At 39.2% G+C, this 57671-nt stretch carries 48 protein-coding genes, 4 tRNA genes and 5 pseudogenes (1 of these 57 running past the window's edge); 22 read left to right on the forward strand and 35 right to left on the reverse strand.

Going from position 1 to position 57671, the window contains the following annotated elements; all coding sequences use genetic code 11:
- A pseudogene (locus ABR397_RS25405) lies at positions 1-107 on the forward strand (IS982 family transposase); the annotation flags it as partial.
- Positions 108-942: 835 nt separating this feature from the next.
- Here ABR397_RS25405 and ABR397_RS02745 read toward each other — a convergent pair.
- From ABR397_RS02745 to ABR397_RS02760, 4 genes are read right to left on the reverse strand one after another with little or no spacing between them, the layout of a single operon-like run.
- On the reverse strand, positions 943-2793 hold the full coding sequence (locus ABR397_RS02745) for a type I polyketide synthase (RefSeq protein WP_350304369.1): 1851 nt from the start codon (positions 2791-2793) through the stop codon (positions 943-945).
- Complete coding sequence (locus ABR397_RS02750) at positions 2786-4303, reverse strand: biotin/lipoyl-containing protein (protein ID WP_350304370.1); 1518 nt, start codon at positions 4301-4303, stop codon at positions 2786-2788. The genes ABR397_RS02745 and ABR397_RS02750 overlap by 8 nt, the downstream gene beginning before the upstream one ends.
- 9 nt (positions 4304-4312) lie before the next feature.
- Entirely contained in the window at positions 4313-6310 is a 1998-nt protein-coding gene (locus ABR397_RS02755) for a dehydrogenase E1 component subunit alpha/beta (protein WP_350304371.1), read from the reverse strand.
- A gap of 11 nt (positions 6311-6321) precedes the next feature.
- Positions 6322-6615 (reverse strand): hypothetical protein, encoded by a 294-nt coding sequence (locus ABR397_RS02760; RefSeq protein ID WP_350304372.1) that lies wholly within the window; start codon positions 6613-6615, stop codon positions 6322-6324.
- Between the two features lie 861 nt (positions 6616-7476).
- Between ABR397_RS02760 and ABR397_RS02765 the strand changes: the two are divergent.
- A pseudogene (locus ABR397_RS02765) lies at positions 7477-7587 on the forward strand (aminoimidazole riboside kinase); the annotation flags it as partial.
- A gap of 257 nt (positions 7588-7844) precedes the next feature.
- Complete coding sequence (locus ABR397_RS02770) at positions 7845-9251, forward strand: carbohydrate porin (RefSeq protein ID WP_350304373.1); 1407 nt, start codon at positions 7845-7847, stop codon at positions 9249-9251.
- Positions 9252-9362: 111 nt separating this feature from the next.
- Here the strand turns inward: ABR397_RS02770 and cheZ are convergent, their stop codons facing one another.
- The 14 genes and pseudogenes from cheZ to cspE all read right to left on the reverse strand — a co-directional run bounded on the left by cheZ (position 9363) and on the right by cspE (position 26244).
- A complete protein-coding gene (gene cheZ, locus ABR397_RS02775; protein WP_350304374.1) occupies positions 9363-10013 on the reverse strand; it encodes a protein phosphatase CheZ in 651 nt (216 codons plus the stop codon).
- A 9-nt stretch (positions 10014-10022) separates the two neighbouring features.
- Complete coding sequence (cheY, locus tag ABR397_RS02780) at positions 10023-10412, reverse strand: chemotaxis response regulator CheY (RefSeq protein WP_021326097.1); 390 nt, start codon at positions 10410-10412, stop codon at positions 10023-10025.
- A gap of 69 nt (positions 10413-10481) precedes the next feature.
- A complete protein-coding gene (locus ABR397_RS02785; protein ID WP_350304375.1) occupies positions 10482-11534 on the reverse strand; it encodes a protein-glutamate methylesterase/protein-glutamine glutaminase in 1053 nt (350 codons plus the stop codon).
- Complete coding sequence (gene cheR, locus ABR397_RS02790; RefSeq protein ID WP_350304376.1) at positions 11527-12414, reverse strand: protein-glutamate O-methyltransferase CheR; 888 nt, start codon at positions 12412-12414, stop codon at positions 11527-11529. Before cheR ends, ABR397_RS02785 begins: the two co-directional genes overlap by 8 nt.
- Positions 12415-12420: 6 nt before the next feature.
- Positions 12421-14055, reverse strand: a complete 1635-nt coding sequence (locus ABR397_RS02795; RefSeq protein ID WP_350304377.1) for a methyl-accepting chemotaxis protein — start codon at positions 14053-14055, stop codon at positions 12421-12423.
- A gap of 53 nt (positions 14056-14108) precedes the next feature.
- On the reverse strand, positions 14109-15800 hold the full coding sequence (locus tag ABR397_RS02800) for a methyl-accepting chemotaxis protein (RefSeq protein WP_350304378.1): 1692 nt from the start codon (positions 15798-15800) through the stop codon (positions 14109-14111).
- Between the two features lie 179 nt (positions 15801-15979).
- Complete coding sequence (gene cheW, locus ABR397_RS02805) at positions 15980-16477, reverse strand: chemotaxis protein CheW (RefSeq protein WP_350304379.1); 498 nt, start codon at positions 16475-16477, stop codon at positions 15980-15982.
- A 52-nt stretch (positions 16478-16529) separates the two neighbouring features.
- Positions 16530-18575 carry a chemotaxis protein CheA gene (gene cheA, locus ABR397_RS02810; RefSeq protein WP_350304380.1) on the reverse strand — a complete coding sequence of 682 codons (2046 nt, stop codon included), beginning with the start codon at positions 18573-18575 and terminating at the stop codon, positions 16530-16532.
- A 123-nt stretch (positions 18576-18698) separates the two neighbouring features.
- Positions 18699-19574: pseudogene (motB, locus tag ABR397_RS02815) on the reverse strand (flagellar motor protein MotB); the annotation flags it as partial.
- The gene (gene motA, locus ABR397_RS02820) at positions 19571-20458 is read right to left on the reverse strand and encodes a flagellar motor stator protein MotA (RefSeq protein ID WP_350304381.1); all 888 of its coding nucleotides are present in this window, start codon (positions 20456-20458) and stop codon (positions 19571-19573) included. The pseudogene motB and the gene motA, both read right to left, overlap by 4 nt.
- 136 nt (positions 20459-20594) lie before the next feature.
- Entirely contained in the window at positions 20595-21176 is a 582-nt protein-coding gene (gene flhC / locus ABR397_RS02825) for a flagellar transcriptional regulator FlhC (protein WP_350304382.1), read from the reverse strand.
- 3 nt (positions 21177-21179) lie between these two features.
- Complete coding sequence (gene flhD, locus ABR397_RS02830) at positions 21180-21530, reverse strand: flagellar transcriptional regulator FlhD (RefSeq protein ID WP_054475700.1); 351 nt, start codon at positions 21528-21530, stop codon at positions 21180-21182.
- A 3353-nt stretch (positions 21531-24883) separates the two neighbouring features.
- The gene (locus tag ABR397_RS02835; protein ID WP_350304383.1) at positions 24884-25576 is read right to left on the reverse strand and encodes an MgtC family protein; all 693 of its coding nucleotides are present in this window, start codon (positions 25574-25576) and stop codon (positions 24884-24886) included.
- A 455-nt stretch (positions 25577-26031) separates the two neighbouring features.
- Entirely contained in the window at positions 26032-26244 is a 213-nt protein-coding gene (gene cspE, locus ABR397_RS02840; RefSeq protein WP_010847246.1) for a transcription antiterminator/RNA stability regulator CspE, read from the reverse strand.
- A gap of 479 nt (positions 26245-26723) precedes the next feature.
- Between cspE and ABR397_RS02845 the strand changes: the two genes are divergently transcribed.
- A complete protein-coding gene (locus ABR397_RS02845; RefSeq protein ID WP_350304385.1) occupies positions 26724-27239 on the forward strand; it encodes a YlaC family protein in 516 nt (171 codons plus the stop codon).
- A gap of 121 nt (positions 27240-27360) precedes the next feature.
- Positions 27361-27436: transfer RNA gene (locus ABR397_RS02850), tRNA-Asn, on the forward strand.
- A gap of 123 nt (positions 27437-27559) precedes the next feature.
- Here the strand turns inward: ABR397_RS02850 and ABR397_RS02855 are convergent.
- The gene (locus ABR397_RS02855; protein WP_350304386.1) at positions 27560-28630 is read right to left on the reverse strand and encodes a hypothetical protein; all 1071 of its coding nucleotides are present in this window, start codon (positions 28628-28630) and stop codon (positions 27560-27562) included.
- Positions 28631-29375: 745 nt separating this feature from the next.
- On the opposite strand from ABR397_RS02855, the gene ABR397_RS02860 reads away from it, so the two are divergent.
- The 4 genes and pseudogenes from ABR397_RS02860 (at position 29376) to ABR397_RS02875 (ending at position 31555) form a co-directional block, all read left to right on the forward strand.
- Positions 29376-29451 (forward strand) — tRNA-Asn (locus ABR397_RS02860).
- Between the two features lie 240 nt (positions 29452-29691).
- Positions 29692-29767 (forward strand) — tRNA-Asn (locus ABR397_RS02865).
- A gap of 247 nt (positions 29768-30014) precedes the next feature.
- Positions 30015-30090: transfer RNA gene (locus tag ABR397_RS02870), tRNA-Asn, on the forward strand.
- A gap of 180 nt (positions 30091-30270) precedes the next feature.
- Positions 30271-31555: pseudogene (locus ABR397_RS02875) on the forward strand (tyrosine-type recombinase/integrase).
- A gap of 83 nt (positions 31556-31638) precedes the next feature.
- On the opposite strand, the gene ABR397_RS02880 reads toward ABR397_RS02875, so the two are convergent.
- Together ABR397_RS02880 and ABR397_RS02885 are read right to left on the reverse strand one after the other, a co-directional pair.
- A complete protein-coding gene (locus ABR397_RS02880; protein WP_350304387.1) occupies positions 31639-33291 on the reverse strand; it encodes a hypothetical protein in 1653 nt (550 codons plus the stop codon).
- Positions 33292-33431: 140 nt separating this feature from the next.
- Positions 33432-34517, reverse strand: a complete 1086-nt coding sequence (locus ABR397_RS02885) for a DUF4297 domain-containing protein (protein WP_350304388.1) — start codon at positions 34515-34517, stop codon at positions 33432-33434.
- Between the two features lie 728 nt (positions 34518-35245).
- Here ABR397_RS02885 and ABR397_RS02890 point away from each other — a divergent pair.
- Together ABR397_RS02890 and ABR397_RS02895 are read left to right on the forward strand one after the other, a co-directional pair.
- Positions 35246-36829, forward strand: a complete 1584-nt coding sequence (locus tag ABR397_RS02890; protein WP_350304389.1) for a competence protein CoiA family protein — start codon at positions 35246-35248, stop codon at positions 36827-36829.
- A gap of 55 nt (positions 36830-36884) precedes the next feature.
- The gene (locus tag ABR397_RS02895; RefSeq protein ID WP_350304390.1) at positions 36885-37865 is read left to right on the forward strand and encodes a hypothetical protein; all 981 of its coding nucleotides are present in this window, start codon (positions 36885-36887) and stop codon (positions 37863-37865) included.
- A 257-nt stretch (positions 37866-38122) separates the two neighbouring features.
- On the opposite strand, the gene ABR397_RS02900 is transcribed toward ABR397_RS02895, so the two are convergent.
- Both ABR397_RS02900 and ABR397_RS02905 read right to left on the reverse strand, forming a co-directional pair.
- Positions 38123-38440 (reverse strand): conjugal transfer protein TraD, encoded by a 318-nt coding sequence (locus ABR397_RS02900; protein ID WP_350304391.1) that lies wholly within the window; start codon positions 38438-38440, stop codon positions 38123-38125.
- A complete protein-coding gene (locus tag ABR397_RS02905) occupies positions 38433-38822 on the reverse strand; it encodes a hypothetical protein (protein WP_350304392.1) in 390 nt (129 codons plus the stop codon). The genes ABR397_RS02900 and ABR397_RS02905 overlap by 8 nt, the downstream gene beginning before the upstream one ends.
- A gap of 803 nt (positions 38823-39625) precedes the next feature.
- Here ABR397_RS02905 and mobQ point away from each other — a divergent pair.
- The 3 genes from mobQ to ABR397_RS02920 all read left to right on the forward strand — a co-directional run bounded on the left by mobQ (position 39626) and on the right by ABR397_RS02920 (position 42639).
- Positions 39626-41116 carry a MobQ family relaxase gene (mobQ, locus tag ABR397_RS02910; protein ID WP_350304393.1) on the forward strand — a complete coding sequence of 497 codons (1491 nt, stop codon included), beginning with the start codon at positions 39626-39628 and terminating at the stop codon, positions 41114-41116.
- Positions 41117-41224: 108 nt separating this feature from the next.
- Positions 41225-41629, forward strand: coding sequence for a DUF4238 domain-containing protein (locus ABR397_RS02915; protein WP_350304394.1), 405 nt, complete (start codon positions 41225-41227; stop codon positions 41627-41629).
- A 65-nt stretch (positions 41630-41694) separates the two neighbouring features.
- A complete protein-coding gene (locus ABR397_RS02920) occupies positions 41695-42639 on the forward strand; it encodes an IS1595 family transposase (RefSeq protein WP_350304395.1) in 945 nt (314 codons plus the stop codon).
- Here the strand turns inward: ABR397_RS02920 and ABR397_RS02925 are convergent, their stop codons facing one another.
- The 4 genes from ABR397_RS02925 to ABR397_RS02940 form a co-directional block, all read right to left on the reverse strand.
- Positions 42640-42960 carry a hypothetical protein gene (locus ABR397_RS02925; RefSeq protein WP_350304396.1) on the reverse strand — a complete coding sequence of 107 codons (321 nt, stop codon included), beginning with the start codon at positions 42958-42960 and terminating at the stop codon, positions 42640-42642.
- Positions 42933-43427 carry a hypothetical protein gene (locus tag ABR397_RS02930; RefSeq protein WP_350304397.1) on the reverse strand — a complete coding sequence of 165 codons (495 nt, stop codon included), beginning with the start codon at positions 43425-43427 and terminating at the stop codon, positions 42933-42935. Before ABR397_RS02930 ends, ABR397_RS02925 begins: the two co-directional genes overlap by 28 nt.
- 166 nt (positions 43428-43593) lie before the next feature.
- Entirely contained in the window at positions 43594-43869 is a 276-nt protein-coding gene (locus ABR397_RS02935; protein WP_350304398.1) for a hypothetical protein, read from the reverse strand.
- 10 nt (positions 43870-43879) lie between these two features.
- Complete coding sequence (locus ABR397_RS02940) at positions 43880-44410, reverse strand: membrane lipoprotein lipid attachment site-containing protein (protein ID WP_350304399.1); 531 nt, start codon at positions 44408-44410, stop codon at positions 43880-43882.
- Positions 44411-44632: 222 nt separating this feature from the next.
- Here ABR397_RS02940 and ABR397_RS02945 point away from each other — a divergent pair, with 222 nt between their 5' ends.
- From ABR397_RS02945 to ABR397_RS02955, 3 genes and pseudogenes are all read left to right on the forward strand, one after another.
- The gene (locus ABR397_RS02945) at positions 44633-44968 is read left to right on the forward strand and encodes a helix-turn-helix domain-containing protein (protein WP_350304400.1); all 336 of its coding nucleotides are present in this window, start codon (positions 44633-44635) and stop codon (positions 44966-44968) included.
- A 1356-nt stretch (positions 44969-46324) separates the two neighbouring features.
- Positions 46325-47026 (forward strand): hypothetical protein, encoded by a 702-nt coding sequence (locus ABR397_RS02950; RefSeq protein WP_350304401.1) that lies wholly within the window; start codon positions 46325-46327, stop codon positions 47024-47026.
- 101 nt (positions 47027-47127) lie between these two features.
- Positions 47128-47594: pseudogene (locus tag ABR397_RS02955) on the forward strand (DUF4756 family protein).
- A 190-nt stretch (positions 47595-47784) separates the two neighbouring features.
- Here the strand turns inward: ABR397_RS02955 and ABR397_RS02960 are convergent.
- The 6 genes from ABR397_RS02960 to ABR397_RS02985 form a co-directional block, all read right to left on the reverse strand.
- On the reverse strand, positions 47785-48165 hold the full coding sequence (locus ABR397_RS02960; RefSeq protein WP_350304402.1) for a hypothetical protein: 381 nt from the start codon (positions 48163-48165) through the stop codon (positions 47785-47787).
- Between the two features lie 53 nt (positions 48166-48218).
- The gene (locus tag ABR397_RS02965) at positions 48219-48509 is read right to left on the reverse strand and encodes a hypothetical protein (RefSeq protein ID WP_350304403.1); all 291 of its coding nucleotides are present in this window, start codon (positions 48507-48509) and stop codon (positions 48219-48221) included.
- Between the two features lie 78 nt (positions 48510-48587).
- A complete protein-coding gene (locus ABR397_RS02970; protein ID WP_350304404.1) occupies positions 48588-48899 on the reverse strand; it encodes a hypothetical protein in 312 nt (103 codons plus the stop codon).
- Positions 48900-48986: 87 nt separating this feature from the next.
- The gene (locus tag ABR397_RS02975; protein WP_350304405.1) at positions 48987-49304 is read right to left on the reverse strand and encodes a hypothetical protein; all 318 of its coding nucleotides are present in this window, start codon (positions 49302-49304) and stop codon (positions 48987-48989) included.
- Positions 49305-49448: 144 nt separating this feature from the next.
- On the reverse strand, positions 49449-49667 hold the full coding sequence (locus tag ABR397_RS02980) for a helix-turn-helix transcriptional regulator (RefSeq protein ID WP_350304406.1): 219 nt from the start codon (positions 49665-49667) through the stop codon (positions 49449-49451).
- Positions 49668-49814: 147 nt separating this feature from the next.
- The gene (locus ABR397_RS02985; RefSeq protein ID WP_350304407.1) at positions 49815-50678 is read right to left on the reverse strand and encodes a DUF6387 family protein; all 864 of its coding nucleotides are present in this window, start codon (positions 50676-50678) and stop codon (positions 49815-49817) included.
- A 618-nt stretch (positions 50679-51296) separates the two neighbouring features.
- Here ABR397_RS02985 and pyrC point away from each other — a divergent pair.
- From pyrC to ABR397_RS03000, 3 genes are all read left to right on the forward strand, one after another.
- A complete protein-coding gene (gene pyrC / locus ABR397_RS02990) occupies positions 51297-52349 on the forward strand; it encodes a dihydroorotase (RefSeq protein ID WP_350304408.1) in 1053 nt (350 codons plus the stop codon).
- Between the two features lie 201 nt (positions 52350-52550).
- A complete protein-coding gene (gene bssS, locus ABR397_RS02995; protein WP_011146095.1) occupies positions 52551-52805 on the forward strand; it encodes a biofilm formation regulator BssS in 255 nt (84 codons plus the stop codon).
- 203 nt (positions 52806-53008) lie between these two features.
- Positions 53009-53611, forward strand: coding sequence for a response regulator transcription factor (locus ABR397_RS03000; RefSeq protein ID WP_350304463.1), 603 nt, complete (start codon positions 53009-53011; stop codon positions 53609-53611).
- A 64-nt stretch (positions 53612-53675) separates the two neighbouring features.
- Here the strand turns inward: ABR397_RS03000 and trhO are convergent, their stop codons facing one another.
- Entirely contained in the window at positions 53676-54734 is a 1059-nt protein-coding gene (gene trhO, locus ABR397_RS03005; protein WP_350304409.1) for an oxygen-dependent tRNA uridine(34) hydroxylase TrhO, read from the reverse strand.
- Between the two features lie 258 nt (positions 54735-54992).
- The gene (locus tag ABR397_RS03010; protein ID WP_350304410.1) at positions 54993-55229 is read right to left on the reverse strand and encodes a DinI family protein; all 237 of its coding nucleotides are present in this window, start codon (positions 55227-55229) and stop codon (positions 54993-54995) included.
- Between the two features lie 265 nt (positions 55230-55494).
- On the opposite strand from ABR397_RS03010, the gene ABR397_RS03015 reads away from it, so the two are divergent.
- On the forward strand, positions 55495-56436 hold the full coding sequence (locus ABR397_RS03015; RefSeq protein WP_350304411.1) for a Kdo(2)-lipid IV(A) acyltransferase: 942 nt from the start codon (positions 55495-55497) through the stop codon (positions 56434-56436).
- Between the two features lie 591 nt (positions 56437-57027).
- A protein-coding gene (locus ABR397_RS03020) for a peptide MFS transporter (protein WP_350304412.1) crosses the window boundary here: on the forward strand, positions 57028-57671 show its beginning. It continues 895 nt past the right edge of the window; only the first 644 of its 1539 coding nucleotides appear in the window; it begins with the start codon at positions 57028-57030; the stop codon falls past the right edge of the window.

Genomic DNA, 57671 nt, shown 5'->3' on the forward strand with positions numbered 1-57671 from the left:
GTTTTTTATTGGAAATCGTCGCTGGCCTAATTGCTTATACATTCCAACCTAAAAAACCGAGCTTGAATTTACGGGATTGTGATATAGCTATTTTTAAACGAAGCTGAGGTTATTCTATATAAAATACGCATTTAACCATAATTAAGTTTTTTTAAATCATGTTGATTAAATTTAATCAAAGATCATTAACCATTAACCATTAACCATTAACCATTAACCATTAACCATTAACCATTAGGAAAAATTTAAAATAAATCAGCGAGAAAAGTAATATTATCCGAAAAAACAAAGAGATACATTTATACCATTAAGCTGTTTTTTGATTGATTTATAAAGACAAAATAAATAATAGAGACCGATAAAAACCGTTCAGGATTACCAGTAAAACTACGTCAACAATAAAGATAAAACAGATATAATTAACGTTCATTGAACGAAAAATACGATATCCCATGATGATTAAATTTAATAAAAATCAGGCATTAAAAGCAGTAAAACCAACGACTAAAAACCTTATTACACCGATTAAAACCAGAGGTTAAAAAAGTGGCTTTTAATAACAGCTTAAAACCTACCGATCATAAATCCATCAGTAAAAAATCAGAAAAACAATTGGCTTTATTAATACCTATAAATTCCGAAAAAAGATAAATAAAAATATTAATCAGGCTAATCAAATAATACATTAAAAAACACCGACTTTAATAACATTCTCAACCGGGAATAAAATTTTTCATAAACCAGTTAAATAATTGTTTATGAAAAATATGAATAACAAAACCCTAAAATAGATGATTTAACCGAATATAAACTGGATTATTTTCAGCGTTATTATTTCGCATTTGTTATGCAACACCGCTATACATTAAATGGGTTGGTCAGCGGCCTGATAAATTCCCTGTTTTGCAACAGGGAATTTAATACGAAAAAGAGAGGCCCAAGCTACGATTTTTCAACCACAGATTCGTTGTTAGGTAACCAGTAACGCCGATGTTCAAAAGCATATTTGGGCAGTCGAATGCGTAACGGTTTCTGCCCGGAAGGCCAGCAAGTGCGCCAATCTATATCCTGACCTTGTAACCATAAGAATCGAGAATCGTCCTCTGCCATATGAAGCCATTGATCTTCTTTGGTTGCAGCAGACGAAGCAAAATCACGTAGTTGGTTTAGGAGATCCTGCCGTGATGTTGCAACAAACAGTGCCCGATGGGGGAGCGCCGCCCTGCCAAACTGTAATGTCCAACTAACCGCTTGCAGATCGATGTTTTCATCGTTTTCAATAAAATCTCCCAGCATAACCACTATTTTTTGCAACGATACCTGGCTATTGGCCGCGATGGGATAATAATATCTCTCCGAACTGGCTTTAATCTGTTGCTGAACTTTGGTCGGCGCCTCCTCCAAAATAACATGTGCGTTACTTCCACCCAATCCGAAAGAGCTAAGCCCAGCAAAACGTTTTTGCCCTACATCCACCAGCCAAGCGTTTTCCTCTGTAGCCAGTTGTAAGCGCGTGTCAGCGCTGTCAATTTCAGGGTTCAGACGCTGAAATGCCGCGCAAGGCACAATGGATTTATGCTGCAACATCAATAAAACTTTAACGATACCCGCTAACCCCGCCGCCCCCTCTAAATGCCCAATATTGGCTTTTATTGAGCCAATATAGCAAGGTTGCCGCATGTTTCCTGACTGATCACGATTAAAGACTTCATTAAGCGCATTAAATTCAATTGGATCGCCCAGCGAAGTTCCCGTACCGTGCGCTTCCAGGTAACTGATTTGCTCCGCAGAGATTCCAGCCTGTTGCAAGCAATCATTGACTAATGCAATCTGCTGTTCAGGGTTAGGTGAAGTCAGTGAGTTAGCACGCCCACCATGATTTACCGCCGATGCCCGAACGTATCCATAAATAGGATCCTGATCCGCCAATGCCTGTTTTTGCGTTTTCAAAAACAGACACACAGCGCCTTCACCACGGACAAAGCCATTGGCGTCCGCGTCAAAAACCCGGCAACAACCATCTTTAGATAACATTCCTGCCCGGTAATAAGCGGCCATGTTAAATGTGTTGCTCAACAAATTAATACTGCCAACTATCGCCTGTTGGCATTCCCCAGAACGCAATGAATTTACCGCCTGAGTCAGCGCCGTTAATCCGCTTGAACACGCGGTATCAATTTGCAAGCTAGGACCAACAAAGTTGTAATAGAATGACAACCTGTTTGCCAGTAGGCAATTCAGGGTTCCCGTCGTTGCATAAGCATTCGCCATTGCCATATCCGCTGCGACAAGTTCACGATAATCATTACTGCACGAGCCAATAAAAACACCGGTTTTTGATCCCGAATAACTCAGCGGATTAGTACCGCTATCTTCTATCGCTCGCCAAGTCAGCTCCAATAGCATTCTCTGCTGCGGATCCATCATGGCGGCCACTCGCGGAGAAATACCAAAGAATGGCGCATCAAAACCATCAATATTATTCAGCAACCCAGCTTTTAATGCTTTTTTAGGCAATGGGATAATGTAAGGTTTTCCAGACGCAAGCCGCTGCTCTGGAATCTCCTCTATCACACTACGTCCGGATCTTATGATCTCCCACATTTGCTCTGGGGAATCTTCCGCGCCAGGTAGTCGGAAGGCCATGCCCACAATAGCAATAGGCATCTGTTTTGTATCACCTGAACTGCTTACTGATGGAGTCATGGAGCCTAAATGCTCCAGCAAGGCGGATTTAGCTATCCGCTGTTCCTCCGGGCTTAGTGAATGGTATATGTGATACAGATTATCCATGCTTACCTCCCTCTATGAGGCGCTGCAATCCTAATGCTGCTTCGCCATCAAGACAACGCACCGCATTAATAAAGTCATCTAAGGAATGTTTCTTCTCGGCTACTTCAGTTCTGGAAATGTCAAGATACTCAATCAACCGATGCGGTGAGCTATAACGCCAGAACAGCGTAGGCGATAATTTCCGGCGAAAACGCACTGACATCAGCTCCGCAAGTTTTACCGCTTTTAGCGAATCAATGCCCAAATCAGCCCAGGTGCGTTGCATCATGGATTCAGTAAAATCCTCGTCCCAATTCAGGAAGTCAGCCAAGAGTGTGCGTAACTGCCCGGCAACCGGTTTGGCGGATTGACCTTCCATCTGATGTGCGACAGATTGCAGCCCAGACAGAGCGCGAACTTCAGTAGCAATCTCTGTAAGAAATTCAGCCGCTTCTACCCCATTCAGCAAATAGTGATTGAATGCCAGAACGAGGTTCATCTCTTTGTTGTGCGGAGCGCCGATGAATAATGTTGACTGAGATGGCGGCACGATAAGCGGCACAGCCGAGGTAGCGCCATCGCTGCCGGTATACGAGATCATCATGGGAACATCTATATCGACGGGCATTCTTTCAGCGTCGGGATCAAGTACACTATTCAGATGTTGCCTGAACTCAAAAAAGCCCATGGTCTGTGTTCCAGGCACTTTTAATGAACTCAAATCACCTTTTTCATCCAGAAAAGCAATACCCAGATTGATATCGGTATAAGTATGATAACGTTCTTGATCCAGCGGCCTTGAGCGCAGCATCGGGAATTTTTTCAGCGCCTGAGAAACTGCGTAAGTGATTACCTGAAACGGTGTTATCCACTCTTGCTGCCCAGAATTCTCGGTTAGATGACGAATGGCGTTATCAACCAGCTCAATCGACAGTGGTTTAGCCGCCCAACAAGGTTGTACCATACCGCTATTCAGCCGTAACGCGCGATTAAGGCGCTGCTGATCTTTTGACAGGAAACCAATATTGTCATCTTTGGCAGAGCCATTTTCCGGCAATTTGGTTTCGCTGTGCTTCAAGTAGTCATCAATGTGGCTGGGCAATAATATCCCATATTTTTCCGCCAATTGATTAAGAATGTGGGGCTCAATTTGGTGTTCTTGTGCATACAGACGGGTTTTGGGCGGAATACGCGCAGGAGGAACAGATACCTCAGGAGCAACCTCCACTTTTTTCTCCACGCTAACCGGCGGAGGCGTCAACTCTTCACTGACAGGGGAAGGCTCCGCCAACTCACCGGCAGCTCTGATGACCGCAATAGCCGACCCAACAGGAATAATATCATTTTCCGCAGCTAGCCATTTTTCCAGGATCCCCTCAACATCAGATTCAATGGTAAAGGCGGCCTTATCCGTCTCCATTTCATAAACAGGTTCATCACGCTTAACATGATCTCCCACCTGCTTAAGTAGCTGGGTGATGACAACTTCAGTGGTTCCTTCTCCCATCGGGGGAATAAGCAACTGTGCCATAAGTTCTCCTTAGCTCATTACCGCATATACGGAGGCCAAAATGTCATCCGTGCCGGGCAAAACAGCTTTCTCTAAACAAGGATTAAAAGGAATATGAATATCTTCACGCGTTACCAGGCGCGGAGGCGCCAGTAAAGAGAAGAAATTGTCATTCTCATCCAAAAGATCAGCAACAATGGATGCGCCAACACTGGCCGTCCGGGTATCCTCTTGTACAACGATAAGCCGCCCGGTTTTGCGTAAAGATTCTGCAATCCGTTGTTTATCCCAAGGTACCAGACTACGTAATTCAATCACTTCAATGTCAATATTGTTTTTTTCCGCCTGAAGAGCAGCCATAGTCGCAAGTTGAACGGTGTTTCCCCAGGCAACCAGCGTAATATCCTTTCCTGACCTGACGATATTTGCCTGGCCGAGAGGCACTGGACTCACCTGCCGGCGCTCATGACGCTCTCTCATAAGGTGTTTAGGGATCAGGATCAGACTCGGCATATCCAGACTTAACGCTGTACGGAACAACCCAATAGTATCGGCGGGCGTCGTTGGAACAAGAACATTAATACCGGGAATATGCGCTAAGATACCGTCCGAGCTCTGACTGTGCCATATACCGCCTCCTGGGAGATAAGCGCCATAAGGCGCATATATCACCACCGGGCAGCGCCATTTCCCCACCGTTCTCCAACTTAAAGTGCCAAGTTGTGACTGTAACTGGTTGAGACCCAGCCCAACAAAGTCGATAAATTGCAGTTCAACAATCGGACGCCAGCCACAAGCGGACAACCCAACAGATGAGCCGATAATCGTGGCTTCAGAAAGAGGGGCATTAATGACGCGATCAGGATAGCGGGTGGATAAGCCACGGGTGAAACCAAAAACACCCCCTTTAGGATCCTCAATATCCTCGCCAAATAACAGCACATTCGGATGCTGGCTCAACGCCTCATCCAAAACCTGATTGACCGCTTTAACCTGTGTCTCTTCGGCTTCCATCTCAACATGTACGACAGAAGCCCCCTGACGATTGCACAAATAGGTACTTACACTTTCAGGATCAGGCTCTTCCTCGTGATAAACACGCTCAAATATTTCCGCGACATCAGATTTAATGCTCTCTTTTTGTTCAGCCAAATCCTGATCATTAAGCGCCCCCTTTTCCTTTAAATAGGCGACGTAATTCTCAATAGGATCTTGTAACGCCTCTAGTTCTTCCTGGGAACGGTACAGTTTGTGAGAATCCGAATTGGAATGAGAATCTAACCGGTCCATACGACAAACCAAAATGCAAGGAGTTCGCTCAAATCGTGCTTTATGGAATACCTCCTGTGCAACAGGAAACACGGTCTCCGGCTTGCGGGCGTCAACCCGGCGAATCAAGCACTCGTTAAAAATTCCCAATCGATACGGCGCCATTGCCGCCGTTGACGTACTAATACCTAATTTATTATCAGAAACGACAAAAACAACCGGCAAACGCCTTTCAACCGCAAAGCTGACCGCTTCATAAAATTCTCCCTGCCGGGTTGCGGCATCGCCGACACCACACACGACAAGCCCATTTTTATTGTCCAACGCGCTTGCCCAGGCAGCTCCGGCTGCGGGAATACATTGGGTTCCGGTCAGGCTGACTACCGAAAAGATATTGTTCTCTTTGTCGCAAAAATGATTCGACATGGTCCGGCCGGCTGAGTGAGAAGTGGCCTTTCCCATAAGTTCCCTTGCCATTTCAACAGTAGACATACCACGCGCTAATACTAATGCCCGATCACGATAGTAAGGAACCAGCACATCATTCTTTTCCATAAGCTGCGGCAGCACTGCCAGCCCTTCATGTCCAGCAGCCGACACATGGAACCAAGCACGGCCTTGTCGCGTTACTAACGCACTACGGTTATCAATTTCCCGTGACAGCAGCATGTCATAAAGTAACTTTTGTTCATCCAAACAATTATCCATTGAAGGACTGTGCTCCTTAAGAGGTACTTCACTGATCTGTACGTCTATCACTCTCTTTTTCCTCACAAATAGTTAACGTGGTAGTTGTCGTTATTGCGCTTAATGCCTGATAAAGAAGCAAACACGGGGTAGTCCCTGTCATAACTGCCTGAGAGACTATCGATCCCGATAAAGAAGTGAACACGAGTAATCCCGCCATATGGATTACATAAAGATGGCGATATACGGTCACGATTCTTAATAACGTTTATACGCCTGACGTGGTGGGCAAAATTATCTCCATGACCATGAATAGCTTTGATTGTCGCAGTGTTTCCCGAATTTTGAGCATTGTCCTGAACACAATGTGACGCCATTTAAAAAACTCCAACCGTTGAACAATAGCCATTCGCTAAAAGCGGAGCCAATAAACACCGGTATTTCCATGATTACGTTATGATTAAAAAACAGGTTTTTACCTATGTCTTTGAATCCTGCAATGGTTAAGATACTGGAATCATTCATTACTTTGCTAAATTATTTTAATGAACAAATTTTCCCGACAAACCATTCATTAGATATTTTTATACTTAACCAAGGCATGGCTCCAATAATAGCATCTATTATATCAATCGAATTTAAGACTTTATGCTCACATCAAAACTCATTCTATTCTGTGATGAATGTCAATAATAACCTCGCTGTATCGAGTAATACATTAAATTGAGTTGATAAAATTACACAGTATTAATAACGATATTTTACAAAAATTTAGCTTATTATCTCCCATGTTTTATCATAAAAAAAATTGTAGTAATGCGGGAGTGATCACAAAAAGGGCACCCAAAAACTTAACTGTATGATTATTATGAATTTATCATCATAAACAGTACTGATATTATAATGCAATTAGTGGGATATCAACATATAAAAATATATTTCATAACCTTTTGAATATATTATCAAAATCATTCAAATAGTAAATTAAAAAAATGATAAAAAGGAATATCACTTTCACACTTGGTAAAATGATTAATTCATGCAATTATTTCCATTTCAGATATTTTTTCTTACTTTAAATAACAAAGGATATAATGAACAGCTCCCATGGTTCAGCAGTGGTTTTCAGTGATATACCACTCATACATAATCAATGATAGCTGAATACATCTAGCAATATTCAATATGCGAAAGAAGCTAAGGATATTTTTGGTCTTGATGAAAAGCAAGGATTAAACATGATCGATCGTGTATGGATATTAGGGGACGCCGTTGTCGATTTAGTTCCTGAAAATTCAAATAACTACCTGAAATGTCCCGGTGGCGCATTAGCAACTATTGCCAAAGGCGCAATAACTGCACTACCCAACGTCGATAAATTAACCGCTTTCTTGCAAATGCAAACCTAAATGCATGATGAAGCGCATCCATCCCATCATTACTTATCTTTCATAACAAATTTGCGTATTTGATCACAATAGTCTGACCTAGTTAATAAACTTAATTGCTATCTGCTTATCAACTCAATTATCTTTATTAATCTAAAAAACCAGCTTGATAATTTAACTACGATATAATAACCAATATCCCAAAAGGGCAGAATATCATGAAAAACCTTCGCTATCTGATTGTCACACTAGGATTAATATTTCCAGCCTCTGCCCTTGCTTCACCCACCAATAGCATCGAAGCACGCCTTGATGCGCTCGAACAGCGACTACAACAAGCAGAACAACGAGCCGCTCAAGCGGAAGCGCGGGCTACAGCCGCTGAGCAACACGCACAGCGACTGGAACAGCACGCTAAAACCAAACAACAGGCCACACAAGTAGCACAAAGCACGACTTCTTCGCTGGAAAATAGTGCCTCATCACCCAGCAATTTGAAACTGAATGATTTTGGCGATCTAAAACTGTACGGTGATGTAGAATTCAATCTCGACGGCACTAGCCGAAACGGTCAACTGACTTCACTGAAAACCAGCGATAATAAAGACTGGAAACCTGGCGACAAAGAACGTTGGAATATTAATGGCCGCATCTTGATTGGACTGGATGGCTACCGTCGCAATCAGAACGGCGACTTTGCCGGTTTCAGTGTGCAACCATTGGCAGACATGACCGGCAAAATGAATCTCGATGACGCCGCTTTCTTCTTCGGTAACGAGAAAAACTGGCAAGCCAAAATCGGGCGTTTCGAAGCCTACGATATGTTTCCACTCAACCAGGACACCTTTATTCAATATTCTGGTAATACCGCCAATGATTTGTATGCCGATGGTTTCGGTTATATCTACATGATGAAAGAAGGACGTGGCCGCAGTAACCACGGCGGTAACCTGATGTTAAGCAAATACGCCGGCAACTGGTATTTCGAACTCAACACGCTGCTCGAAGACGGCACTTCGCTATTCCAGGATAAAACCTACCATGGCAATACACTGGATAATAAGAAAAATGTTGCTTATCTGCGCCCAGTAGCAGCCTGGAAAAAAGACCAATTCAAAGCAGCAATAGCGATGGAGAGTAATGTGATCAACAACGCTTACGGCTACCAGAATGCCCAAGGGCAATGGATTGATCAATCCAAACGCAATGGCTACGGCATGACACTGAGTTGGAACAGTCTGGCAACCAACCCAGATGATGGCATTGTCGCCAACCTGAACACCGCCTATTTGGATGCCTCAGGCGAACAGAACTTCACCGCCGGAATCAATGTAACTTGGCATCGCTTCGAACTGGGCTATATCTATGCCCACAATAATATCGAAACGTTCAATACCGACGATATGAACGCACGTATCGATCACCCATTCAATGAACCGGGTAAATACGATATAAATACCATCCATATGTCATATCTGATTCCTGACATCATGAATATGCAGAATTTTAATCTCTATCTTGGTGCCTATGTCTCTATGCTGGAGGCCGATGCTAACAACAAAATTGCCAACAGTAATAATGACCGACGCTACGGCGCACGCGCCAGATTTAAATATCTTTTCTGATATAAGTTAATTGATTCTCGCTTTCACCCACCCACCGCGATATCTTTGCTTATAAGGGACTTTACAGAAAGCCTTTAATCCTGAGCGGCAGGTTTATCCTGCCACTTTTATTCAGAAACCTAAGCTATCCAGTAAATCATCAACCTGAGCCTGATTAGCAATAACGCCCACACCGTTTTGGTTCACCTGAGGACCATTTAGCAAGCTGTCAGCCTCTTTCTTAGTTTTCGCCATCTGATCAGCCGGCATGTTTTCCATTAATACCATCACCAACTGTTTTTCTATTTCCTGAATAACATCCATCATCCGCTTGATAACCTGGCCGGTAAGATCCTGAAAGTCTTGCGCCATCATAATCTCTAGCAGTTGAGCGTTAGTGAAAGCCGTATGTTCAGGTACAGTATTGAGGTAATTCCGGGTATCGGTAACCAATGAGCGCGCGACAGGCAATTCAACCGGATTTTCAAACCATTCATCCCAACGTTTGGTCAGTAAAATTGCCGATGATTCCAACTCATTCTGACGAGGTTGCGCCGCCTCAACACAGTTAAGCGCCCTTTCAGCTGCCTGTGCTGTCATCTGCACAACATAGTCCAAACGTTCTCTCGCATCGGGTATTGCCTCGGCGGCCTGAGCGATCGTCTGATCTAATCCCAGCTCACGTAAACTATCACGCAACATACGCGTAAGCTGACCGATCCGGCTGATAATTTCACTGGCGCTAATGGTCTCATCCCTCGGCATGATTGGATTTACACTCATTATGTCTCCTTAGAGGCCCAGTTTTTCAAATATTTTATTGAGCTTTTCTTCCAGAGTAGCAGCGGTAAAAGGTTTAACAACATAACCACTTGCCCCGGCCTGCGCCGCAGCAATGATATTTTCTTTCTTCGCCTCCGCTGTCACCATCAAAACAGGTATCTTAGCCAATTGCGCATCTTCACGAATGACTTTTAGCAACTCCAGACCATCCATATTAGGCATATTCCAATCAGAGATAATAAAGTCAAATTGTGATGAGCGAATCTTAGTCAGGGCTTCTGCCCCATCTTGAGCTTCTTCTACATTATTAAAGCCCAATTCTTTTAAAAGGTTACGAACAATGCGACGCATGGTTGAAAAATCATCAACCACCAGAAATTTAAGATCCTTATTCGCCATAAAAACTCCTTGAAATTATTTACCAGTCAGCACCGAGCTGCTTAAAAAATTAAATTTATCCGGCAACCGTTAAATACGGACAGACTGCCCCGAGCTTATTTTTGCCAGCATTTTCTTGCTCATTTTGAGGATATCCATGACTTCATCCACAGCCCCCATTTGTATTGCAGCTCTTGGCATACCAAACACCACGCAGCTCGCCTCATCCTGTGCCAATGTGTACGCTCCGGCTTGTTTCATCTCCAGCAAACCCGCCGCGCCATCATTGCCCATTCCTGTAAGTAATACACCAACAGCATTTCTTCCAGCAAATTTAGCTACTGACCGGAACAACACATCCACAGACGGACGATGGCGATTAACAGCCGGCGTATCAGTTATCAGAACCTGATAATCAGCACCATTACGACACAGTTCCATATGGCGATCACCTGGAGCAATGTAGGCGTGCCCTGGCAAAATCCGTTCACCGTTTTCGGCCTCTTTTACTGTAATTTGGCTAAGTTTATTCAGTCGTTCAGCAAAGGAACGAGTAAAACCCGGAGGCATATGTTGCGTAATCAGTAGTGCCGGGCTGGTTACCGGCAACGGTTGCAACAAATTCTTTATCGCTTCCGTTCCGCCAGTAGAAGCACCGACTGCAATCAGTTTTTCGCTGGATAGCAGAGGCTTAAAACTTAAAGGGGCAAAGTTTACCGGTGTAGTTGTTTGCACAGATAATTTAGCTTGTGCCGCCGTCCGCACTTTCTCCGCAATAAGTTCACTGTAAGCCAGCATTCCTTCACGAATACCTAATTGAGGTTTGGTGACAAAGTCAACGGCGCCAAGCTCCAATGCCCTTAATGTGATTTCAGAACCTTTGGCTGTCAGAGAAGAGATCATCACCACAGGCATTGGCCGCAGACGCATTAATTTTTCCAAAAAATCAATGCCATCCATGCGTGGCATTTCAACATCCAGCGTGAGTACTTGTGGATTATGTTTTTTAATCAGATCACGTGCCACCAGTGGATCGGGCGCGCAAGCCACTACCTCCATATCTGGATGGCTATTGATGATTTCCCGCATGATTTGGCGCATAAGCGCTGAATCATCAACACAAAGGACAGTTATCTTATTCATGACCTCTCCTTGCCCGACCTACACCATAAACAGTCTGTCCTTGCAAGTAGAATTCCCGGCTTATTTGAGTGACATTTTCGGAATGCCCGGCAAAGAGTAATCCATCGGGTTTTAATAAAGCAACAAAATGGCGCAGTATCCGTTCCTGCGTCTTTTTATCAAAATAAATCATTACATTACGGCAAAAGATAGCATCAAACTTACCTTCAAGCGGCCAATTGGGATCTAACAGATTTAAATGCTGGAATGTCACCATGTCAGCAAGTTGAGGCCGGACACGGGCGTAACCTTCATAAGCTCCAACGCCTTTAAAAAAGTAACGTTTTCTCTGCTGATCTGTCAGTTGACGCAACTCATCCAGCCGATAAACACCTTTACGTGCTTTTTCCAATACATGGGTATCGATATCACTGGCAATAATTTTTACCTGCTGAAAACGATGCCCTAGTACATCACTTAGCGTCATAGCAATTGAATACGGCTCTTCCCCTGTAGATGCTGCCGCACTCCACACCCGGTACGAGCCATTCTTCTTACTTGCATGTTTAGCTAACAAAGGGAAATGATGCGCTTCCCTGAAAAAAGCCGTCAGATTAGTCGTCAACGCATTGATAAATTCCTGCCACTCCTCACTGTCAGTATCATTCTCAAGAATAAACAGGTATTGCCCAAAATCACGTATTCCAAGCACCCGTAAACGCCGAATTAAACGGTTGTAGACCATCTCCCGTTTATGGGCAGCAAGCACAATACCAGCACGTTGATATATAAACTGGCAGATGCGCTCAAAATGCGCATCTGATAGGGTATAACGCTGAATCATGTGGTTCAGTGGCAAAGATGGCAAACTTGTCGCTGAAGCAATTAAATTTGGTTTCATCTGGCCTCAGCGAGTCTGACTGACCGCCCCTTCGCTGTCCGCAGATCTCAGCGTAAGTGAAAGTTCATTCTCAAGTTTATTTTCTGAATTATCAGGTAATTCAAACTGTGCTACTGTTTTCACCAGAATATCGGCCTGATCTTCAAGCGCCGCTGCTGCTGCTGCTGACTGCTCAACCAATGCAGCATTCTGCTGAGTAACCTGATCCATCTGCGTAACCGCTTGTGCCACCTGATGAATACCGCGACTTTGTTCATCAGATGCCGCAGCAATTTCGGCCATCAGATCCGTGACCCGGTTTACCGAAGCGACCAATTCATTCATGGTCTTCCCTGCATCACTGACCAGTTCAGAACCTTGACTCACCCGCTGAACGGATTCACTAATTAACGTTTTAATCTCTTTTGCCGCTTCGGCGCTTCGTTGAGCGAGATCCCTGACTTCACCAGCAACAACGGAGAAACCGCGGCCTTGCTCACCTGCCCGTGCAGCTTCTACTGCCGCATTAAGCGCCAGAATGTTAGTCTGAAATGCAATACCATCAATAACGCTGATAATGGCACTGATTTTCTGTGAGCTATTGGCAATTGCATCCATCGTCTCCACGACGTTGATTGTCAACTCGCCGCCTTTAGAAGCTGTTTTTGATGCAGACACTGCCAATTCACTGGCCTGACGGGCATTTTCCGCATTCTGTTTTACCGTTGCCGTCAGTTGTTCCATACTTGCAGCTGTTTCTTCCAGTGACGCCGCCTGCTCTTCCGTGCGGGAAGAGAGATCAGTGTTACCCTGAGTAATTTCCTGAATACCGCTATACATCAAGTTAGTATTCTCTTTCACCGAAGCAATGGAGATCACCAGTGAACGTTGCATTTCACGCAATTTGGAGAAAACTTCACCGATTTCATCATGAGTGAAAACAGAAACTTCTTTGTTCAATTTTCCTTCCGCAACATTCTGGAAGTGACTGCGCATATTAGCGAATGGTTTGAGCAGATTTCTTTTTAGCCACCAATGAGCTGCCCAGGCAACCACCAGTACCATCAGGATCGCTCCCGCGAACATGGCAGTTGCAATTTGATAATAAAAGCGACCATCTTGAACAGCTGTCTTAATTTCCTCTCCGATATACTGCATATATTGGTTGAAATCAGACTCCAGCTGCTGCTGATACTTTTCTGTTGGCTGGTTTAAAAATGCATCATAATTCCCCTGCTCCAAGAAAGCAGAGAGTTCCCTAAGTGCATTGATATATTCTTTGTAGCTGGTTTCCACGGATGCCAGTAATACACTACTGCCATCCTCGTCATTTAATTTAGGCAGTGCGATAAACTCCGCAAAATGCATCTCAGCCTTATCCAGCGTCTCCTTAACATTAGCAACCATGCTGTCAATATGAGCTTCAGATTGTTGCAGCGTTTTCCCTACAGCAATTCTATTCAGTGTATTACGCGATTGCAGCAAAGCCGCCCAACTCAATCCTAAAGTGTCTCTTTTCTGTGTGCCCAGATCAATCCGCTCGATATAAGTCTGGTCTGTGTGGATAATCCCAAGTGATAAACCACTTGAGATTATCTGCATCACACAAAACATCATCAGTAGCAGATATAAACTGGTTGATATACGAAGCCGGCCTAACATGTAATCACCTCGATTAACGGCTGCATATGCAGCCGTGGTTATCACTTAGTGTTTTAAAATGTTTCCCAATTAGATTGTTCTTCCACATTGCTGACTTTCTTCAACACCGGTGGATTCGATTTAGCAGGAAGAGTCTTAACCGCAGGTAAATGCTCAGTTTTTGTTTCTGGTTGAGACTTATCGTCAAGACTTGGTAACTGGAACAGAGAAACAAGTTTCTTCAATCCAGCCGCCTGATCTTCCAGCGCAGCCGCAGCCGCGGCTGATTGTTCTACCAAAGAAGCATTTTGCTGTGTTACACGATCCATTTCGGAGATAGCCAGGCCAACCTGAGTTATCCCTCTGCTTTGTTCATCAGATGCAGATGCAATTTCACCCATAATGTCAGTTACACGGGTGACTGAATTAACGATGTCGTTCATTGTTTCACCGGCACTTTCAACCAGGACAGAACCGGTATCCGCGCGGCTGACTGAATCTTCTATTAATGTTTTGATCTCTTTTGCTGCCTCAGCGCTACGCTGGGCAAGATTACGGACTTCTCCCGCTACGACAGCAAAACCACGCCCATGTTCACCGGCACGTGCGGCTTCTACCGCAGCATTAAGCGCCAGAATGTTAGTCTGGAACGCAATAGCATCAATAACACTGGTAATATCGGAAATCTTCTGAGAACTGCCGGCAATTTCATGCATTGTCTGCACAACATTCGCCACGACTTTCCCACCCTGACGGGCAATTTCAGAGGCGCTGTCAGCCAGGTTACTGGCCTGACGGGCATTTTCCGCATTCTGTTTTACCGTTGCCGTCAGTTGTTCCATACTTGCTGCTGTTTCTTCCAAAGAAGCAACCTGTTCTTCTGTACGTGAAGAGAGATCATTATTCCCGGCAGCAATTTCACTGGTTCCGTTATAAATATTTTCACTGCTGTGACGAACGCTACTGACAGTATTGATAAATTCTTTCTGCATATGTTTCAGGCCAACAGCTAACATACTCATCTCATTTCTGCCTGAAACAGTAATTTTCTGTGTCAAATCACCAGTAGAAAATGCCTTAATATTCTCCAATAATTTATTTAATGGATTCAGCAAACTATGCTTGATACTAACCCAACTGAAAATCATGGCTGAAACCAGAATCAGCATGATAATAACCAACATAATCACGGCATTTCTGTAGGATATACCCGCGTCAAATACAACATCGGAATAAAGATGGTCATTTTGAGTCAAATAGAAGTTATATTCTTCCTCAAAAGCACTCTGGTATTTGCCGGTTGGCTGATTAAAGAATTCCACCGCCCGATCATGTTCAATCAGGACAATGAGCTCATGAAGCGCTGAAATATAAACATCATAGGATTTTTTAAGGCGATTAAGGCTTTCTGATTCATGAATAGGCAATTTCGCCGTTTGTTCATATTGTTCAAAGCGCTGCTCTGCTATAGACAGATTACTTCTGGCATCAGTCAGCAGCTGTTCCATCGTGTAATAATTGTCAACGCCTTCATCCTTCATCATGTACCGAATGCCAGCACGGTTTAGATTGTTACGAGCCTGTAGCAAATTGACCCAAGTGTCATTCAAAAATGTCTGCTGCTCGCGCATCTTATCCAATATTTCCAGGTTTTCTTTATTACCTTTCAACTCATGGAAGAAAAGTCCCCCAGATATAAATTGCAGAGCACCAAATAATATGATGACCGCCATCAACCCGGTCACTATTTTCATTCGGTTAAACATGTTTTCCCTTTTTTACAATAGATCAGCATGGCTCTGTTATCGGCATAGCTAAAAGAAACTTTACTGGGAAAATAAAAAAATTTGAATATTTTTTCTGATTGGGATCAGCAGTGAATGGACAAAAAAATAGCTGCCATCTATTAGTCATGGCAGCTATTTTTAATGACTATTTTTTATGATTAGTTTTTAGCCATTGAATCTACCAGAGCCATCTCTTCACTATTAAGTAGCTTCTCAATATCCACCAGAATCAACATGCGATCATCAAGTGAACCCAAGCCAGTCAGATATTCAGTAGACAATGTCACTGCAAATTCCGGAGCCGGGCAGATTTGTTCAGCTTTGAGCGATAAAACATCTGAAACACCATCAACAACGATACCAACCACCCGGTTCAGCAAATTCAGAACAATAACCACAGTATTATCATTATAAGTAACAGTTTCCTGAGCGAACTTAATTCTCAGGTCAATAATAGGAACAATGACACCACGCAGATTGGTTATCCCTTTAATGAACGCAGGAGTATTTGCAATGCGGGTGACCTGATCATAGCCACGGATCTCCTGTACTTTAAGTATTTCGATACCATATTCTTCATCACCTAGGGTAAAAACCAGATACCCTTCTCCAGCAGTTTCTCCTGACAATTTATTAAAAGCTTCTATGGCCGACATAATCTTACCTTTTGCTGTGATATTGACGATTTTCTATAGGGATAATCCCCATTTAATGCTTATTTCTTTCTAATAACTCAGCTTTGCTGAGCGCCAATTGATCATGATTGAGTTGCTGCAACGCAGAGACATCAATAATCAATGCCACACTGCCATCACCCATAATTGTGGCAGCGGATATTCCCGGCACTTTGCGGTAGTTACTTTCGATATTTTTCACGACCACCTGATGCTGCCCAACTAACTGATCAACCAACAAGGCATAACGACGACCGGCACTCTGTACAATCACAACAATCCCTTTAGTTGGATCTGTTTTCGCCTCAGGAATATCAAAAACCCGATATAACTTAATCAGAGGCAAATATTCGCCTCTGACATGCAATAATTTTTCATCGCCGGCCAGTGGATAAATATCTTCTTCCTGCGGCTGAAGGGAACTGACTACCGCACTTAATGGCAAAATAAACACTTCATTATTCACTTTCACTGACATACCATCGAGGATTGCCAGCGTCAGAGGTAACAAAATCCGGGTAACTGTCCCTTTACCTGCCTGGAAGTTAATCTGGATTTGTCCCCCCATTTCCTGAATATTTCGCTTAACCACATCCATGCCAACACCGCGGCCAGATACATCTGTCACCACTTCAGCCGTGGAAAAACCAGGGGCGAAAATCAACATAGCAACCTCTTCGTTACTCATGTTTTCACTGACTGATAACCCTTGTGATATCGCTTTGGCCAGAATTTTTTCACGATTCAGCCCAGCGCCATCATCCACAACTTCAATGCAGATATTCCCACCCTGATGTTCAGCAGAAAGTGTCAGGTTACCCGTTTCAGGCTTACCTGAAGCGAGTCGAACTTCCGGTTCTTCAATACCATGATCAAGGCTGTTACGGACCAGATGAGTCAATGGATCAATAATACGCTCAATTAAACTCTTATCCAGTTCAGTGGAGCTGCCAACCAAAGTCAGATCTACTTTTTTATTCAGTTTGCCGGCAAGATCCCTGACTAAACGTGGATAACGGCTGAACACATATTCCATTGGCATCATGCGGATAGACATTACAGACTCTTGTAAGTCTCTGGAATTTCGTTGTAACTGAACCATGCAATTCAGTAAATCGCCATGTGAATTAGGTTCAAGATCATTACAATGCTGTGCCAGCATAGATTGTGTGATAACCAATTCACCCACTAGATTTATCAGTTGATCAACCTTCTCAACCGCAACCCGAATACTGGAAGACTCCGCACGCTGACGTGGCGATCCAGCCGGTGGCACAGGTGCAGGACGCCCGGCAGGCGGTATGGCGCTTTTTTCCGACACAATCGTTTTGACGGCTTTATTTGTATCCCGGTTTTTAACTTCATCTTTTGATTCAGCTACCGGCAAAAAAGTGATCTGTTCCGGTTCAATCACAAAACAGAGTACAGCGGTAATATCATCCTCTGTGGCTGATGTTACCAATGAGGCTTCTATACTATCCCGGGTCTGTTCCGCATCATAAACCTCCCCCAGATTAGCCAGTTCATCAAGCATTAAAGAAACTTCGCGCTCTTTCAGACCAGACAGATGAACCCGAACTCTGCCTTGCTGGTTTTTAGTCGCAACAGGTTCTGGTTTTAATTCTGGTTCAAATTCAGGCAATCCTGGCGCTACCTCAGCGATGACAGGCTCAACCTCGCCTTCATTTTCTTCCTGTACTTCCAATGCAAGCTGGCGCAAAGTCTCACAGATGTAGGTAAACGTACTTTCATCCGGCTCCTGAGAATTTTTATAGGCATCCAACTGTTGTTGCATAATATCTTTCGCTTCTAAAAACAGGTTGATAATGTCAGTCGTCAGACGCATTTCATCGCGTCTGGCACTGTCGAGCAAATTTTCCAGAACATGCGTAGTTTGCTGTAGCTTGATAAAACCAAAAGTCGCAGCCCCCCCTTTTATTGAATGAGCACTACGAAAAATAGCATTCAACTGTTCCTGATCTGGCGCATCGGGATCGAGCTGCAATAAATGCTGCTCCATATCCTCCAGCAATTCGTCTGCTTCATCAAAAAAAGTCTGATAAAACGCGGTAATATCCATTGTTACTCTGTCACCTTAGTCGGTACCACGATTGGGCTCAGTATTCAGCGATGCCGATTGAGCCGATACTGTGATTTCATTGGATTACTGTGTTGGCCCACTTTCAGCCGAATCCTTTCTAATCACCTCGTGAATTTCCTTACTATCGTTAATAATCAGGGAATTGCTGCCGGTGTTTTGCTGTTCAATCCGCTCTTCCGCTTGCTTATTGAGCACTAAAATACTGATACGACGGTTAACCGGAGAACTGGCGTCCTCCTGCTTCAAGCGGACAGTTGAAGCCATACCGACAACCCGCAATATCTTGTTTTCATCCAACCCGCCTATCAGCAGCTCTCTCCTCGACGCGTTAGCCCGATCTGCGGATAGCTCCCAGTTACTGTAACCACGCTCACCATTAGCATATTTCAAATCGTCAGTATGACCGGATAGGCTGATTCTATTTGGAATATCGTTCAGGATTGGTGCAATAGCCCGCAAGATATCACTCATGTAACTTTCGACTTTTGCACTGCCAACCATAAACATTGGCCGATTTTCCCGGTCAATAATCTGGATACGTAACCCTTCATCCATCATGTCAATCAACAGATGTGGACGTAATGCTTTAAGGCGGGGATCAGTAATGATCAACTGATCGAGTTGCTCACGCAGCCTATTTAACCTGCGGGATTCATCATTATCTTCAACGACTTCAACCTGACGCAGAATATCACCTTCCTGATAAAGCACATCCTGCCCTCCACCTGGGATAGGATTAGAGCTATCACTGCTGTGTTCCCCTTTATTTATCGCAACTTGTAACGGGGTACGGAAATATTCTGCAATTCGGGTCAATTCCTGCGGGCTGGAAATGGCCAACAGCCACATAACCAGAAAAAATGCCATCATAGCGGTCATAAAGTCAGCATAGGCAATTTTCCATGAACCACCATGATGTCTGGTCTCATTTCTTTTACGTCTTTTTACCCTAATGACCGAGACGTTACGCGACTTCATACTTGTTCTTCAGTTTCTTGCTGAACAGGCGCTTTCACCCGTCGAACATGTTCTTCCAACTCAGTGAAAGAAGGACGATCCGTGAGGTACAATGTCTTACGGCCGAATTCAACAGCAATTTGCGGGGCATAACCATTCAAGCTGGATAATAATGTCACTTTAATGCATTGCATCATTTTAATATGTTCGCCACTGCGCTGACGCAACAAAGTCGCAAGTGGAGAGATAAAGCCATATGCCAGCAAAATACCGAGGAATGTCCCAACCATAGCATGAGCAATCAGCACGCCAAGCTCTCCTGCCGGACGATCTGCCGAACCCAAGGCATTAACCACCCCCATAACAGCAGCCACAATACCAAAAGCAGGAAGTGAATCTCCAACCATCATCAGGCTGGTCGCCGGGATCTCGCTTTCCTGTTCATAAGTTTCAATTTCGTCATCCATCAAAGCCTCAATTTCATGAGGATTCATATTGCCACTCACAATCAACCTCATGTAGTCGGTGATAAAATCCATCAAATGCTTATCCTTAAGCAAACGTGGATATTGGGTGAAAATATCACTCTGCTGCGGATTTTCAATATCCCGCTCTAATGCCAAAACACCATGCATACGGGATTTTGCTAACAACCGGAAAAGCAGAGCCAGCAGATCCATATACATCGTTTTGTTATATTTAGATCTGCGCATTACCTTTGGCAAAACACGCAATGTTGCCTTAATCGCTTTCCCGTTGTTACCAACAATAAAAGCACCGATGCCAGCACCAGTGATAATTAAAAATTCAGCGGGTTGATAAAGTGCGCCCAAATGACCACCTACAATCAGGTAACCACCGATTACCGCACCAAAAACTACGATATATCCTAAAAGTACTAACACGCGATATCCTTTAGCTAAGTTGGTGAGCGGATGGGAAGTTGAACAGTCTGAATCCAGAATGGTTGCAATTTCAACACAGGTTACAGGAAAAAAAGTGCAAATCCGTAACCTGTAGGAATGATTTTCCCATTTAAATTCACATTGCGCGCTGAGCAAATCCATCCAGCAGTTGTGAATTACTATCGGCAGGCTGAAAGGAAAGTTTACGTTTTTTTACGGCGCGTGATGGCGGTTGACAAAGACTACAAACAAAGCTGTTCACAGGTTGATGGGCATGAGTAATAAAAGTTCCGCCACAAGTGCGGCACTGTGAAGGTTGCAACATGCCACTGTCTACAAAACGTACCAGAGTCCAGGCGCGAGTTAGCGCCAGAATAGGAGTATCCCCTCCAACGGGAGGGCATTGTTCAAGATAGAGCCGATAAGCTTTAACAACCGCCTCCACACCATCGCAATAACCGCTTTTAAGTAAGAAACGATAGGCATTATAGAACATTGATGAATGAATATTCTGTTCCCAAGTCATAAACCAATCTGTTGAAAAAGGCAGCATCCCTTTAGGGGGAGGGCTTCCCCTCAACTCTTTATAAAGCTTAATTAGCCGCCCTCTGCTTAATTGCGTTTCACTTTCAAGCATTTGTAACCGTGCGCCTAAAGTGATGAGTTCCATCGCAAGATGTATATCCTTAGCTTCTTGAACTATACTTTTCTCGGCCATCTCTTATGCTCTTTTTTTCACTGAAGTATCATCTTTCGAAGATAATTGCTGAAACAGATGAGTCGATAACAAAATGCCTGTGTGTATTTGTTGTAAATCATCCACTCGAGACTCCCTGGTAAGCTGCTGAATAGTTTCACTGTTTTCGAACCGAAAATTACAGACTAATTGATTAGTCTCGGCGAGCTTTACCAACTGAGGTAATGTCAATTCAGACAACGTATCAGCCATAGAATCGCTAATACCTAAACGGAACATCGCTGATGCTTTTTCATGGTTAATTAACCGCTGAGCTAAAAGCAGATACGATAAATTTATGTCATAAATATGTTTGAGCAATTCAACCGTACTCATTTCTCTATCCCGTCCGATTACATTAAAAAATCAGTTAAGTGTTCGAAAAACCACTCGTGACAAAATTCCTAAAATAGCTTAGGGATTAATAATCTCTTACATAACTAAAATATACAGGCTTAGTCAGAGCAGTAACCATCCCTTGTATTACCTTTGATTCGTCCAACTTCAAAAATATTACGGCAATGAGCTGCAAAAGTATTATTGCGTTACCTGATATAACATTTTTACTACCGATTAAGAATATTCTTAATGCAGAACAACTTTACTCCTGAATCATCAACTTATACAACGGAAAGAGAACGCAATTTTAAATACTATGTGACATGACTCACAAAAACAAAGGCTTTTAATATGTGTTTAATCGATGAATTGATCATTAATTACTCAAACAATTAAATAAAATCCGAATTTCCAATTTTAATAAGTTAAATTATCTAAATAAAAATATTAGGTATATTTTTTGATTTTATACGATCTATTAAACTTACATACTCAAAATAACGATAAAAAACTCCTCCCTTAGTGAAATTACAACTATAAAATCAGATATATACCTGAGTAATTGGTGTAAAAAATAATCTTATTCTAAGATCTGACATCTCCATTTGTACGATAAAATAGATTAATTTTATGTAAAATTTAGTTGCAAAAAAGATACCGGTATGATCACTTTTAGTTTAGATTTGTACTTTCTTTAACCACAAGACTTAACTAAAAGCACATACCACCATATACAAATAACACCAACCATACAAAAACAGCATAAAATACAGTAAGATAATGAATAAAAAAACAACTACAGCAGGATTTTATTGCTCAAATAACAACCAATACACAGCATGAAGATAATAGAAAAAGCAGGATAATGTTAACTCCAGACAACCAAATAAATGGCAAAAATCATTAATAAAACTTATCAAAACCCCATATTTCATAATATAATAAAAACGCACGACCCTCCTATTTATTACTTTATTTTTTCACCTTTAGTTTTCATGTTTAAAATTATTAATTAATCAAACTTACACATAGTCAATATATATTCTTTAGAAACATTAGGCATTTTAAATAAACAATAGATTATTTATTAATCTAATCTTACCTTTTAAATATTTATAATAGATATTATTACAAATATAAAATCTTTAATCAACATAAATATATAAAAAATCAAATATCAATCACGAATACAATTACAATTTATTATATAATTCAACAAAAATATAATTCACAAATTAATATTTAGATGAATAAAATACACTATTACAATGTTCATGAACTCATAATATAAATCAAATATTAAAATAACTTTTTTTCATCATCCACTATTTCATATGAAATCTACAACCCCCATCCCAAAAATATTGTTTTCATATGTAAAAAAATACAAATATGATCGTCATTAATTCACATTATAGATACCATTATTCGAATGATAATCATGGATAAAATAATTAATTCCACAAGAAAAAAATTGATTAAAATTTATCGCAAAAATAATTAATAGCAATAGAGCAGTAAAATAAAAGCCATTTTTTACCAAAAGAATATCATTAATAACTATTGATAGTGAAAATATCATAATATTTTTATATCAAAGACGAAAAATATATTATTTAGATGAACAATTTTTTTCCCACATAAATAGTAGTTATATTTTTTCAAGTAACCATAACCACTCACCAAGCATGGAAAACAATGCAACAACTGATTAAAGTCTCATCTAACCACAGAAAATATTCTTAGGGCAAAGACTCTAAACCCATTAACTGATTAAATGAGAAAAGAATAAAATGGATATCGAGAATCATTATCAATTATGCAATCAATGATACTGAAAATACCGCTGTGATTTGGATATTGGATAAAAGACATCCTCCATGAGAGCAAAATACAAACAAACCACACCTGCCATTTAATACACCAATTATGATTAAATAAAACGCCATATACAATATTTTTTACTATAAAAAATCCTATATCGACATATATATCTAAATAGAAAAAAGAAAACAAACCAGTTCTGCCGATACAATAAAATATCCAATATTTTTATTGCCTTATTGATAAGGTTTTCCCTGAAACTCTTTATTCATTTTATCTCAGCGTAAAAAAAGCTACGAAATATCACATATCAAATCTTGTACTAGTAAATGGATATTTTTCATCAGCAAAAATGGAATAAAAACGCTGACAATTCACATTGAAAAAACATTACTAACGTCTGAACTTACCGTTATATTCAAGCACTTGATGATATTCCCTCGTATCTATCTCCCTTAACTATCCTTCGTCTAACGCCCGCAGATTTTTCTCAAGCCTGGTAAATATCCATCACTTTTTTTGTATATCTGTACCTGTTGCAACACCAACGTATCTCAATACCACAACCTTATTAACGTCATTGCCAGGTAAACCTTCTGTATACCGGCTCTTGTTAACAAGGGATTTTTACAACGCCTCCGTTTACTAAATACCGATCTTATTTCATTTCCCAGGATTCCAACACCTACCAGCTCAGTTTGTTGAGCTATTAAAATAACTTCGAAATCTAATCCTACATCATGACAAACCATGACAGTAATAACAGAATTATCTTCGGTAAGAACTTTTACTGTCCCACCACCCTCTCTTAATACAAAAATAGTAAAGGTGGCTTTCTTCTCTGCGGGAGCAAAAAGAGTTAGTCATTCTTGTAATATCACGGCTCTTTCACCATCAAAAGGCAGCAAGTGTTTTTACTTTATCATCGGACAAATATCGAACTGCTAAACTAATACACTGAAATCTTGCCCAATGATAACCATTAGCTACTATCATTATTTTTTCACAGCATACTTCATCAAGCAGAATTATTATCTATTTTACTCTTATATAAGAACAAACTTAGATCATTCTTCTACCTCACTTTTGCAAGTGAAATAATATTTCCACTGAGAGTTCTGAGCAGTAATAGGCAACCGATGCCGAACAAAATAAAATGGCAACTCATCAATTTTTCTGTATCCGCGTACGATACCTATATCAGATTTATCCGATCAAACTTGATGTTAGAATGACAATCATCAGCAACACCTCAATAGTTAATTAGATGATAATTGCTATGGTAAAAAACACCGAATTTAACTACCATCCAACCTAATAAAACCATCAATATATAATACCCCAAAAAAACTATTATCCATATAAAACGAATTTGCAACCAACTCGGTGTTGTCCCCCTTGTACTGCGTTACCTGGCTGAAAAAACATGCTACAGGCAACGCTCTGTTTGTTTTACATGATGAAAAGTCAGCCATAACTCTCTATCGAACAAAATTATTGTTGTTTTATACAAATAATTTTTAGACTTATAGCTCAGAAGCAATTTTCCAATTTATTGAGCTAACGCTTTTTTCTAAACTCATACGACAAACAATCGCTTCTATCTCTTTTTGCTCAGAGGATGTTGCCAATACTTCAGCACATACTTCAAGTTTTCCAGGTTGGATCATATCAGTGAAACTCAGTGATCGTAGCCTCACGGCAACTCCATTGAGAGCCTGTAACACTAATGTTCTTACCAAAATCCCATCATTACTATCACACACTACATGAATTTTATAACTCTGTACCTGATCAATGGCCTGTTGCCTAGGTTGTAAATTAATACGTTGAGCAGCCTCACGTAACAATATATTTGCGCAAAGAATAATCGCTGTAGCTACCGCAGCCAGCCAATACTGCCCAAGGCCACATAACACACCAATTCCCGCGGAACACCACAAAGTTGCTGCGGTATTTAATCCACGAATATTCATTCCTTCTCGCATAATGACACCGGCACCGAGGAAACCAATTCCTGAAACAACCTGTGCAGCAATACGACCAGCACTATCTGGTGAAGTTGTTATTGAACTGAGTATAAAAACAGCTGCTCCGGTCGCAACTAATGCATTAGTTCTTAAACCCGCCATACGTTGACGCCATTGACGTTCAGCACCAATTAACGCACCAAAGCACATAGCTGATAATAAATGAAAGACAAAAGGAGTTATTAACATGACATTCTCCATACAACTCAATGGATAAATAATCATGTGCATTTATTTTGCACACAGAAATTTGTGCCGAATGTTTAATTCAGCGTTATTTTCTGTACATGCCTGGAGGTAACAAAATGTAAATATATAACAGCATAATAGAAAACCCAATATACTATCCTCAGCAACTCCACTGAGTACCGGATAATACCGTCTTTGAGTAAGTACAGCTCAGATATTTTGAGTGGTACCGCCCGCCTGTTCAGCAAGCAGCAAATCGGAAGGAAATGAACAGCTTGCCGTCTTATTTTTTATTTAACCAAAAACTTTGACTGTCCAATGACGCTAATCTCCCCAATAAAATTTGTACGAATTATAACCAGAAGCAATTAATAAGTAAACAAGGATATTACTCTAACAAAGAAAAAGTCCGCCACTATATAAAACAATGACAGACTTAAAAATCATTCAGGCAATCAGATAGCAGTTACGTTTGCTGCTGCTGGGCCTTTAGCACCATTTTCAATGGTGAATTCTACGTTCTGGCCTTCTGCCAAAGTTTTGAAACCGTTACCCTGAATGGCAGAGAAGTGAACGAATACGTCTTTGCTACCGTCAGCTGGGGTGATGAAACCGAAGCCTTTAGACTCGTTGAACCACTTCACTTGACCTTTCATTTTGTCAGACATTGTGACTTTCCTATATATCAAAAAAATTTTGCCAACATGGGCATGTACTGGCCAGTTATCAGCTATTACTTATGGAGGCACTAAGAAGGAAACGGTCAACAAAGGCTATCTGAGGATAACACTTACACATAACTCATTAACTCAAGATGTCGTACATAAAGTAGGTCTGTTTATCAGGCCGGCTGCATTAACTCATGATAGAAAAAGAATAGCAACCTTTTTATGCATTCGTGTTTTAAAAAAAACGTTTACGCTCATTATTAGAACAATGATATAAAAAATAAAGTCATTAATTATAAATTTTTTTGATTTATTCAATCTTTATCTTAATGAAAGCAGTAATATTAATCTCAATCAATAACAGTTGGCAGATTAAAATAAAACAACTGCTCTACGTCAGTTCGTCTCTCTCATGCTAACCTTAAGGACCGATAGCTATGAAAATATTTCACTTTCTCTTCATTTAATCAGGTCAACATATGAATATCATTAAGCAGATACTGATTCAGGATCTTGAACGAATCAACATTGAAGAACAGCGTGATGGCAAACTTCGTTTCAACAACCAGTTTATCAGCAACCATCCTTACCTTTGCCTGGCTATGCTCATATCCTACCTGACGCTCACTGCGCTTATCTGGTACGCCCCATACTTTGGTTTACTTTCATTGCTAGCCTGCACCGTACTTTTCATTGTCATGGCGGCTATTTTATTATTCGAAATTAAGCCCGTATATCGATTTGATGATATCGGTGTGCTTGATCTACGGGTATGTTACAACGGCGAATGGTTCATCAGCGAAAGAATCTCAGACCAAGCAATCAAAGAGCTCCATCTCCACCCTCGTGTTCCGCTGGCAATAAAGGATGAAATCAAACGTATTATACAAATAAAAGGTGAAATACATTTTTATGATGTTTATATCATGGCGTTCCCTGAGCAATCGCATGCAGCAACATCATTGCCAATGATGAATAAGAGTACTCAGCTTTAACAAAATAGCGCAGTTATAATACAATACGCCTATATAGCGATCAAACAATAAACCGATAAGATTTTTTGCGTTGACAGGGTTTCAGTTCATCGCTAATATTGGCCGCATTCTCAGGAACGATTCCTCCATAGTTCAGTCGGTAGAACGGCGGACTGTTAATCCGTATGTCACTGGTTCAAGTCCAGTTGGAGGAGCCAAATTTCAAGTCTGGAGATACTGCAAAGAATTTCCGACGTTTATCAGATAAAGAATCTGCAAAAAGCCCAATGGAAATTGGGCTTTTTTTGTATGCAACAGCACATCTAGGAATACCTGCCTGATTAATCCAGAACGACTTTATAAACTCTTTCTTTAGATTTATGTAGTATGTTTACTTCACTAACAAATGATAATTCGTAATGAATTCTTACCTGACCATTACCTATATAATTGAAGAAATTAATACCACCCAGCTGACCATCAGCATTTCCTTCAGGATTAATTACAGCTAAACGGAAAACATTATTTTCATCACCACTTAAAGACTCTATCTTTAATAATATCTCTCCTGCATCTTGATTATCAGCAGAATACCCTTTAATGTGAACTGTACCTTCTTTCAATACCTTATCTTTAAGTTTAATATCTCTGACCATAATATTGATATCATAATCAATAATACTCTCACCAATTGGCCGGCCCCTGCTCTCATCATATTCATCAATATAAGGCACTTCCAGATCACGACGAACCTGCACTGTTCCAGAGCCTTCATCAAGCTTTACAAGTACATGTTGAACAGTAGAGAATTTAGCGCTACCGCTTTCGCTAATAGTATAATAAACACTATCGTGTTTACCGGCAGTAAGAAGAGAATTCTTTACAGATAAGCTACGGATATCATTACTATCTTGTACACTTGGAACAACTTCAACATTACCATCAAAAATAAATTTCAGTTCATGCTTGTTTAAAATATTCGAATCAGCAAACAGTACTTTAACGCCTGCTCTTATATCACCACTGTCAATGACATTATCATAATTTGCCGGATATATAGGTGCTGCCAACCCTGCTGATTTCAGCTTGAATCGATCCAGAACAGCTTCTGCGACTACACTGCCACTAGCATCTGTTACTTCAGCGACAAATTTGACTGTAGCATTACTCTTTTGATCTGTTTTGATTTTTACCAATATTTCAGATGCTCTACTGACAGGATCGAACATGTTATTATTATTTACAATTTCATATTCATCCTCATTCAAGCCATTCACTACAATTTTACATTTGTAATCACCTAATGATGTCGAGTTATCATCCTTTGGAACTACAAATAATCGTAATGGAACGTTAAACCAATCTTTATGTGAAACCCAATTAGTTACATCAGTATTAATTGAAAACTTCATGACTTTTCCTCATTTGTTTTATAGAAATCACCAGAAAATTAGCCACTCTTTTCGGGAGAAATATTATCTACTGACTTTATATTTAGAGTTATTTTCACCTCCTTCATAATAGTTTTATTTTATAACAATCAACTTTTATTTATTCAATTTCGTAATATTTTTTTATGAAATGGATTTTATTTTTCCATTGCATTTTATATATTAACTTTAATCTATTACTAAATTGAAAATATCTTAGCATGTTTGCGGTGAATAAAATTTCATTATCAATGGCGAGCTCTTTTACATCTGTTTCAGCCTCGACAAATACCATACTTTACAAATTGGAGGCCAGAGAACAAATTACTTTTTCAATTAAGCATTATAGACAAGCAAACTCACTAATAAATATCAAAAGACAATAAGTGACCTGTTAAAATAAATAAAATAGGAAAAATATTATCAAATATCAAAACCCTATAAGCAACATTAAAATAAAGTTACTTAATATATATTTTCTTATATTTTTAATGCTCATAATCAATTATTTTATAAATAAAAAAACAGATAATATTTCCACTATTCAATTATCGTAGGTAGATATTAGTTAATTCTTGTATTTCCTGAACTGGAAAATTTAATTGACTAGAAAATAGCAAAAAACATCATTTTGAACACCAGTTAATCAATCAAACTCAATTTTTACTTTTCCCCTTTGACAAGCCCAAAATACCCAGCTATCATTCGTCTCGTTCTCAGGAACAATTCCTCCATAGTTCAGTCGGTAGAACGGCGGACTGTTAATCCGTATGTCACTGGTTCGAGTCCAGTTGGAGGAGCCAAATTAGAAAAGCCCGCTTAATGCGGGCTTTTTGCATTTCTGATTCCATTCTCCACTTACAACGTAACATTTATAATCCTAATCAACCGACTTCCATAGTATACAGTTCCAGCAAATAACCTTCATTCAGCATAAATACAGAGCAATAAGTTCAGTTTGCCAGCAAACAAACCTTATTTGTTGTTTTCTGCTTTGACAAAGCAAAAGTATACCGATAATATTCGCCCCGTTGTGAAGCAATTCCTCCATAGTTCAGTCGGTAGAACGGCGGACTGTTAATCCGTATGTCACTGGTTCAAGTCCAGTTGGAGGAGCCAAATTAAGAAAAACCCGCTTAATGCGGGTTTTTTGCTTTTCTGATTTCGCCAATTATCTGACATCGTCTCACCAACACAATCACGCTATCCAGCCCACTCTTATAGCATATAATTCCATCAAATAACCATTATTTAGAATAAAAACAAACCAACAAGTTCAGTTTACCAGCAAACAATCACGATTTGTTGCTTTCTACTTTGACAAAGCAAAAGTGTACCGCTAATATTCGCCCCGTTGTGAAAGAGTTCCTCCATAGTTCAGTCGGTAGAACGGCGGACTGTTAATCCGTATGTCACTGGTTCGAGTCCAGTTGGAGGAGCCAATTTAAGGAAAGCAGACGTTCACTAACGTCTGCTTTCTGCATTTCTATCAGTTGGTTATCCCTCTTCAGTCGTTCACTCTCGTTCACTAAAAACCACTCGAAGCCATATCATTTTGATGGTAAAAATGCTGGTAATGCTGGTTCGATTTGCCTTTTACCAACAATCGAGGGGGTATTTTCATGTCACTGACTGATATTAAAGCAAAAAATGCAAAACCCCTTGAGAAGGAATACAAGCTGACCGATGGCTTTGGCATGTTCCTTCGCGTTACCCCTAAAGGTTCCAAATACTGGCAAATGGCTTACCGCTTCGACGGGAAGCAAAAAATCTTCTCCATAGGTGTTTACCCTGCTGTTTCTCTTTCTGACGCAAGACAACGCCGTGATGAGGCCAGAAGGCTTCTTGCTCAGGGCATTGACCCTAATGCAAAGAAACAGGCCGAGGTTAAAGAGCTAAAGGCCAAGCGTGATAAGACACGCACCTTTGCTGTAGTGACTAAAGCTTGGTTCTCCACGAAAACAAAATGGTCAAAAGATTATGGTGACTCCGTATGGAAGCGCCTTGAAACATATGTCTTCCCGACAATTGGCGATAAAGATGTTGCCGAACTGGATACGGGGGATCTGCTGGTCCCAGTCAAAAAGGTTGAAGCGCTTAGTTATCTTGAAGTTGCCATGCGCATTCAACAATACATTACGGCGATCCTTCGTCATGCTGTTCAGCAGAAACTCATACGCCATAACCCTGCCTATGATATGGAAGGTGCTGTTCAGAAACCTCAGACTGAACACCGCCCTGCACTGGAGCTGGAAGAAATACCCCAACTACTGAAAAAAATTGCCGAATACAAAGGTCGCAGGTTAACCATACTGGCTATTCAGCTCAATCTGATGATTTTCATTCGCTCCAGTGAGCTTCGTTTCGCTCGCTGGTCAGAAATTGATTTCAAAAGTAAGTTATGGGTGATACCCGAACAGCGTGAAGCGATTGAAAACGTCAAACATTCGACTCGTGGTGCAAAAATGAAGCGTAAGCACTTCGTCCCTCTCTGTAATCAAGCTATGAAGATACTGAAAGAGATCCGACAACTGACTTATGAAGAAGGCCATGATGATGGATTAATCTTTACTGGCTGTTATGACTCGTTTAAGCCCATGAGCGAAAATACCATCAACAAAGCTCTTCGCAATATGGGCTATGACACGAAGCAGGACATCTGTGGACACGGTTTTCGCACGCTGGCCTGTAGTGCCTTAATTGAGTCAGGTTTGTGGTCAGAAGACGCTGTAGAGCTTCAAATGAGCCATAAGGAAAGCAACAGCGTCCGTGCTGCTTATACCCACAAGTACCCACAAGGCCAAGCACCTTGACCAGCGCCGCCTGATGCTCCAGTGGTGGGCTGATTATCTGGATGCGAACAACAACGGTATGGTTAGGCCGTTTGAATTTGCTCAAAGAAGATAACAATAGAGGCCAAGGATGGCCTTTCACCATACTTTACCCCTATTTTTTATTATCTAAAATGAAGATTAAGTGGCTAACCTTATTTATTCCTTCTCACTTTGACCTGTAATCATTGACTGAAGATATTTATATTCAGACCTCAAAGAATTATATTGTGAAGCAGTTAGAAGTCTATTTGAATTTAACTCAATAACATTAGCATCATGTTTAAATTCATTTAACGCATCATTTTCCATTGCACATAGTATTATTTGATAATCCTGAGGAACACTACGCATTAATTCTTTAATAACAGTTTCATAACGGTATCCCGCCTGTTCCTGCTGGTTGGGTGTATCGATAACGAAAGGAGGCACTACGCAAGATTTAGCGCCATGAATTTGTTGTAGTATAGAGAGTTGATAAGCAAGTAGTCCCCTAGCAGCCTCAGCAGCACCACCACCAAGCAACTGTTTATAATCAGTGGGTGATTTAACTTTGCTAAGATTTATCCCTGTCGAACCTAGTGCTTCAATATTTGCCAACAGTTTGGACATAAAGGACGAATTCAGTTCATCCCTTTCTTTGGTAGAAAGAAGTTTTTTCTGGTCTTTTTTTAATTCCTTGATGGAACTGTTGGCCTTGTTGATGTTAAGGTCTTCATTATTGATTTTAATTTGAATATTTTTTGAAACGTTTTCAGTAGATATGGTATTAATTACTTGAGCAATGAGATATTTTTCAACTGCATCGTCGTCTGTAATGTATTTCTTATTTATCCTATCGATTTCGTTAGTAATAAACTGAGCGTCATCATTTAATGAGTTCAATGAAGAATTGAGTTCCGCTATTTTAGATGCTATTGAATTTGCCTCATTAAGCAATGAATCCTTTTCTGAAAGAAGCAACGCTCTGTTAGGTAGTGAGTTATCATGAAGAGTGCCACACAATGGACACTCTAAATTGTCAGTAGGTATGGATTCTACCGCAAACTTATAATCTTCCTCGAGTTCATTTGCAGAAGTAATGGCTAACGCATACTGACTTTCGAGATCGTAAATATTTGAGGTGATAGTAGCCTGAGCATCATAAAGTCTTGTTTGGTAATCGATCAAGTCATAAAGTTCATTTTTTATTTCATTCTGAATCTTAATGAAGTCATCATTATCTAAAGCTATAGGCGAATCAACCGAGTTATCAACTATAACTTCAACCGCGCTTTGAAATTTTTCTATTTTATGTGCTGATTCTTTTTTGATTTCACTATATTCATAAATATTTTCCTCAATATCAAAATGCTCAGGCTTAAGATAACCAGTAAAATATTTGATTAATGGAACTTTCCAGTTGGAATATTGCCCTAAGTTCTCGAATGAATTCCAAGGTGAACTCCAGCTTTTTATCTGGTCAATATAGAATGGTAAAAAATAATATGCTGGAGGAGGTGTCTCTAAGTTTCCATCACCACGATTAGGAAGCTTCATTTTGAAATTGACGAGATCCGAGAAATCTTTCGAAAAATCACCAGTTATATTTATATATCTTTGAGCTTCATCGCCGATAGCTCCCAAAATTATTGAGTGGGTTCCACGACATGAAAAATACTCTTTGTTATTTATAGTAAAGTATAAAATGGATTTGATGTCATTTGATTTCCATTCTTCATCGAAAACAGGATCGCATCCTAAAGACCACAGTAAACTTTTTGCTAGAGTGGACTTGCCAATACTATTATCTTTTCCGGTAATTAAATTCAATCTTTTCTGGAACGAGAACTGATTCGCAAGTCTTTTCGAATCTGATATCAGAACTAATCGTTGAAATGTCAAGTTTCTCATTTTTCTTGTTCCTTAAATTCCGAATTAATAATTTATAGTTATCTTTATTGCTTACAATATTATTCATGCATCACCTTTAAAAAGCTATAAATTACCTCGCATAATATATCGTCATATTCTGGCACTTGATCTTCAATATTAAGCTCTTGAGCTTTTACAATAACTGACTCAATGTAATCACGGGTTTCTGTAAAGTCTTCTTCAGAGACACTACTTAGCGCCTGCTGGACTATTCTCATTATATTCATATCAAAAGCCGACGAATGTCCGGTTCGGCGCAAGAAAAGTTGTTTTATTTTTTTATTAATCTTCCGATAAGTTAAGGTGTTCCATTTCATGTCATTTTTAGCTAAGTACTCAAAGTCTTTCTCAAAGTCTTCAAATTTTGGGCTTGTTGTATTAACAGCTATAACATCCTTTACCTTATGAGATGTTAGAGATTTATCCTCAACCATTTTCTCCCAAACAGTAAAATCGTAACTATTCTGTCCTTTGCGATGAATTTCATCGATTATTGCTCTATAAATATTAACGGCATTGCAATGACTATTTGGAAATATTTCATTTACTAATTCAGCAAATCTACCAATGACAAACTCTTCTTGGTTCTCTAATTTTATTTTTGGAACAATAAACTTTAGATTTTCTGGCAAGAGAGATATTCCAAGCTCATCCTTTAATTTTCCAGTTAACCCCGACAAGCAATCCACACTAAGATCACCTGAAGTTATAACGTCTAATTTTAACTTCTTATCTCTTTGTTCAAATGAGAAACCACTGGAGGACACAAGACCTATTTCCGTAATTCGTGCTTCATAGTCTGTACCAATACATGAGCTTAATAGCTTACCGAGAATGGAACTCTTAGCTCCCTCAGCACCTTGCTCTCGTTTGGTTAAGGCGTCAGAAGTGAAAGGTTTTCCAGTGTTCTTTACTTGAAAAAATTCAAATTTTGCCGAACTTCCATACAATGAGTCTGCGATAACGACATCCTCATGATATTCGATCAATAATGCATAGTCAGAATTTGATTTATGCTTTTCAATTATTCTGCATAGAGCCCAATGATATTGAAAATCATATTTTCCAAATGTGGTTGCTCCTGAAATTTCTCTTTGAGCATGACCCAAAACATTACGTTCCATTGAAAACCCCACCTTTACTTAAGGAATCGCTACTGACTTTTCTAACCAATCTAATTTAGGAAGGGCAAAAAGTCTATAAAATCGTGGTCTTAGCCCGTTCTGAAGTAGAGCTATCACAGCACAGAGCATTGCAGATAAACAGAACCAGCATTTTTTTCAACATATGCTACCAGCATCTCATGCTCATGTCGGTAATCGAGTGATAAAGACAATGATAATGACTATCAGGAATCAATATTGATGGTTATATGGTGGCATTGACAGGTCAACAGGCAATTCATTATGCAATATGGTTATATGAAAAGCAAAAGTCATTCAGATATGCCATAAGTAAGACGACAGCGTCCACATTACTTATACTCTTAGGCAAACATCTTGATCAGCTCCTTCTGATGTTGCAGTGGTGGATTTGTTATCTAAATAGCTGTATCTAATACCACTACACTTACGCTGACTGGCATGTAACATGTTGCGTAAAGGCATACATCGTAGACCTGATACAGCGTGGCAGACAGAGAAAACAGCACCAAAGCCTTACGCTATAAATGGATTACAATCCCGCACAGCTATTTAGGTGCCAATATTAATGACATGGTCATGCTATCTCAATTTGCTCGCAGCAAATAACGACCTGAAAGCTAAGGATTACGTTGCCTTATACAGTAGACATATTCAATACAAGGATTTAATCTAGACACGTCAGTCATAGTAAAGAGATGGAGTTTGTATTGATCATTGAATATGCAGTGGAAAAAGAAACAAAACAGATCATCCATATTGATGATGTTCCTAATGGAGCTAAGTGTAATTGCATATGTAAATCATGTAATGATGAATTAATTGCTCGTAATGGTGGGAAATTAAAAAAACATCATTTCGCACATAGAAATCTTATCGAGAATCGTGCTTGCCGAATGACACAGTTGCATTTAGCAATGCAACATTTTTTTCTTGGCTTAGATATATTAACAATACCACAAATGACTTTTGCGTATAAGAACGAAACGCTAAAAACACCACTGATAAATACCAAAATACTATCCGCAACCTTAGAACAAAGAATTGGAAACTATGTGTCAGATGTCTGCCTTAATACAGACACTGGATTATACATCGTGGAGATCTGTGTAACACACAAATGCGAGCCTGAAAAGATACGTTATTTTAAAAATAACAAAATAAATTCAGTAGAGTTAGTGTTTGAATACTCTGAGGATATCGAGATAGAAGAATGGTATCAACGCATTAAAAACAATCAAGTTCCCAATGAATGGTTTTATTACTCAGAGTGTATTAAAGCGATTGAATGTCATGATTTAGCTGTCGAAAAAGAAATAAATGAAAGACGTTCAAGAAGATTAAAAAACACACTAAATTCAATCAACAAAACAATGAAAAATAAAACCATATTCCTGCCAAGTATTCATGAGAGTATAACTTATGAAGAATCTAATGAGATTTTTACTGAAAGCTTCTGCCTGTACGCAAAGAAGAATCGTGCCGTTGATAAACTATCGCTTATACAAAAAAACGATGGTTGTTTTATCTTACGTGGAGACGCCTTGCATAAAGGGAAAGAATTTCATATATGGATAATATATTTACTAAATGAATTTGATTTGAATCTAATGGATGATTTTGATGGAAGTGTAATTATAAGATTCTATCCTGAAGATAGTAACAAACCTCAATGGCGCTGGTTGAAATATCCATCACTTGAAAAAGAAAAAACACGAGTACGGTCTCAGTTCATTAAAACCTGTAAAGAAAATATACATATGAAATCCCTAACAATTTATATGACCAATAGATTAAAAAATCGCTCACATGAGTATTTAGACATGACAGATGAACTCTTCAATAGAGACTATAACATATGGAGTCAATGGCTTATAAGCAATGATCTATTTACACCAAGTACACAGAGGAAGTGGCCAAAATTACCTAAAATGCTCAAAGAAATGAAAGAATCACCCAGCCTTTGGATGTTCCAGAGATGGTCAATTTTAGTAATAAGCATCATGCTTAATATAATAGATAATTTATCAAATGGAAGCAGCATTACAGTTTATAACATATTTGATGAAATGAGTAACATCCTGCCACTCGATCCTGAGTTTATATCTTTAGAAGCAGAAGCAATTGCCAATAAGAAAACCATTCAATTACCTCATCGCCATCTTATTTTTAGAAGGCATATAATCCTTGAGGTTCTACGACCTTTAATCGAAAGAAGTATTTTGACTGTGAAAGGTGATATTGTCATTAAAGAAACACCATTGCGACAATTGTTTCTTCAAAGCATAGATTAACTGTCAATCGAAGAAAAGATCCCTGCCAGATAAAACCCATGAAAAGGATAACAAAGTGTTAAAAAACATAAAACAACAATTTATCTTGGGATTAAAAAACACAGAAAAAATCATAACTCTAATAATTTTTATGTGTACGTTTTCAGGAGCATGGTTCCTCTTTAGCTATGCACGTACCCACGGTGTAAAGTTTATTGATCTGATACAATCAAATTTACTCATCAGTACAGGTGCATTATCTTTTTTTATAATACTTTTTATTGTTGGTTGTTTTTTAATATCATTCAACTTATCTCCAGCGATTGCCCGATGCCTCTATTATGATATCTTAGCCAAAGAAAAGATAAAGGGGATAAAAAGAAGAAAATTGATATATTTATTATACTTCACATCATGTGGAGTAGCTTCTTCATTCGCATTTTATCATTTTTATATCGGAGTTTTATTAGTTGTTATAATTGTACTTACTCTTCATTTTTTAGCGGTAACAAAACCCTTTCATTATAAAAAAATAGCCGTCACATTAAAATTATTTTTATATACGGCATTATTATTAGCAATAAGCATTGCTATGTTTGGATTTCTTTCCATTACACTGAACTTTAATATAGAAACAAATTTTTCTCTTATTAGTATTATTCAAGCCCTTTCAATATTTGTTATTGTCGTTACATTGGCGATTGTTGGATTAGCAGACATACATCAACGTAATCGAGATCAAAAGAATAGGATATGGTGTTACGTTTTTTTCTCCTTGCTTATTGTTTTTTATATTTCAACAGCATTTTCAACAGGTGTCTCAGAAAAAATAGCGAATATGATCGGGCTAGGTTATGTTAATCAATGTTATTACGAAAAGGATCTGGTGAAATACTCCATACCTGAAAGGCTGATTATAATACAGAAAGACAAAAGCAAGATAAAACTATTTATTATTGCTGATGTAGGCGGTAAAATATACATATCTAAAGATAAAAATCATCGTGCAGAGTTTATGTTCATAGCCAATGAACTAAGTGAAGTAAGCTGTGATTAATTAGACAAATACACAAGCAAAAGGGCCATACGGCCCTTTGTTTTCCCTAAAGGGGAACTCTCCATTGGAGAGAATATATATCCCCATACTTGGGGCTACTCAATCAGCCCAATGGGCTGCAAACCACTCCCCATATATGGGGCAATCAGACACTTCATGACGTGAATGTTCACAAGGAACATTTATTAAATATAATATTTAATATCGATTGTCAAATATATTTTATATAATATTATAACCACCGACTACAAATAATATTATTCCTGCCTTCCCACCATATCTTCAAGAAATCTTTTCCCTCGTAATTTAATCCTTGCTTTAGCCTCCGCATTAATATTCGAAGCCTGCAATAACATTCCCAATACAAATTCCTTATCGACATCTTCTACTTTACACCCAACAGCTTTAGCCACTTCTGCACCTAAAATAATCTTCAGCCGTGTTTCAGCACTCTTAGTCAGAGATTTTTCTTTATACTTAAGTCGATTCAGATGCATCTGTGCCGAAGCTATTTTTTGTTTAATTGTTTTTTCTGTTCGTGGTTTCCTGCTTTCAATATCACCCTGTTTACTCATCAGAACGCTTCCCTTTTTTCCATTCATTCATATAAAATGAAAGAAGTATATAAAAAACATCATCATTCCCATTATCAACGGTATGCCAGAACAACTTGCCGGGGAAGAAACCGATTAAGTTCGTCATTGAGGTGTTTTCTTCGAGATACATAAGTGAATACAGGTAAGCATCCAGAGACACGCAAAATTTATAATAAGCCGGGAAAGATATGCTGTCATGGCGCTCAAGAAAGTAATCCATAAAGCAACAAAAATAGAATAGCTCATCATCAAAGTCATCATTGTTGATTTGTATTCGTTTTTCAAATCCAGTGTACGATTTTTTCATTTCTGATATCTTATTGAAATCCAAACCCATGAAGTTAATGTATTTATTTGTCATTTGTTTTTCCTTTTGTTATTTAATGATTACACTTTGCAATACAATTAAAAAAAGAAAAGGTCAAATAATATGACCATGATATGTTAAACAGCACTGTATGTTGTTGTAAACAACCAGCTGCTGAACATGCTGCCCTATTAATGATGGGATTTATCCCGAAAGAATGGTGTTTTGGTTTTAAAAATATGATGCCAGCAAGCTCAAAATAAAAAATGCAACACAAATGAGTGCAACCACTAACATTAAATGTCTGATACTCTCCCCGTTACTTATTTTATCAAATCAATGAAACTAATTTCACCTGTTGTTTTTAAACTCTGATTTTGGGCCTTAACCTGTGAATTGTGCAACACAAAAAAGCATCTAATATTTTCACAATTTCATCTGATTTACGCTTTCCCGCCTTACGGCGGGAGGAAAACACTACTTTTGCCCTCGCGGGCGCTCTCTAAAACCCTAACATTCAATATAATTACTGTACCTCAACCGTTTATCCGATTTCTGCCCTGTTAATTTCACAGACATTAAAACTAGCGTTATTATTTAACTATAGAAAAACTTTATACATTGTTGTTATTTTTTAGCTCCGTCAGGAGATATAAAAATAAAGCAATGCCCACCTATACACTCACTTCGTGAGCGTGTGGGGTCTACCGACGGTTGCCTGCCGCAGGCTAAAAGCAAAACCTAGGTCAACGTCAACACCAGAGTTTTTCTTACGAAAAACTAAAACCAGCATAGTCGCATTGGAGATTTATATTTTGGTTTGATATTTAAATTTATATTGAGGTTGTTTTTATTGTATGGCTATTTTTCATCTTGATTTTAAAATTGTGAAACGAAGTGAGGGCAAATCTTCCGTTGCGAAAGCTGCCTATCATGCTCGTTGCAGAATCACAGATGAAAGAACAGGTGATACCTATGATTATAGTCGCCGTACTGATTTGTACGGGCATTTCATATTAGCTCCCACTAATGCTCCTGAACACATCATAAAAGACTCTACAGCATTGTGGAATGAAGTTGAAAGAGTTGAGCGTCAAAGTAATGGTCAAACATCTCGTTATTTCGACGTTGCTATCCCTGCTCAGTTAAATAATGATAACAAAAAAAAACTTGTTCTTGAATATTGTCAGAAAAATTTCGTTGAGAAAGGCATGATTGCCGATATCGCTTTTCATGATCTCGATAGCGACAACCCACATGCTCACGTTATGTTGACATTAAAAACCATAGGCCCGGAAGGTTTTGCCAAAAAAGAAAGAAGCTGGAACGACAGAAAAATGTCTATGCTCTGGCGTGAATCATGGGCAACGATGGCTAACAGCTATCTTGCTGCTGCTGGCTCATCAGAACGTATTGATCATCGTTCCCTTCAGGCCCAGCACGAAGAGGCATTAGAAAAAGCGGCGGTTGCTCTGGATAATGAAGAAAAAGCACTATGGCTTGCCAAAGCCGTTGAAACAAACCGTCTCCCAATGAAACGTATCCATAGTGCTAAATGGCGTAGTAAAGCTGCTCAGGAACAAAGAACCTCAGAACAGGCTGTTCGTGACGCAGCGAAGCAGGAAGCGGTTGAAGTCTATAAGATCTTCAGCGAACTTGACCTTGAAATCGTCGTTGATGTCAGAAGCTTTACGATTACACATCTTGCTGAACCAGAAGAGATTGTATTACCTAAAACACGCTCCGGTTCTTCTTCCAGTGAACCGCAAAGACCTGTGCTGGTAGCCCCGGCACCTCATACTCGTATGCGTGACGTTAAATCCTATCGTGATAAATCCAAAGTCAGTAAGGTTGTTGCTGGTAAGAAACCATTGGTCAGTATTTCTGATTCTGGAAAAAATACTATTCTGAAAACACCCGCCTCTAAAATACCAAATAGGGTATCCAGAAGCGACCCTGAACGTGTTAAGAGGAAAAAGGCTATTCTGCGTCAGGATAATATCTTTAAACGCTTTACAGTCCTTTTGGTTGATTTTATCAGGGGTAAATTTATATGGGCTAAAACAGATAAAACTAAAGTTGATATTATCAGTGAAGAACATGATAAACGTATTGCTGAAAACTATGTCTTTGATGAAGTATTAGGCCAACCTATTCCACGCGCTGAATATGAGAAACGAGCTAAGTTTAACCAAGATGACTACGAGCCAACACCGGATGGGATCAGCCGTTTCTCAAGCCGTCTGAAAAGCGAAAAGCCGGAGGTGGATCACAGCATGAGTTTCGATCCATCTATGTCACATTCCAACAAAGCCCTACGAATGAGGCCATCTAGACAGCGCGGTTAAGTTCGCTAGAAGAAGTTTTGCCATATAGGTTTTTATTGACACTTTCAATTATATATAATCTAATTCATCTAATATGGGTAATGTTCTACTTCAAAAAGGAATAATTATATGGGAAAGGGGTCATTTCAGATATATCAACATTATTTACCAGCAACTTATCTTAGATCTTTCACTTCTAAAGAAGCTGGAGGTAAAGAAACAGTATGGGGTTTTGTTAAAAAAGAGGCATCAAGGGACCAAGTTTTAAAACGCTATGTCCCTTTAAATATTAAGAAAATTTGTGGCACCAATTTCAGACACACAATATGGTTGCAAGGTGAACGAGACAATATAATAGAAGATTTATTTGGAATGTTAGAAAAAATTTATCCAGCTATCAAATCTATACTCAATTATTATTCATTGAAAAAAGATCTTTACAGAAAGTTATGTCCAAGAGGATATTTTTTATTTAAATTTACTCCGCCTGATGTTTTTTTTAAAACAAATCGAAAACCATATAAGTTATCCTGATTATCACTTAAATTCAGCTCCCATAGGCGTATACTTAAAATAAGTCTGTGTGGAGGTAAATGAAAATGGCTAAAAATCAGATTCAATTCCAAAAAGGCATTTCTATTCATGAGTTTATTTCATTATATGGTCATGAAGAACAATGCCAAAAACAGGTGTTCGATATGCGCTGGCCTACGGGGTATCACTGCCCTCATTGTGGGCATGATAAGTATTGCCAGTTAAAATCTCGTCTCCTTTATCAGTGCAATCAATGCCATCATCAAACATCTTTGACGGCCGGCACATTGTTTTCTGCGTCAAAATTACCTTTAACTGTGTGGTTTTTGGCGATTTATCTCATGACTCAGGAGAAAAATGGGATTTCTGCACTTGAATTGTCACGTCAACTGGGCATTTCCTACAACGCGGCATGGCGTATGAAACACAAGCTAATGAAAGCAATGAAAGAACGGGATGACGAAAAGCCTCTCGGCGGGTTTATTCAGCTTGACGACGCATACTGGGGAGGGGCTCAGCATGGCCCCCGAGGGCGAGGGGCAAAAGGGAAATGCCCTTTCGTTGCGGCAGTTTCAATGAATGAAAAGGGCCACCCTATGTTCATGCGTTTCAGCGTTGTGAAAGGGTTTAAGACCGAGGAACTGACCCGTTGGGCTAAAGTGCATCTCAAACCAGAATCTCTTGTTATTTCAGATGGATTAGCTTGCTTTCGGGGGATTGAGCAAGCCGGGACTTTCCATTTGCCCCTCGTTACCGGCGGGGGAGCGCAGAGTGTTAAGTTTCCTTATTTTCAGTGGGTTAACACAATGATAAGTAATGTAAAAAATTCGATACGCGGAACATATCATTCGATTAGCAAAAAGTATTTACCTCGTTATCTTGCCGAATTCTGTTTCAAGTTCAATTGGCGCTTTAACCTTAAAAAAACATTCGAACAGCTTATTTATTCATGTATCCGGGCAGCACCTATACCTGAGTATTTACTCAAGCTAGCTGAGATTCGATGGTAATCAGGTAAACTTTTGAGCGACCCCCTGAATCACAGTATATTTATTTTCCTTCAACGCAGTATGTATCTTTTCACCCCAGCTTACTTTTCTTTCGACATCTATTTTCCCAAGAGCAGCCAGTCCTTTCGAAGTTAAAACACAATCATAAAATTTACGCAGCCCCGGTCCTAAATCAGGTTCTGAGCAGCGTATATAGCCTTCGTCATAAAGAAACTTGATTGTATTTTTGTATACGATAATGGTTTCTTTCACCGGATTGTTTTCAGACGTATGTCCGTTTTTGTTCCATGAACTTACTTCATCGTCATAATTGACCAGCACTCTCTTTTCTTTTTTAGACCTTCACCTTCAATGAAGAAAGTATCGATTTCTACTGGATTGGGAAAATTTTGATAGAGTATACTCAATACAACAGCAGTACAGTTTCTGAACTGGTTAATGTTATCTTCTGTTTGTATCATTTCGGTTCCTTGTAAAATTCGATTTAAAAGTAAGATCAAGTCTCTGTACTTACTTATCCCGATAGCCATACCCTCAGTAGAGAGCGCTTTCATTATATACGAAATACAACCTGATTCTAGTATTGTTATTTGACTGATTTTGTTATTAGACTTTGCAATAGATTTAAATCTTATGATTACACCTGTTCTCTTGTGAATAGCAAACGAATAACCATCTTTTTTAAGTATTATAATTTCCCCAGCATACACCAGTGGCGACAAAAAATCATCTTCACATAGCTGGTTATAGAGTTCACATTCATCTTTTTTAATTGCACGTTTATTCATTTCTTAATCCTTCTTGTTGTTTAACCTCCTGCAACTCCATTTAATAAATAGAAAAAGCAAAGTATATATTCATTTACCATGCACAAATATCATATGCAAATTTCATTACCACCATATAAATAAACCACATTTCATGTCAAAATGTGGTTTAAATTTAAAGGTTCATTTACATTCTTCTTCTGAACACAACATTATCAGAGAAAATTGCCTTACCTGCGACAAACCCAACAGCCGCAATGATTGGTAGGCTGATAGTAGCTCCCGCCATGCCTGTAGACATTCCGATCAGTATAGACAGGCCGAAGGTCAATAATATAACAACGGAAGCATACCAGCCGGGGTAGGTTCCATATAAAACAGTTGCCATGCAGCCAGTGCAGACATGGACGCCTCTCTGGCTTTCTTTCAGGCAAAACGGACACTGGATAGTTTTGTTTTCCATGATAGATCCCTTAGATCGCTTTCCAGCCATTGCTGGTTTTAACAAGATTCATGGCACCATCAGCAGGTCCGTTCATTCCTTTCACGCCAGAGAACGCACTTTTGTCCACCCATGATGGAACATCAGTTAATTTCCACGTATAGGTGACGCGAACAACTTTCTGATTACCGTTGCCCGGCTCGGTCCATTCCTTCACTTCATCAACAACGCGGCGACCAACACAAACACCTTCTTTGGCATCCCAGATTTTGGCTTGTTTACCTTCATCTGTTATCCCAAGCGTATTGTTATCCCAGCCTTTAACAAAGGCCATTAAGCCCTGCTCTACGAGGCCGTCAAGGATTACAGACCCTGTTCCAGTCCCTGTTTCATCAAATCGCGGTTTGGAGAGCTGGACAGGGAATGTGACATTGTTGTTTCTCAGTGAGAAACAGGTTTTCGATTGACCAATCTTCGCGTTGATCGCTTTCTCAAAGTCACCTTTTTCGCCACATCCCGCCAGAACCAGTGCAGCACCCGCCATAAGAAGGATCTTCTTCATTTTCATATCCCATCAGTGATAACGAATAAAAAGCCACTTGTACTGGTCCAAGTAATGACACTTATGAACGGTTCAGCCGTCAGTCACTGATGGCATCAGACACTATTCAAATTTGCGGTATCGATAGACCAATACATCATCATCGGCAGATACTACGTTAAACGTAGTATCGAAAACAAGGAAAAACTACGATTCTCGTAGCTCTTAATGATGAGAGTGCTTATGACCCAGCGAGAATCCCATAGAGACATCTTTTGTAAGCGTTTAAAAGAAGCGCGGCTTGCAGCTGGTTTATCTCAAAAAAAGCTGGGTATCGCTGCCGGGATCGATGAATTTGTAGCAAGTACTCGCATCAACCGATACGAAAAAGGTGTACATGAAGCGGATATCCATACTGCACAGAAGTTGGCAGAAACGCTAAATGTACCATTGGCATATTTCTATGTCGAAAACGATCAACTTGCCTCAGTCGTGATTAACTTTGATAGATTAGCTGAAGAAGATAAAGAAGAAATTAAAATCATAATAAACAAATATAACAAAAATACATCACTTTAAACGTATTTCTATATTTATCTGTGGTCGCACAGAATGTCTGGTTACTTTTGATATGAACTTCCGAGAAATTTAAGAATGAAGCAGTAAGAAAGATTTACTATGCTGCTTTAGGTCAGTTTATTCGTACATTGACGATCCATTTCTTTATCCTTGTCATCTAAATGGTTTAGTTAGTGTAATACCAACTGATTTGTTATTTAGATTTAAAGGGAAAATTTATAAACGGGACATTAAGTTCAGGGCATTATTGAATTTACTGTCACTTCATTTACCCCGCTTAGTTCAGAAAACAATCTTCTGTAGCTGTTTATCATTCGTTCTCTGTCCAAATCGGCGTCAGCCTCTGACAGGAAGTAATAATCGTAATCTTTAATACAGATGCTTTGACCACTTTCCAGTATGCGTTTTATTCCGTCTCTATTTAATTCCATATCGTTTGCGATACATGTTATGAAGGGTATTTTTTCGTTTGTTTAAAAGATGCTTATTATTTTTATGTTTTCCATTATTTACCTTTTTAATTTCTTTGTCATATATTCAAATACCACTTCCCATTAATGAAAATCAAATTTATTTTATTCTGAATAATAGGATTACTATCTGTTTACCATTCTTTTTTGAAAAAATATTTATCTTATGAGCTAACGCTCATGTGCTGCCGCACGGCTACGCCCTGACGCTAATTTAAAATGGGATTTAATGGTTAACGCTTTTTTCCACTACTTTAATATTAACACGCACAGATCCTGTTTATGAACATAAGATCCTATTTTGGTATATGCACTTTCTCTTAAATATATAGGAAACTATATTTTCAGAAGCAGCACTTCGTGATTGTCCAAAACAATCACATTGCTGAACAGGGTTCATCCCTGTTAATGATGGATTTATCCATGAAAAATTGCGGCGTAGCCGCTATGAAGTAAAAGGTAAAATAATTTTATATTTACTTAAAAGCCAGCAGCGCTTTGTGATTGTATAAAACAATCACTTGCTGTCCATTATGGAAAGTAAGAATAAAATAGAAAATCAAACGGTGCCATTTATTCGGCACGCTCCCCGTTAAGGTTATTAAACCTATTATAGTATTAATGAAGCTTAACTAATTGTATTTAAAAGAAATTTCACGAAAAAAGTTTCCTGTACGGAAATTTAAGTTTCCCCTGTGGAAACCGAAGTTTCCTGTACTGAAACCAAAGTTTCTTCTGTGGAAACTTTTGATAGTTAAAATACCCCGACAAACAGTGAACGCAATTTCACAAAAGTGTATTATCTTTCCTTTTTTCATATTTATTTTTGACAAAAATATATTTTGCATTATATAGGATAAACATAACAATAATAAAAGGATAACCGATGAGCATTGATTACAATACAATAATGACCTCCAGCAGTGAAGAAGTGGAAGAATATATAAGCAGAAATCATTTTACAGACAAACAGAAACTGGAGATTTACAGTTTTTATAACAGAAACAGAAAAGATAAAATAACCGTAAATGTAAAAAAAGAGAGAAGTTCTGATATTCAACCGGGAATAGCCTATGTTCATGCTTTTCTTGATAATCTGGAAAAGCTCGGAAAAAATATGTCTGGTGCAGAATACACAATAATGATCCGCTTATGTAAACTCATGCAGCATGGAAACCTCATTGCCAGTATATCACAGTCGGCACTCGCAGAAGAGCTTAATATGAGCAAATCTAACGTGTGTAAATGCTGGAATAAGCTAATAAATAAAGGCATTCTGGTCAAAGAAGGGAAGCATACCATGATAAACGCAAATCTCTTTCTGAAAGGCCAGTACAGAACATTAAATGCCACAAGGAAAGAATATGTTCAGAAGTCGCTGAGAACGACCAGTGAAGGCATAGAAGACGTATTCGTCACCGTTTATAAAGATACGATATTTACAAACAACGAAGAAAAAACAATCGATAAAGAAGATGATAAACCTTTACTTTCTACTCCCGACGAAGATATTGACTGGGACTCTGTTTCAGAAGATAACATTTTTTATGATTATCCTGAAGATGTAGATGAAGAAGAAAGAATGTAGTTTTCATCTGGATATTATTCCTTTTATTTCCCGGTCCCGTTTGACACTTACTCTACATCTCGTAATATAAATATATCCACTATTTTATTTATGAGGTATTTATGAGAAAAGTAAAAACAGATAACAGTGATTTGGTTGAATATCTGAAAACAATAGAAGCATTAAAACAATATCCTGACATACATGAATATTATCATGAATATAAGCGTCTGCACATGGAAGGTGCGCAAGTTAACGAAATAAAAAATATAAATCAGCGCATACTGAGCTGCGCCGCTTGGACAGAAAAAAAACATCATTGCTTGAACAGTTTATCGATGAACTTAACCCTGTTAACCAAGCTTCCGCATTTGCTTCTAAAAACTTAGATAAGCTCGAAACGTATAGTTTCTATAGAAGAAATATTATTGAGAAGAGCAAGGAAGAAATTGTTGCCTTGGTGATAAAACAGCGTACTGAAGCAGCTCTTGAGTTCCAGCGCTCAATTGAACAAAGCCTTGAACAACTCTCTCATATTTCGGCAGAGTTCAAACCATCAAGTCAGATACGCAGGAAAATGCCCCGATAAAATCTATCCTGTTCAGCAAGGTATTGTAGACTGAATCAGTATTTACTTTTCATTCCGGTAAATTTAAGAATGAACTTATTGAATGATTTTATTAAAACCACTGAAATAGTCAGATTATGTAATACCGGAATCCATTCCGGTATTACATTTTGGATTGACTCATACATCCCTCTGAAAAACATTCCTGATATTATCTGTTTATGTCCATATTCCAGTCCAATACGCTATAATCATCAAAAGATCGTCCTGATTCCAGATTTCTTATCAACATATCCTTGATATATAAGTCATGAAAAAACATCAACCTCTTTAATAACTCTGCTATATCGATATACTCCTTTTTTTCTTTCCCCGTACCAAAAAGGATTTTATAATAATCAAACTCATTTAGAACTTCTAACATATGAACTCGTAGCGCAAAATCAACTGCATCCTGCTCTTTTACGAAAGTCATAACGTTTTCATCCTCTACACTTGCCATATTGTATATCCTGTCCACATACAACATTAGCGTTGCTGAAATGGCGAATATCATTGTTTCATCTTTTTTACTCAGATTATCTTTCTTCATATACAACCTCTCTTATTGGTATTTAGTATTTAATAAAAAGCACTCGTTTGGTATTAACAATACACCCAAGCATTACGTACAAGTCGTTCTGCTACTTCCTCGTAGTTAACCTCTTCAATATTTCCCTGATTGCCTTCCTGCGTGGTAAACTTGTCAAAGTTATGACAAACATGATTAATCGTTATCCGTATAAATGCACTCATAAAATCAGCATCATCGACAAGATGCGAAATGCTGTCACTACACATATCCTGCATAACTTTCCAGCTTGCTTCAAATGAACGTTTAGCGAGATCATAAAATAACTCTGTAGATGTATTTTCAATTTCAATGTTTTTTGACATAACAACTCCTCATATTAATATGATATGTATTTAACTTTATTTTTATTCGGCCCGATGACAGGGCCTAAATAAACTGGATTACTTTTGAGACTCTTTCATAAAACCTTTATCCTGATGATATGCTTTCAGTCTTTCCATCACATAAGCAAGATCAACCAGTTTTACTGACACACCTTCAGCACCGGGGTGACGCCGCTCGACCAATGGTAAATGTGATTTAGCTTTTTTGATACATTCTTTAAAAACCATTCCCATGAAATCTTCATCATTACATAGTGCTTCAATCTCATCAGGACGCTCGTTCATGACAGTGCGCATTCTTAGATCATAAAATATCGTCATCAAATGGGAAAAACATTTATTCGATTCCAGCTTAAGCTCTTTATTCATATTTATATCCTCATGGTTAGATACAGATTTATATTCTCTTTCGTTGCTATTAGCCCCTTGCCGGGCCAAATAGAGATAACAGAACTATTAGTCTGAGTTTAACATCACATTATACATAAACCTCAGATTGACTTTGACCTCATCGAAAAACACTTCTTTTAGAGATCCTGCGCTTTTGTGTTTTTTCAGGAACTGACTAAATCCCTCCTTACTGTTTTCGATTACTTTATCAAAAACATCATCCATATATTTCATATCCGCAATATTTTTAAAGAATCGGTCCCCCATGCATTCCTGCATACTATTGATATAAAGCTCATAACCTTCAAATGCTTTAACAATAAACAGTCTGGTTGATTCATTGGTGACTGTTATCACATGAGTTTCAGTTATTGTATTATTCATGTTTATTTCCTTCTATAATTTAAGTGAAGATATCCCTACACAAAACCTGTATTATTTTATTTCGGTAGGGAATGTTGTTAATAGCAAACTTCTTTTTCAGATTTTACATAAAACCTCCTTATATCATCATATTAACAGTATCTATTAAACTGCCTGAGTACGTGATGCATGAATAATATTTTCGATCCATGCATCAATCTCACTTTCAATAAATGCTATAGAACGCATTCCGGTTTTAACTTGTTTAGGAAACTTACCCGCTCTTATAAGGGTATATATCCACGTTTTACCAAATCCCGTTCTTCTGATTACTTCGGGCAAACGAATAAGTTTCGGATGTTTATCTGTTTTGTTTTGAACCATGTTTATCTCCTGTGTTGTTCGATGGAGATAATTCTAGGATTTTGGCTGGTTATAAACTAGGGACGTTCGCTAACCGTGAGTTTCGCGAAAATTTTTGGTGGGATATTATTTATAGGGACATTCGCAGATTGTGAACATCCCTTGTGTTTACTTTCTATTTTTCTCAGAGGCTTTATCGTTAAATTTTATGACTTCAGTGATCTCCCAGTCCTTTAACATATTGTTTTTGATATAGAAATCATTTAAAACCTTGAAATACTCATCATTTTCGAGATAACTTTTCGCGTAATCATAATCAGTATCTTTGATGTTATCACTGCTTCTGATTCCACCACTACCATGCAGGATGTCAGCTAAAATGTTGAACGGTATGTTCTTACCTTCGTTGTTGGTCTGTTCCCATGAGATCAAATCCATTAAAGGGATGACTTTGTAATCAAGTATTCTTTGAAAGGTCTTATGACCAAAGCGAAAAGTTCGTTTAGGGGGTTTTGCCGTTTTAAGGTGCTTTTGCCATAGGGCAATCAGCACTTTCAGGTGTTCTGCGAGATCGTCACTGCTGGCTTGTTCCAAGTCAATTTCAATCAGCATCTTGTTAGCAGGGTTCATGCCTCCTTGTTTCAGATACTCAGAGATGTAGTCGGAACTCACTGCAACAGGATCCGTTTGCTCAGAAGTTTCCAGCCGATACATCGCCCGTCCATAGTTAAACAATGAACCTCTGGTCATTGGCCTGACAGCATAGCTATGTGACAGTCTCTGATTGTCTGAAATCCATTCTGATTCAAGTATCGCATCGCCACACTGGATTTTTGCCTCATGGTATATAGCCTGCATTTGATTACTTTTGCCTGCTGTAGCCCATTGCTGCCTTGTTTTGTAAGCAAGCATCCGTCTTTCAAGCTCAGCATAAATTTGTTCTAAGGTGAGATCTTTCAGGCCATCATATCGGCGCACATCAAACCAAGATAAGGCAGCCCTGATATCTTCCATTTCCTTTTGTGTAGTCATTGTTCTTGTCCTGCCAGTTACTTTCACGTTTCATAAAAGTTAGCCCATTCAATATGATAGAGAAAGTGAAAAAGTGGAGCGGGGTTTCAAAATGGTGTGATAACCGACAAGTAACCTTGAGGATGAGCAATCTCGCCTTGACTAAACATCCTTTATTTACTAAACAATAACTAATTGTTTTATATCAATTACTTTAACCTAAATAGCGACAACATCATATTGAAAGTGAAAGTAATGCAAGGTGCTCATAGTTAGATGGTTACGACAACAACAAATTGTTTTTAATTGATATTTTAATCATAAGAAAACAATAATGATGGTAAATATGTTGGTAAATAATAGAGTTGTTTTCACGATCCCATTAATAACAGGAGGTACAGATGAAGTTCGAGTCCAGTCAGAGGAGCCAACTTCATTTCTTGTTTTACCCTCATATTTCCTTTTTGATAAGAAAATCCACCTCTGACTACCCTAAACTTATTGATTTGGCTAAATTTTTTACTAAATATCACATTCATTAATAGCTATTTAACCGTTTTAGCTTTATTATCCATTCCCGGCTTGAATATGCTGAACTCAGCATATTTCCTTCCTATCATATATACTGGAGCCGGTTTCATGACCACTAACTCATATACAATAAAAATCCGCCGCCCTGATGACTGGCACATTCATTTCCGTGATGGTGAAATGCTAAAAACTGTCGTTCCTTATACCAGTCGCTATTTCGGGCGGGCTATCGTCATGCCTAATCTGCTTCCGCCGATTACAGAAGCGGCTAGTGCCAAAGCCTATCGAGACAGAATACTGGCAGCCATCCCCGAAGGAGATAATTTCCAGCCTCTTATGACTTGTTATCTTACTGATTCTACTGACAGTTCTCAGATAGAAATCGGTTATAAAGAAGGCATTTTTACCGCCTGTAAGCTCTACCCTGCCAATGCCACAACCAATTCAAGTCACGGTGTCTCTGATATAAAGAATATTTTCCCATTATTAGAAATAATGGAAAAACTAGGGATGCCTCTGCTTGTACACGGTGAAGTTACTGCTTCTCATATTGATATTTTTGATCGAGAAGCTCGCTTTATTGAACAGGTAATGGAACCATTGCGTAATCAGTTCCCGGCACTGAAAGTTGTGTTTGAACACATAACAACCAAAGAAGCTGCACAATATGTACTGGAAGGCGGTAATAATCTGGGAGCAACATTGACTCCACAGCATCTCATGTTTAACCGTAACCATATGCTGGTTGGTGGGATACGTCCACACCTGTACTGCCTGCCTATTCTGAAACGCAATATTCACCAGGATGCTTTGCGGGCAGCCGTCGCCAGTGGCTGTAATCGCTTTTTCTTAGGTACAGACTCTGCACCTCACGCGCTGCACAAAAAAGAGTCATCCTGTGGTTGTGCTGGCGTATTTAACGCACCATCCGCGTTACCTGCTTACGCAACCGTGTTTGAAGAGATGAATGCATTACAACATTTTGAAGCCTTCTGTTCACTTAATGGCCCTGGATTTTACGGACTGCCCGTCAACGAAGGCTTTGTCGAATTGACTCGCAAATCTTCCACGGTCATTGAACACATTGATTGCAACAATGAAAAACTTATTCCATTTCTGGCTGGCGAAGATGCCCGCTGGGAAGTAAAAATAGCAGACTGACATACACATGGGGATAGCCATCGTCCCCATTAATTTACATGGCCTATCAACCCACCAGCGAATGAGTCAATAATTCCTAACAAAAAACCTTCTTACTTTCACTAAAAAGCATATACTAATAATGACTCATTCAAGAATGAGGTAGTTTGCTCTTAGTCAATGATATTAATAAATAATGCAGTGATCTGATTAGGAGGTTTTATGGGCAGTAAAGATGAAGTTATTCAAACGCATCCTGTTGTAGGTTGGGATGTCAGTACCGTTGATACGTATGATGCTGTGATGCTACGCCTTCACTATTTGTCCTCCCAAGATCAAACACCAGAACATGTCATGGTAGATAGAACCTTATGGTTGACAACTGACATTGCAAAGCAATTGATATACATCCTCCAGGCAGGAATTGAAAAGATCGAATCCTCAGAATACAGCGATCTGAATCATACTAAGCATTAATAATCTCAAGCCCGGACACCCAAATAATTGGGTGTCCGGCCTGGAGGTACATTGATTCACCCCAACCATTTTCTCTGTAATACCATACCATTAGATAATAATTTCGGATTAAGCTGGCTTAACTATCGCAATTGCCGAGTTGACTATCAATAGATAAGACGTTTATTGTGAGTTCGGCCAAACAAGAACAGGGACGTACAATAATGAAAATCTTAGTCGTTGAAAAGTGCTATTACACCCGTTCAGGTATCAGTGAATTTTTAAAGAAAAATGACTATGTTGAAGATATTGAAATTGTTGACTCATCTTCAATTAATGAAGCTATAGATATTGTAGCTCATTTTTCTCCTGATATTGTTTTAGCTAATTTGACTCATTATTGTCACCATTCTAATTATTGTTCTAATTTACAGAAATTTATTACTCTTATAGATAACACACGTATCTACATATACCTTAATAGCGCCTACCCTTACTGTGAAAATCATATTGCACTGAAAAGCAATACTTTTATTTTAGCAAAGAAAAGCCTTCCCTATTTACTTAATAAATTGAGTAAAATAACATTACAGGAAATTCAGAAACATCGAATGACAATTGATGAGGACTGCTCTATTTTCAGTCCGCAAGAGCATAAAATCATCGATTACTGGATGAAAGAAATTCCAAATTACCAGATATCTCAAAAACTAAATATCAGTAATAGTACAGTATATTCTCATAAAAGGCATATTACTGAGAAAATAAAAGTACATAATAGAATTGAACTCTGTTTTATTTACAATGTATTTAAATATCTCTACTGAAAAAGTTATTATCTTAAAAATAAATAAACTGGCACAACAATCTCTGTGCCAGCTATTAATAATACTATTTAGTCAACTGTAATGAAGTAATATTCAATCCATCCTGTAGACGATGCCGGGATTTATTAAATATTTTTGCTCCATTTTCTCGACCAGCCCGACGAACACGCTGTTCCGTTTCTGGCAGCCTAACTTCTTCCCCACATGCTTCACTGCAACAACCTTCAAATTTAGCGGCACATTCCGGGCACTGAATAAACAACAGGTGACAACCATCGTTCTTACAATTAGTATGGCTATCGCAACACGCACCACATTGATGGCAATGAGCAATGACATCATCTGAAATACGTTCTCCCATCCGCTCATCAAATACAAAGTTTTTACCCATAAAACGCACTGGTAATCCCTGCTCCCTGGCTTTACGGGCATATTCGATCACGCCGCCTTCTACGTGATATACATTTTTAAAACCATTGTGCAACATATAGGCACTGGCCTTCTCACACCGAATACCACCGGTGCAATACATCACAATGTTTTTATCCTTATTATCCTGCAACATTTCCACTGCCATTGGCAATTGTTCGCGGAAGGTATCAGAAGGAATTTCAATTGCATTTTCAAAATGCCCGACTTCATATTCATAGTGATTACGCATATCGACAAATAGCGTCTCAGGATCATCCAACATCTGGTTGACCTGCTCTGCTTTAAGATATTCACCGGTTTTTGATGAATCAAAAGTTTCATCTTCAATACCGTCAGCCACTATACGATCACGCACTTTCATACGCAAAACCCAGAAAGATTTTCCATCATCATCAAGTGCAATATTCAACCTGAGATTATCCAACGCAGGATCAACGCCATACAATAAAGCTTTGAATGCTTCCAGACGATGAGTTGGTAAACTTATCTGTGCATTGATCCCTTCTTTGGCAATATAAACCCGGCCAAATACTGAAAACTCAGTAAATTGTTGATACAGGCTGTTACGGAAAGCCAGAGGATCTAAGATATTAAAATATTTATAAAAAGAGATGGTAGTACGAGGCTGAGTCTCCGCCAGCATACGTGCTTTCAACTCTTTATTAGAAATGCGGTTATGTAACACTGGCATGGTGTACTTTCCTGAATTTCAAGTCATAAGATTCGATGTATAAGTGATGGCCTCCGCCACCAAGCGCGTATGATAACGAAAATGATTTTCAACGAGTAGTAATTTGTAACACGGTAACAGGAAATCAATAATAAAATGGGAGGTCTTCGCCTCCCATTGACTGATTATGAAATCCCTCACATCACAAACTATAGGATAAACACCTCAGATTGCTGGCAACTACTGGTTTAACTGGCTGTAGTTTAACTTAACCCTCATTCAGGGCTGGAACCAATCATCAGCACTTTCCCATGTCTCTTGCAGAATTTCCTCAACGGCTTTCCTATCATCGGGAGTACCGCCACGGACAGATAGCCCGTCACTACTTGCTAACTTCACATTGGTTTTAACCTCAGGCCAACGGCGTTTAAGACGGTTATCCAGTTCTACAGCAAGAGCAGGGACAGCACCTTTTGGCAGCTTCTTAGATTTATCGATAGTCACTTCTACATGCATAGTTTTTCCCTCCACAAACAACACTGTTTATACAAACAGTAATATTATCCATGTGAATTGTAAATAGCTTCTGGAAAACAGACAAAGACACCACATATTGACGAAAGAAAGCAGCAGGCAGTTTAGTAGAACCGGCCAGAACATGACTTACAATCGATATCCTAAACATTTCATATCTGAAAACTTCGATATCCCAGCAAAAAGTGTCACAATAGGCGAATTGTTTTGTCCATCTTATTTGGAACCATAAATAACCTGAGAATCCATGATACACGCACCTTCTTTTCAACGCTCACTGCTTCATCCCCGTTATTGGCTTACCTGGTTTGGTATCAGCCTGCTTTACTTGCTGGTTCTGCTCCCCTATCCCATTATTTATTGGATAGGCACCCGTCTGGGCAGATTCTCCATGCGCTTTCTGAAAAAACGCGCCAGAGTTGCTGAAAGAAATCTTGAGCTATGTTTTCCCGATATGCCCCAGGAAAAACGCAATGAGCTGCTAATAAAAAACTTCGAATCCGTCGGAATGGGAGTATTTGAAACTGGTATGGCCTGGTTTTGGCCCGACTGGCGGGTGGAACGCTGGTTTAAAGTTACCGGAAGGGAAAATATCCAGAAAATCCAGGCTCGCGAACAAGGAATTATTGTGATCGGTATTCATTTCCTGACGCTGGAACTGGGCGCCCGAATTCTCGGTTTACTCAATCCGGGAATTGGTGTTTATCGCCCAAATGATAATCCGGTTATGGATTGGTTACAAACATGGGGACGACTGCGCTCCAACAAATGTATGCTGGATAGGAAAGATGTCAAAGGCATGATCCGCTGCCTGAAAAATGGTGAAATCGTCTGGTACGCGCCCGATCATGATTACGGCCCACGAAACAGCGTATTCGCGCCGCTATTTGCGGTAGAACATGTCGCAACAACTACAGGCACCTCTATACTTGTGCGTCTTTCTGATCCGGCAATGATCCCATTTACCCCCCGCCGTCTACCTGACGGAAAAGGTTATGAATTAATTATTCAACCCGCGGTAAACGGATTCCCTAAAGACGATGAAGTGAAAGCAGCGGCTTTTATGAATAAAGTCGTAGAACAGGAGATCTTACAAGCTCCTGATCAATATATGTGGCTACATCGTCGCTTTAAAACTCGTCCTGATGGTCATCCTTCTTTGTACGGGCAGGCTGACAAAGTCCATTAAATATCATTAACGGCTGTTTCTTTATCCAAGAAACGGCCATAATGACTTTCACACACAGATTAATAATCCATTATTTTATTCCAATATTAACGTTATACCTTTTAATCTGATTTATTACCAATTTTCATATAAAAGATAAAAACTAAAGTAGCTAAATAAACACAAAGCTAACAATCAAACAACTGTACTTTTTTACCTTTCATTATCACCCTCAATATCTGGCTTCTGAAAAGATTATTGATATTTCATAGCTATTACTTAATTCGTTACTCTAAAATATTTTTATTTACAGAAACATGAAAAACATAAATAAGTCAATAGTCCCCATCATCACTTTAATCAACCAGTGATAAGAAATGGGATTTCTGTCGAACTTTGCTATGAAAAATGGAATATAAAGTAAGAGATATCCAGTTTGTTAATAAAATTAGCCGAAAAGTATGTTAAAGATATATTAATAAGACAGGACGTCACTTAATAAAAAAACGTAGCTTTTTGGTTTACTCTAAACCAAAGCTAAAAGCGCTTTTTAAAAGCTTGATTTGTTGCACGCACGACACTCCTGGAGTGCAGTATTATAGGAAAACTTAGATGCAATCCTCCATTAACAACACAAAAAACCGAACCTTTTTCGGACATCCTTATCCATTAAGCTCCCTGTTTTTCACCGAAATGTGGGAACGCTTCTCTTACTACGGCATTCGCCCGCTATTAATCTTGTTTATGGCAGCATCCATCTATGATGGAGGTATGGGTATTCCCCGTGAACAAGCCTCTGCTATCGTCGGTATTTTTGCCGGCAGTGTTTATCTGACAGCCCTGCCCGGCGGCTGGCTGGCGGATAACTGGTTGGGTCAACGTCAAGCCGTCTGGTATGGTTCGATCATTATTGCATTAGGGCATCTGTCTATCGCTCTCTCTGCTTTTTTAAGTCATTATTTGTTCTTTATTGGCTTATTACTGATCGTATTAGGTACAGGACTGTTTAAAACCTGTGTCACCGTTATGGTCGGAACACTGTATAAAAAAGATGATCCACGTCGTGATGGCGGTTTTTCCCTATTTTATATGGGAATCAATATCGGTTCCTTCATTGCTCCTCTGATTACAGGCTTGCTGGTTCGTGACTATGGCTGGCATTGGGGTTTTGGTATCGGAGGATTGGGGATGCTGGTTGCCCTATTGATATTCCGTTTCTACGCGATCCCTTTGATGCGCCAATATGATAAAGAAGG

The organism is Photorhabdus viridis (assembly GCF_040256935.1).
Lineage (GTDB): Bacteria > Pseudomonadota > Gammaproteobacteria > Enterobacterales > Enterobacteriaceae > Photorhabdus > Photorhabdus viridis.

What these genes read in the sequence shown, in the direction of transcription:
- pyrC (WP_350304408.1), top strand. Translation starts at nt 51,297, where the DNA reads ATGACCACTAACTCATATACAATAAAAATCCGCCGCCCTGATGACTGG.
- ABR397_RS02800 (WP_350304378.1), bottom strand. Translation starts at nt 15,800, where the DNA reads ATGTTTAACCGAATGAAAATAGTGACCGGGTTGATGGCGGTCATCATA.
- ABR397_RS02845 (WP_350304385.1), top strand. Translation starts at nt 26,724, where the DNA reads ATGAATATCATTAAGCAGATACTGATTCAGGATCTTGAACGAATCAAC.
- ABR397_RS02885 (WP_350304388.1), bottom strand. Translation starts at nt 34,517, where the DNA reads ATGGAACGTAATGTTTTGGGTCATGCTCAAAGAGAAATTTCAGGAGCA.
- ABR397_RS02980 (WP_350304406.1), bottom strand. Translation starts at nt 49,667, where the DNA reads ATGGTTCAAAACAAAACAGATAAACATCCGAAACTTATTCGTTTGCCC.
- ABR397_RS03015 (WP_350304411.1), top strand. Translation starts at nt 55,495, where the DNA reads ATGATACACGCACCTTCTTTTCAACGCTCACTGCTTCATCCCCGTTAT.
- ABR397_RS03000 (WP_350304463.1), top strand. Translation starts at nt 53,009, where the DNA reads ATGAAAATCTTAGTCGTTGAAAAGTGCTATTACACCCGTTCAGGTATC.
- cspE (WP_010847246.1), bottom strand. Translation starts at nt 26,244, where the DNA reads ATGTCTGACAAAATGAAAGGTCAAGTGAAGTGGTTCAACGAGTCTAAA.
- ABR397_RS02965 (WP_350304403.1), bottom strand. Translation starts at nt 48,509, where the DNA reads ATGTCAAAAAACATTGAAATTGAAAATACATCTACAGAGTTATTTTAT.
- ABR397_RS02935 (WP_350304398.1), bottom strand. Translation starts at nt 43,869, where the DNA reads ATGGAAAACAAAACTATCCAGTGTCCGTTTTGCCTGAAAGAAAGCCAG.
- ABR397_RS02750 (WP_350304370.1), bottom strand. Translation starts at nt 4,303, where the DNA reads ATGGCACAGTTGCTTATTCCCCCGATGGGAGAAGGAACCACTGAAGTT.
- mobQ (WP_350304393.1), top strand. Translation starts at nt 39,626, where the DNA reads ATGGCTATTTTTCATCTTGATTTTAAAATTGTGAAACGAAGTGAGGGC.
- ABR397_RS02745 (WP_350304369.1), bottom strand. Translation starts at nt 2,793, where the DNA reads ATGGATAATCTGTATCACATATACCATTCACTAAGCCCGGAGGAACAG.
- bssS (WP_011146095.1), top strand. Translation starts at nt 52,551, where the DNA reads ATGGGCAGTAAAGATGAAGTTATTCAAACGCATCCTGTTGTAGGTTGG.
- ABR397_RS02905 (WP_350304392.1), bottom strand. Translation starts at nt 38,822, where the DNA reads ATGACAAATAAATACATTAACTTCATGGGTTTGGATTTCAATAAGATA.
- ABR397_RS02760 (WP_350304372.1), bottom strand. Translation starts at nt 6,615, where the DNA reads ATGGCGTCACATTGTGTTCAGGACAATGCTCAAAATTCGGGAAACACT.
- ABR397_RS02970 (WP_350304404.1), bottom strand. Translation starts at nt 48,899, where the DNA reads ATGAATAAAGAGCTTAAGCTGGAATCGAATAAATGTTTTTCCCATTTG.
- trhO (WP_350304409.1), bottom strand. Translation starts at nt 54,734, where the DNA reads ATGCCAGTGTTACATAACCGCATTTCTAATAAAGAGTTGAAAGCACGT.
- ABR397_RS02795 (WP_350304377.1), bottom strand. Translation starts at nt 14,055, where the DNA reads ATGTTAGGCCGGCTTCGTATATCAACCAGTTTATATCTGCTACTGATG.
- cheZ (WP_350304374.1), bottom strand. Translation starts at nt 10,013, where the DNA reads ATGAGTGTAAATCCAATCATGCCGAGGGATGAGACCATTAGCGCCAGT.
- ABR397_RS02915 (WP_350304394.1), top strand. Translation starts at nt 41,225, where the DNA reads ATGGGAAAGGGGTCATTTCAGATATATCAACATTATTTACCAGCAACT.
- ABR397_RS02770 (WP_350304373.1), top strand. Translation starts at nt 7,845, where the DNA reads ATGAAAAACCTTCGCTATCTGATTGTCACACTAGGATTAATATTTCCA.
- ABR397_RS02835 (WP_350304383.1), bottom strand. Translation starts at nt 25,576, where the DNA reads ATGTTAATAACTCCTTTTGTCTTTCATTTATTATCAGCTATGTGCTTT.
- ABR397_RS02975 (WP_350304405.1), bottom strand. Translation starts at nt 49,304, where the DNA reads ATGAATAATACAATAACTGAAACTCATGTGATAACAGTCACCAATGAA.
- ABR397_RS02960 (WP_350304402.1), bottom strand. Translation starts at nt 48,165, where the DNA reads ATGAAGAAAGATAATCTGAGTAAAAAAGATGAAACAATGATATTCGCC.
- ABR397_RS02930 (WP_350304397.1), bottom strand. Translation starts at nt 43,427, where the DNA reads ATGAATAAACGTGCAATTAAAAAAGATGAATGTGAACTCTATAACCAG.
- ABR397_RS02945 (WP_350304400.1), top strand. Translation starts at nt 44,633, where the DNA reads ATGACCCAGCGAGAATCCCATAGAGACATCTTTTGTAAGCGTTTAAAA.
- flhC (WP_350304382.1), bottom strand. Translation starts at nt 21,176, where the DNA reads ATGGCCGAGAAAAGTATAGTTCAAGAAGCTAAGGATATACATCTTGCG.
- ABR397_RS02940 (WP_350304399.1), bottom strand. Translation starts at nt 44,410, where the DNA reads ATGAAGAAGATCCTTCTTATGGCGGGTGCTGCACTGGTTCTGGCGGGA.
- cheR (WP_350304376.1), bottom strand. Translation starts at nt 12,414, where the DNA reads ATGAAACCAAATTTAATTGCTTCAGCGACAAGTTTGCCATCTTTGCCA.
- cheA (WP_350304380.1), bottom strand. Translation starts at nt 18,575, where the DNA reads ATGGATATTACCGCGTTTTATCAGACTTTTTTTGATGAAGCAGACGAA.
- cheW (WP_350304379.1), bottom strand. Translation starts at nt 16,477, where the DNA reads ATGTCGGCCATAGAAGCTTTTAATAAATTGTCAGGAGAAACTGCTGGA.
- ABR397_RS02985 (WP_350304407.1), bottom strand. Translation starts at nt 50,678, where the DNA reads ATGACTACACAAAAGGAAATGGAAGATATCAGGGCTGCCTTATCTTGG.
- cheY (WP_021326097.1), bottom strand. Translation starts at nt 10,412, where the DNA reads ATGGCGAATAAGGATCTTAAATTTCTGGTGGTTGATGATTTTTCAACC.
- ABR397_RS03010 (WP_350304410.1), bottom strand. Translation starts at nt 55,229, where the DNA reads ATGCATGTAGAAGTGACTATCGATAAATCTAAGAAGCTGCCAAAAGGT.
- ABR397_RS02785 (WP_350304375.1), bottom strand. Translation starts at nt 11,534, where the DNA reads ATGAATAAGATAACTGTCCTTTGTGTTGATGATTCAGCGCTTATGCGC.
- ABR397_RS02950 (WP_350304401.1), top strand. Translation starts at nt 46,325, where the DNA reads ATGAGCATTGATTACAATACAATAATGACCTCCAGCAGTGAAGAAGTG.
- ABR397_RS02900 (WP_350304391.1), bottom strand. Translation starts at nt 38,440, where the DNA reads ATGAGTAAACAGGGTGATATTGAAAGCAGGAAACCACGAACAGAAAAA.
- flhD (WP_054475700.1), bottom strand. Translation starts at nt 21,530, where the DNA reads ATGAGTACGGTTGAATTGCTCAAACATATTTATGACATAAATTTATCG.
- ABR397_RS02920 (WP_350304395.1), top strand. Translation starts at nt 41,695, where the DNA reads ATGGCTAAAAATCAGATTCAATTCCAAAAAGGCATTTCTATTCATGAG.
- ABR397_RS02855 (WP_350304386.1), bottom strand. Translation starts at nt 28,630, where the DNA reads ATGAAGTTTTCAATTAATACTGATGTAACTAATTGGGTTTCACATAAA.